Origin of the sequence: Bradyrhizobium sp. S3.3.6, from assembly GCF_040546905.1 — a bacterium.
Lineage (GTDB): Bacteria > Pseudomonadota > Alphaproteobacteria > Rhizobiales > Xanthobacteraceae > Bradyrhizobium > Bradyrhizobium cytisi.
This window is the reverse complement of sequence record NZ_JBEPOT010000004.1, coordinates 282227-338169: the sequence shown is the minus strand read 5'-3', so window position 1 is coordinate 338169 and position 55943 is coordinate 282227. Positions and strand designations below refer to the sequence as shown.

The 55943-nt window shown below is 63.5% G+C and carries 53 protein-coding genes and 4 tRNA genes (1 of these 57 cut by a window edge); 40 read left to right on the top strand and 17 right to left on the bottom strand.

Going from position 1 to position 55943, the window contains the following annotated elements:
- Window positions 1-36: 36 nt before the first annotated feature.
- Window positions 37-432 (bottom strand): hypothetical protein, encoded by a 396-nt coding sequence (locus ABID59_RS14285; protein ID WP_354083787.1) that lies wholly within the window; start codon window positions 430-432, stop codon window positions 37-39.
- A 105-nt stretch (window positions 433-537) separates the two neighbouring features.
- Here ABID59_RS14285 and ABID59_RS14280 point away from each other — a divergent pair, with 105 nt between their 5' ends.
- The 5 genes from ABID59_RS14280 to ABID59_RS14260 all read left to right on the top strand — a co-directional run bounded on the left by ABID59_RS14280 (window position 538) and on the right by ABID59_RS14260 (window position 5057).
- Window positions 538-711, top strand: coding sequence for a hypothetical protein (locus tag ABID59_RS14280; protein WP_187434724.1), 174 nt, complete (start codon window positions 538-540; stop codon window positions 709-711).
- 192 nt (window positions 712-903) lie between these two features.
- The gene (locus tag ABID59_RS14275) at window positions 904-2601 is read left to right on the top strand and encodes a methyl-accepting chemotaxis protein (protein WP_354083786.1); all 1698 of its coding nucleotides are present in this window, start codon (window positions 904-906) and stop codon (window positions 2599-2601) included.
- Window positions 2602-2867: 266 nt separating this feature from the next.
- Window positions 2868-3587, top strand: coding sequence for a class I SAM-dependent methyltransferase (locus tag ABID59_RS14270; protein ID WP_354037245.1), 720 nt, complete (start codon window positions 2868-2870; stop codon window positions 3585-3587).
- Between the two features lie 173 nt (window positions 3588-3760).
- Window positions 3761-4468 carry a class I SAM-dependent methyltransferase gene (locus tag ABID59_RS14265; RefSeq protein ID WP_354037243.1) on the top strand — a complete coding sequence of 236 codons (708 nt, stop codon included), beginning with the start codon at window positions 3761-3763 and terminating at the stop codon, window positions 4466-4468.
- A 169-nt stretch (window positions 4469-4637) separates the two neighbouring features.
- Window positions 4638-5057: a GFA family protein gene (locus ABID59_RS14260; protein WP_354083785.1), complete on the top strand. Its 420-nt coding sequence runs from the start codon at window positions 4638-4640 to the stop codon at window positions 5055-5057.
- Window positions 5058-5074: 17 nt separating this feature from the next.
- Here the strand turns inward: ABID59_RS14260 and ABID59_RS14255 are convergent.
- Window positions 5075-5149 (bottom strand) — tRNA-Thr (locus ABID59_RS14255).
- A gap of 172 nt (window positions 5150-5321) precedes the next feature.
- Window positions 5322-5774: a hypothetical protein gene (locus tag ABID59_RS14250; protein WP_354083784.1), complete on the bottom strand. Its 453-nt coding sequence runs from the start codon at window positions 5772-5774 to the stop codon at window positions 5322-5324.
- 305 nt (window positions 5775-6079) lie between these two features.
- Between ABID59_RS14250 and ABID59_RS14245 the strand changes: the two genes are divergently transcribed.
- Window positions 6080-6565: a hypothetical protein gene (locus tag ABID59_RS14245; protein ID WP_148750264.1), complete on the top strand. Its 486-nt coding sequence runs from the start codon at window positions 6080-6082 to the stop codon at window positions 6563-6565.
- Window positions 6566-6609: 44 nt separating this feature from the next.
- Entirely contained in the window at window positions 6610-7101 is a 492-nt protein-coding gene (locus tag ABID59_RS14240; RefSeq protein WP_354083783.1) for a hypothetical protein, read from the top strand.
- A gap of 256 nt (window positions 7102-7357) precedes the next feature.
- On the opposite strand, the gene rlmB is transcribed toward ABID59_RS14240, so the two are convergent.
- Window positions 7358-8188, bottom strand: a complete 831-nt coding sequence (gene rlmB, locus ABID59_RS14235) for a 23S rRNA (guanosine(2251)-2'-O)-methyltransferase RlmB (protein ID WP_354083782.1) — start codon at window positions 8186-8188, stop codon at window positions 7358-7360.
- Window positions 8189-8394: 206 nt separating this feature from the next.
- Here rlmB and ABID59_RS14230 point away from each other — a divergent pair.
- A tRNA-Tyr gene (locus ABID59_RS14230) sits at window positions 8395-8480 on the top strand.
- A 117-nt stretch (window positions 8481-8597) separates the two neighbouring features.
- On the opposite strand, the gene ABID59_RS14225 is transcribed toward ABID59_RS14230, so the two are convergent.
- The 4 genes from ABID59_RS14225 to ABID59_RS14210 form a co-directional block, all read right to left on the bottom strand.
- Window positions 8598-9629, bottom strand: a complete 1032-nt coding sequence (locus ABID59_RS14225; protein ID WP_354083781.1) for an LLM class flavin-dependent oxidoreductase — start codon at window positions 9627-9629, stop codon at window positions 8598-8600.
- An 88-nt stretch (window positions 9630-9717) separates the two neighbouring features.
- Window positions 9718-11775: an ATP-dependent helicase gene (locus ABID59_RS14220; RefSeq protein WP_354083780.1), complete on the bottom strand. Its 2058-nt coding sequence runs from the start codon at window positions 11773-11775 to the stop codon at window positions 9718-9720.
- A gap of 205 nt (window positions 11776-11980) precedes the next feature.
- Window positions 11981-12367, bottom strand: coding sequence for a YciI family protein (locus ABID59_RS14215; protein WP_354083779.1), 387 nt, complete (start codon window positions 12365-12367; stop codon window positions 11981-11983).
- A 192-nt stretch (window positions 12368-12559) separates the two neighbouring features.
- Window positions 12560-13273, bottom strand: a complete 714-nt coding sequence (locus tag ABID59_RS14210) for a substrate-binding periplasmic protein (protein WP_354083778.1) — start codon at window positions 13271-13273, stop codon at window positions 12560-12562.
- Between the two features lie 334 nt (window positions 13274-13607).
- Between ABID59_RS14210 and ABID59_RS14205 the strand changes: the two genes are divergently transcribed.
- Window positions 13608-16010: an ATP-binding protein gene (locus ABID59_RS14205; RefSeq protein ID WP_354083777.1), complete on the top strand. Its 2403-nt coding sequence runs from the start codon at window positions 13608-13610 to the stop codon at window positions 16008-16010.
- 368 nt (window positions 16011-16378) lie between these two features.
- Window positions 16379-16452: transfer RNA gene (locus tag ABID59_RS14200), tRNA-Gly, on the top strand.
- Window positions 16453-16928: 476 nt separating this feature from the next.
- On the opposite strand, the gene ABID59_RS14195 is transcribed toward ABID59_RS14200, so the two are convergent.
- Entirely contained in the window at window positions 16929-17534 is a 606-nt protein-coding gene (locus ABID59_RS14195) for a hypothetical protein (protein WP_354083776.1), read from the bottom strand.
- Window positions 17535-17627: 93 nt separating this feature from the next.
- Here ABID59_RS14195 and ABID59_RS14190 point away from each other — a divergent pair, with 93 nt between their 5' ends.
- Complete coding sequence (locus ABID59_RS14190) at window positions 17628-17891, top strand: helix-turn-helix domain-containing protein (RefSeq protein ID WP_347951910.1); 264 nt, start codon at window positions 17628-17630, stop codon at window positions 17889-17891.
- 307 nt (window positions 17892-18198) lie between these two features.
- On the opposite strand, the gene ABID59_RS14185 is transcribed toward ABID59_RS14190, so the two are convergent.
- Both ABID59_RS14185 and ABID59_RS14180 read right to left on the bottom strand, forming a co-directional pair.
- The gene (locus ABID59_RS14185) at window positions 18199-19071 is read right to left on the bottom strand and encodes an NmrA family NAD(P)-binding protein (protein WP_354083775.1); all 873 of its coding nucleotides are present in this window, start codon (window positions 19069-19071) and stop codon (window positions 18199-18201) included.
- Between the two features lie 45 nt (window positions 19072-19116).
- A complete protein-coding gene (locus tag ABID59_RS14180; RefSeq protein ID WP_148750297.1) occupies window positions 19117-19539 on the bottom strand; it encodes a DoxX family protein in 423 nt (140 codons plus the stop codon).
- Window positions 19540-19665: 126 nt separating this feature from the next.
- On the opposite strand from ABID59_RS14180, the gene ABID59_RS14175 reads away from it, so the two are divergent.
- Window positions 19666-20571 carry a LysR family transcriptional regulator gene (locus ABID59_RS14175; RefSeq protein WP_148750298.1) on the top strand — a complete coding sequence of 302 codons (906 nt, stop codon included), beginning with the start codon at window positions 19666-19668 and terminating at the stop codon, window positions 20569-20571.
- 203 nt (window positions 20572-20774) lie between these two features.
- Here ABID59_RS14175 and ABID59_RS14170 read toward each other — a convergent pair whose 3' ends face one another.
- Window positions 20775-23150 carry a glucose/quinate/shikimate family membrane-bound PQQ-dependent dehydrogenase gene (locus ABID59_RS14170; protein ID WP_354083774.1) on the bottom strand — a complete coding sequence of 792 codons (2376 nt, stop codon included), beginning with the start codon at window positions 23148-23150 and terminating at the stop codon, window positions 20775-20777.
- A 240-nt stretch (window positions 23151-23390) separates the two neighbouring features.
- Here ABID59_RS14170 and xylB point away from each other — a divergent pair, with 240 nt between their 5' ends.
- The 15 genes from xylB to ABID59_RS14095 all read left to right on the top strand — a co-directional run bounded on the left by xylB (window position 23391) and on the right by ABID59_RS14095 (window position 39123).
- On the top strand, window positions 23391-24836 hold the full coding sequence (gene xylB / locus ABID59_RS14165; protein ID WP_354083773.1) for a xylulokinase: 1446 nt from the start codon (window positions 23391-23393) through the stop codon (window positions 24834-24836).
- Between the two features lie 125 nt (window positions 24837-24961).
- Window positions 24962-26485 (top strand): sugar ABC transporter ATP-binding protein, encoded by a 1524-nt coding sequence (locus ABID59_RS14160; protein WP_354037226.1) that lies wholly within the window; start codon window positions 24962-24964, stop codon window positions 26483-26485.
- A complete protein-coding gene (locus ABID59_RS14155) occupies window positions 26478-27518 on the top strand; it encodes an ABC transporter permease subunit (protein ID WP_148750302.1) in 1041 nt (346 codons plus the stop codon). The genes ABID59_RS14160 and ABID59_RS14155 overlap by 8 nt, the downstream gene beginning before the upstream one ends.
- 141 nt (window positions 27519-27659) lie before the next feature.
- Complete coding sequence (locus tag ABID59_RS14150) at window positions 27660-28607, top strand: ABC transporter substrate-binding protein (RefSeq protein WP_354083772.1); 948 nt, start codon at window positions 27660-27662, stop codon at window positions 28605-28607.
- Window positions 28608-28781: 174 nt separating this feature from the next.
- Window positions 28782-29852 carry a GDP-mannose 4,6-dehydratase gene (gene gmd, locus ABID59_RS14145; protein ID WP_354083771.1) on the top strand — a complete coding sequence of 357 codons (1071 nt, stop codon included), beginning with the start codon at window positions 28782-28784 and terminating at the stop codon, window positions 29850-29852.
- Window positions 29833-30789 (top strand): GDP-L-fucose synthase, encoded by a 957-nt coding sequence (gene fcl / locus ABID59_RS14140; RefSeq protein WP_354083770.1) that lies wholly within the window; start codon window positions 29833-29835, stop codon window positions 30787-30789. The genes gmd and fcl overlap by 20 nt, the downstream gene beginning before the upstream one ends.
- A 120-nt stretch (window positions 30790-30909) precedes the next feature.
- Complete coding sequence (locus ABID59_RS14135; protein WP_502916801.1) at window positions 30910-31302, top strand: DUF2231 domain-containing protein; 393 nt, start codon at window positions 30910-30912, stop codon at window positions 31300-31302.
- Window positions 31299-32636, top strand: a complete 1338-nt coding sequence (locus ABID59_RS14130; protein WP_354083768.1) for a PQQ-dependent sugar dehydrogenase — start codon at window positions 31299-31301, stop codon at window positions 32634-32636. Before ABID59_RS14135 ends, ABID59_RS14130 begins: the two co-directional genes overlap by 4 nt.
- A gap of 10 nt (window positions 32637-32646) precedes the next feature.
- Complete coding sequence (locus ABID59_RS14125; protein WP_354083767.1) at window positions 32647-32850, top strand: hypothetical protein; 204 nt, start codon at window positions 32647-32649, stop codon at window positions 32848-32850.
- 239 nt (window positions 32851-33089) lie between these two features.
- Window positions 33090-34478: an MFS transporter gene (locus tag ABID59_RS14120; RefSeq protein WP_354083766.1), complete on the top strand. Its 1389-nt coding sequence runs from the start codon at window positions 33090-33092 to the stop codon at window positions 34476-34478.
- A gap of 122 nt (window positions 34479-34600) precedes the next feature.
- On the top strand, window positions 34601-35428 hold the full coding sequence (locus ABID59_RS14115; protein WP_354037221.1) for a 3-oxoadipate:acetyl-CoA acetyltransferase: 828 nt from the start codon (window positions 34601-34603) through the stop codon (window positions 35426-35428).
- Between the two features lie 134 nt (window positions 35429-35562).
- A complete protein-coding gene (locus ABID59_RS14110; RefSeq protein WP_354083765.1) occupies window positions 35563-36768 on the top strand; it encodes an MFS transporter in 1206 nt (401 codons plus the stop codon).
- 181 nt (window positions 36769-36949) lie between these two features.
- The gene (locus ABID59_RS14105) at window positions 36950-38179 is read left to right on the top strand and encodes a CaiB/BaiF CoA transferase family protein (RefSeq protein WP_354083764.1); all 1230 of its coding nucleotides are present in this window, start codon (window positions 36950-36952) and stop codon (window positions 38177-38179) included.
- A gap of 238 nt (window positions 38180-38417) precedes the next feature.
- On the top strand, window positions 38418-38633 hold the full coding sequence (locus tag ABID59_RS14100; protein WP_128951178.1) for a hypothetical protein: 216 nt from the start codon (window positions 38418-38420) through the stop codon (window positions 38631-38633).
- A 97-nt stretch (window positions 38634-38730) separates the two neighbouring features.
- Window positions 38731-39123, top strand: a complete 393-nt coding sequence (locus ABID59_RS14095) for a RidA family protein (protein WP_187434737.1) — start codon at window positions 38731-38733, stop codon at window positions 39121-39123.
- Window positions 39124-39126: 3 nt separating this feature from the next.
- Here ABID59_RS14095 and ABID59_RS14090 read toward each other — a convergent pair whose 3' ends face one another.
- A complete protein-coding gene (locus tag ABID59_RS14090; protein ID WP_148750314.1) occupies window positions 39127-39789 on the bottom strand; it encodes a TetR/AcrR family transcriptional regulator in 663 nt (220 codons plus the stop codon).
- Between the two features lie 232 nt (window positions 39790-40021).
- Between ABID59_RS14090 and ABID59_RS14085 the strand changes: the two genes are divergently transcribed.
- The 4 genes from ABID59_RS14085 (at window position 40022) to ABID59_RS14070 (ending at window position 43738) form a co-directional block, all read left to right on the top strand.
- On the top strand, window positions 40022-41257 hold the full coding sequence (locus ABID59_RS14085) for an acyl-CoA dehydrogenase family protein (RefSeq protein WP_148750315.1): 1236 nt from the start codon (window positions 40022-40024) through the stop codon (window positions 41255-41257).
- Window positions 41258-41351: 94 nt separating this feature from the next.
- On the top strand, window positions 41352-42410 hold the full coding sequence (locus ABID59_RS14080) for a phosphotransferase family protein (protein WP_354083763.1): 1059 nt from the start codon (window positions 41352-41354) through the stop codon (window positions 42408-42410).
- 338 nt (window positions 42411-42748) lie between these two features.
- Window positions 42749-43090 (top strand): NIPSNAP family protein, encoded by a 342-nt coding sequence (locus tag ABID59_RS14075; protein WP_354083762.1) that lies wholly within the window; start codon window positions 42749-42751, stop codon window positions 43088-43090.
- 21 nt (window positions 43091-43111) lie between these two features.
- Entirely contained in the window at window positions 43112-43738 is a 627-nt protein-coding gene (locus ABID59_RS14070; RefSeq protein ID WP_148750317.1) for a LysE family translocator, read from the top strand.
- Window positions 43739-43881: 143 nt separating this feature from the next.
- On the opposite strand, the gene argE is transcribed toward ABID59_RS14070, so the two are convergent.
- Both argE and ABID59_RS14060 read right to left on the bottom strand, forming a co-directional pair.
- A complete protein-coding gene (gene argE / locus ABID59_RS14065; RefSeq protein WP_354083761.1) occupies window positions 43882-45060 on the bottom strand; it encodes an acetylornithine deacetylase in 1179 nt (392 codons plus the stop codon).
- 1003 nt (window positions 45061-46063) lie between these two features.
- The gene (locus ABID59_RS14060) at window positions 46064-46849 is read right to left on the bottom strand and encodes an SDR family NAD(P)-dependent oxidoreductase (protein ID WP_354036657.1); all 786 of its coding nucleotides are present in this window, start codon (window positions 46847-46849) and stop codon (window positions 46064-46066) included.
- A 134-nt stretch (window positions 46850-46983) separates the two neighbouring features.
- On the opposite strand from ABID59_RS14060, the gene ABID59_RS14055 reads away from it, so the two are divergent.
- Entirely contained in the window at window positions 46984-47682 is a 699-nt protein-coding gene (locus tag ABID59_RS14055) for a histidine phosphatase family protein (RefSeq protein ID WP_354083760.1), read from the top strand.
- An 84-nt stretch (window positions 47683-47766) separates the two neighbouring features.
- The gene (locus tag ABID59_RS14050; RefSeq protein ID WP_354083759.1) at window positions 47767-48534 is read left to right on the top strand and encodes an SDR family NAD(P)-dependent oxidoreductase; all 768 of its coding nucleotides are present in this window, start codon (window positions 47767-47769) and stop codon (window positions 48532-48534) included.
- Window positions 48535-48713: 179 nt separating this feature from the next.
- Here ABID59_RS14050 and ABID59_RS14045 read toward each other — a convergent pair whose 3' ends face one another.
- A complete protein-coding gene (locus ABID59_RS14045) occupies window positions 48714-49937 on the bottom strand; it encodes a serine hydrolase domain-containing protein (protein WP_354083758.1) in 1224 nt (407 codons plus the stop codon).
- Between the two features lie 162 nt (window positions 49938-50099).
- Between ABID59_RS14045 and ABID59_RS14040 the strand changes: the two genes are divergently transcribed.
- From ABID59_RS14040 to ABID59_RS14015, 6 genes are all read left to right on the top strand, one after another.
- Window positions 50100-50175: transfer RNA gene (locus ABID59_RS14040), tRNA-Trp, on the top strand.
- Between the two features lie 328 nt (window positions 50176-50503).
- Window positions 50504-50695 (top strand): preprotein translocase subunit SecE, encoded by a 192-nt coding sequence (gene secE / locus ABID59_RS14035; protein ID WP_007611620.1) that lies wholly within the window; start codon window positions 50504-50506, stop codon window positions 50693-50695.
- Window positions 50695-51255 carry a transcription termination/antitermination protein NusG gene (nusG, locus tag ABID59_RS14030; RefSeq protein WP_129268045.1) on the top strand — a complete coding sequence of 187 codons (561 nt, stop codon included), beginning with the start codon at window positions 50695-50697 and terminating at the stop codon, window positions 51253-51255. The genes secE and nusG overlap by 1 nt, the downstream gene beginning before the upstream one ends.
- 132 nt (window positions 51256-51387) lie before the next feature.
- Window positions 51388-51816, top strand: a complete 429-nt coding sequence (gene rplK, locus ABID59_RS14025; RefSeq protein WP_007602986.1) for a 50S ribosomal protein L11 — start codon at window positions 51388-51390, stop codon at window positions 51814-51816.
- A 6-nt stretch (window positions 51817-51822) separates the two neighbouring features.
- Window positions 51823-52515 (top strand): 50S ribosomal protein L1, encoded by a 693-nt coding sequence (rplA, locus tag ABID59_RS14020; RefSeq protein ID WP_014494487.1) that lies wholly within the window; start codon window positions 51823-51825, stop codon window positions 52513-52515.
- A gap of 90 nt (window positions 52516-52605) precedes the next feature.
- The gene (locus ABID59_RS14015; protein ID WP_354083757.1) at window positions 52606-53556 is read left to right on the top strand and encodes a 2-hydroxyacid dehydrogenase; all 951 of its coding nucleotides are present in this window, start codon (window positions 52606-52608) and stop codon (window positions 53554-53556) included.
- Here the strand turns inward: ABID59_RS14015 and ABID59_RS14010 are convergent.
- Complete coding sequence (locus ABID59_RS14010) at window positions 53553-55196, bottom strand: hypothetical protein (RefSeq protein ID WP_354083756.1); 1644 nt, start codon at window positions 55194-55196, stop codon at window positions 53553-53555. The genes ABID59_RS14015 and ABID59_RS14010 overlap by 4 nt on opposite strands.
- Before the next feature lie 720 nt (window positions 55197-55916).
- Here ABID59_RS14010 and rplJ point away from each other — a divergent pair.
- On the top strand, window positions 55917-55943 hold the start of the coding sequence (rplJ, locus tag ABID59_RS14005; RefSeq protein ID WP_148750325.1) for a 50S ribosomal protein L10. Its footprint extends 492 nt past the window's final position; 27 of the gene's 519 nt are visible here — the first part of the coding sequence; the start codon lies at window positions 55917-55919; its stop codon lies beyond the right edge, outside the window.

Genomic DNA, 55943 nt, shown 5'->3' with positions numbered 1-55943 from the left:
TGGTCGTGGCTCTAAGGCCTTGGTCGCAGGCGGGCCCTACTTCTGGGCCGGCGGCGGCGGGGCGGCATCGCGGATGGCGGCGCGCAGCTTGGTCAGGGTCGCCGCGCAATATTCCTCGCGCTCGCGCTCGAAGCGCTCCTGATGCTTTCTGAAGTTAGCGATGCGCGCCTGCATTTCGCTGCGGAAATCGCCGGCCATCCGTGGCGGGGGGACCGGCAGCGGTTGGGGCGGCGGCGCGACCTGCGGCGGCGGATCGGCCTGCTGCGGCTCGAACGCGACGGTCACGGTCTGGACGGAGACAATCTCCGCGGCCAGGATCGGCGCAGCGGCAGCGGTATCCGGCTGACGGGCGCCATCCTTCTTGCCGGAAACCGATTGGACGAAGGCCAGTGTCTGCGCGATCAGTGCGTCGCGCTCCCTGATCCACTTCATGATCCACCACCCTGTTGGAGCTATTCCATCAAAGCCTGAGCGCCGAATCAAGAAGGCTGTCGGCAAGGGATTGCATATTTTTCCCGGACACCCGACAATGGATGGATGGATTCCAGGGCCGACCCGTCGGACGAAGCGCAGGGCCTGCGGCTCGTACGCGCCTTTCTGTCATTGCCGCCCGACAAGCGGGCGGAGGTGATAGCGTTCGTCGAGGATCTGGTGCGCGCCCATGCCGGGCCTGACGACGGGCATGGCATCTCCCCCATCCGTGATCGATAGCTATCGCTGGCGGATCGGGGCGCCCCATAGTCGATCGAAGCTTACGTGAGGCTTACGTGCGGCGTCCCGCTGGCTATTTTCCCGTAAGATTACCCGTGTCATTTCGTATCAAATTTTAACGTTGGCGGGTTCCAATGCCGCCGCCGGGACTGCTTCGGTCAATGGGGACCGAAAGATTATTAGGCGGCTGCGATGAGCTTTTTGAACAATTTGAAGATCGTGTCGAAGGTTGCGTTGATCGTGACCGTGATGGGCTTTGCCCTGGTCGCCGTTGCCGCCTTCGGCATTCGCGAGCTGTCCGCGACGGTCGACGGCTTCGGCGAACTCACCGCCATGCAGTCGGCAGCTCTCAACCTCACGCGGGCCCAGCGCCGCATCGAGACCTATCACGCCGCGCTCTATGCGGTGTTCACCGAGACGACCGAGGCGGGCAACGCCAATCGCCTCAAGATTGCGAGCCAGAACCGCAATGAAATTCGCCAGTATCTGGACGCTGCGGAGCAGGACGACCCGGCGAGAGCGGCCGAAACGAAGAGTGTCGGCGCGCAGTTGACGGCCGCCTTTACCGGCTGCGATCCGGTGCTCCAGGCCGGTGCGGCTGCAAGCAGCCCTGAGGAAAATGCCAAGGCCGCTGATCGTGCTCACAAGGAGTGTGACCCGCTGATCGATGCGGCTCTCGAGCGCGTTGCCAAGTTCACGACCGATACGTCCAAGGCCGTGACCAAGCGCAAGGAAGCCATCGAGGGCGACGCCAAATCCGCGACCTGGACCGTGATGAGCGTCAGCGCCAGCGGCCTGATCATCGGCATCGTGATTGCGCTCTTCATCGGTCTCGTGGCGATGTCGAAGCCAATTGCCCGGCTCAAGCTCGCCATGGAGGGCCTGGCGCGCAATGACCTCAAGACCGAGGTGCCCGAGAAGGACCGCCGCGACGAGATCGGCGAGATGGCCCGGACGGTCGAGGTATTCAAGACCAACGCGCTCGAGATGGAGCGGCTCAAGGCGGCGCAGGTGGAAGCCGAGAAGCAGGCCGCCGAGCAGCGCCGCCGCGACATGTTCAACCTGGCCGACGGTTTTGAGCGTGCGGTCGGTGAGATCATCGATACCGTCGGCTCCGCATCCACCGAGCTCGAAGCGTCGTCCTCGACGCTGGCCACCACCGCTCAGCGCGCGCAGCAGCTGACTTCAGTCGTCGCGGTTGCTTCCGGTGAAGCCACCGGCAACGTCCAGTCGGTTGCGACGGCGACGGAGGAGTTGTCGTCCTCGGTCAACGAGATCAGCCGCCAGGTGCAGGAATCCGCGCGGATGGCGAGCGAAGCCGTCAACCAGGCCCGCACCACGACCGAGCGGGTCAGCGAACTCTCGCTTGCGGCCACGCGCATCGGCGACGTCGTCGAGCTGATCAACACCATTGCCGGGCAGACCAATCTGCTGGCGCTGAATGCCACCATCGAGGCGGCACGCGCAGGCGAGGCCGGCCGCGGCTTTGCCGTCGTCGCCTCCGAGGTGAAGACACTGGCCGAGCAGACCGCGAAAGCGACCGGCGAGATCAGCCAGCAGATCTCCGGCATCCAGAACGCCACCCAGGAATCGGTGACCGCGATCCGCGATATCTCCGCGACCATCGAGCGGCTCTCGGAAGTGTCCTCGACCATTGCCGCGGCCGTCGAGGAGCAGGGCGCTGCGACCCAGGAGATCTCGCGCAACGTGCAGCAGGCGGCGCACGGCACCCAGCAGGTCTCGACCAACATCACCGATGTGCAGCGCGGCGCGGCCGAGACCGGCTCGGCGTCCTCGCAGGTGCTTTCGACCGCGAAGATGCTGGCGACCGACAGCACCCGGCTGAAGGACGAAGTCGGAAAATTCCTGCGGACGGTGCGCGCGGCCTGAGCCGCACGACATCCAGGGTCCGGCGGCCTCGCGCCGCCGGTACGCCGCCGCTCCTATTGCGGCAGCAAGAGCGCCATCGCGATCGCGAAAAGGAAGACCGTGGCCACCACGGCCGCGACCGCTCCGGCGATGATCTTGGCGCTTTCCCGGCTGGTATAAGGCTGCATGGTGCCTGCACTCTACCTGATGTTGAACTCTGATCCAATCCGTGGTCAGTAGCCGTCCCCGCGACGCAAGCGGACAACATGCATTCCAGAGGTTAGGCCATGAGCGATGATGTCAGCGACGGCTGGACCGCGTCCGCGTCTGCGTGGATCGTCGAGCAGGGCGAGCACGGTGATTATGGCCGACGTTTTGTGCTGGATGCACCGATGCGGGCGCGCCTCGAGGGGCGCGGCTTCCGCAACGCGCTCGATGTCGGCTGCGGGGAGGGGCGCTTCTGCCGCATCATGCAGCATGCCGGCATCCGCACGACCGGCATTGATCCGACCGAAGCGTTGCTCGGGCGTGCCAGGGAGCTCGACCCGCATGGCGACTACCGGCTTGGCCGTGCCGAGACGATGGAGGTCGAAGCGGAGTTCGACCTGGTCGTCAGCTATCTCAGTCTGATCGACATACCCGATCTCGCTGCGGCGATCGCGAAGATGGTGGCTGCGCTGCGGCCGGGCGGTACGCTTCTGATCGCCAACCTGACCAGCTTCAACACCGCCGGTCCGCCCGAAGGCTGGACACGTGACGGCGAGGGCGCCTTGCGCTTCATTATCGACCACTACATGGACGAGCGGTCGACCTGGGTGACCTGGCGCGGCATCCGAATCCAGAACTGGCATCGCCCGCTCAGCACCTACATGACGCTGCTGCTCGACCACGGCCTCCAATTGCGCCTGTTCGTCGAGCCGGAGCCCAAAGGCGGCGATCCCGACAGGAATGCCTTTCATCGCCGGGTGCCCTTCTTTCATATTATGGAGTGGCAGAAGCCGGCTTGAGCAGGTGCGGTCAGGCGGCGAGCTTCGCCTTGAAGAATTGTGTGACGCGATCGATCGCATCTGATGTCATCGGGTCGGTATCCGAGAAATCAAAGCCGTGGGCTTTGCCCGGATAGGGCACGAATTCGGTCTATACTGCGCTTGCGACGGAATCTTGGCGCGAGTCCCATCCGATGATCTCCCATCGTCCCTCCGTGCTTGCCCATGAGCGGTTCGTTGCCGACCGCGAGAATTTTGCCGGCCTCGATCTCGCCACGCGGTTCGAGCGGATTCAGCGGACCAACCTCTGGGGGGCTCCGACCTCGGTCTCGGGCCTCGGCTCGGAGGATCGCGCCACCGCGGGAATGCGCGAGACGCTGCCCGGCCTGTTGCAGCGGCTTGGCGCGCGTTCGCTGCTCGATGCGCCCTGTGGCGATGCGGGCTGGATCGGCAGCACCAATCTCGAGGTCGATTATACCGGCATCGACATCGTGCCGTCCCTGATCGCGGCCAATACAGCGCGGGTGGCGCGAGGGGATGTGCGCGGCCGCTTTCTCGTCGCCGACATCACGCGCGATCCGCTGCCGGGTTGCGACGTCATCCTGTGCCGCGACTGTCTTGTGCATCTGAGCTTCCAGAACATCGCGCACGCCATCGCTCGCTTCCGCGCAAGCGGCGCGCAATTCTTGCTGGCTACGACGTTTCCGGAGTGGGAAGACAATGGCGATTGCGAGGACGGCGACTGGCGCGCGCTCAACATGATCAAGGCGCCGTTCCACTGGCCGCCCCCGCGCGAACTGATCGACGAGCGCTGCGAGGAAGGCAATGGCGGCTGGCGCGACAAGAGCCTTGGGCTCTGGCGGCTCGATGAGTTGCCCGAAGGCGGCGCAGAGCCCGTCTGACAGGCCGCTTGGCCGTCATCGTCGCGACGCGCGATGCTGCAGGACCAGCACGCCCGTCACGCGTTTTCCGACAATGGGCATGCCAAATCCGCCGTTTCATGAGGCCATGCGAACTTCGCCGGACTCAAACCTCCGGACATCGAAGCAATAAATGCAGGGAGTGTGGTCGATGATCGATGCTAGATGCAGTTGTGGCGCAGTTGTAGTTTCGCTCCCGGGGCCGACCAGTCGGGTCGCGGCCTGTCACTGTATCGAATGCCAGCGGCGGACCGGCGCGCCATTTGGCGTCGGCGCGTTTTATCCGGCCGATGCCGTCGCGATCTCAGGGGCGCCGAAGGAATATGCTCGTCACGGCGAGAGCGGCGGCACAGTCCGTTCCTATTTTTGTCCTGACTGCGGCTCGACCGTTTACTGGAAGGCCGAAAGTCTGCCGGCGATGATCGGCGTCGCCGTCGGCGTGATTGCGGATCCGAATTTCCCGGCGCCGATCAAATCGGTGTTCGAGCGGTCGAAGCATGTGTGGGTGGAGATCACCGGCGCAGGCGTCGAGCATCTCCAACAAGGCAGTCTGCGGAAGACGTCGGGCTGACGGGTGCGCATCGAGGGTGGTGCCGGCTGAGGGGATTGAACCCCCGACCTTCGGTTTACAAAACCGCTGCTCTACCGCTGAGCTAAGCCGGCCACTCGCAAGGAACCCATGCGGGTTGCCGGCTGGCGCCAGCGCGTCCGCTTGTGCGCGGTCGCAATACCAGACTTGTCCGGGAAGTGCCAGAACCTGCAGTGGCGTCCGCCGGCATGAAACAGGCGGCCCCTTTTTGGTGCCGCCTGAGCCATTTCGATTGAGTTTTTGGGCCTACTGGCAGAGGTGCTGCCGACCGTCTTCACCCTTGAACCACGTGCCGGGCCTGCACACGATGCCGTTGCGGGCCGCATAGGCATCCCAATTGCCATACCAGCCGGGTCCGCTGCGGTCGTAGCTCGCGTAGGAATTGCTCCAGCCCTGGAACGGCGCGGTGGCGACCGTTGCTGCGGTGCCGACGGCGGCGCCCGCCACCGCCCCCGCCGCGTCGACCGGCCAGAAGCCCGATTGTCCCTGATTGTTCGGGTTCACTTGCCGCTGGGCCGTGTGCCGGCGGCGATAGGCGCGATCGGTGGCGGGATTGGCGGGGCCGAGATTTTGGCAAGCGGGATCCTGGAACAACCCCGTGCAGCGGGCCGAATTGTCGGCCGCGGTCTGCGCGAAGGCTGGTGTGGCCAGCGTGGACGCAACGATTGCGGCCAAGCCAAGAAGCTTCAGGCTTGTCATGGCATTTTCTCCATGTTGTTGAGACCTGTGCTAAGTGCGATCTGACGCTGTCGTTCCGCGTTTTCTGGCCTGCGGGGTCACATCGACGTGAACCCGCTCAGGATGTGAGATCTGTGCCAGGCAACCTTGTCTACGTGAGCGATGCAACGGCTGTCTCTCCCGTTAACGCTTCACTAGCGTGCTTCGCAGCATTTGAGCGCCGCGCGATCCTTACGCGTTAGGCTTACCGGAATTTGGTCAGCCGTCCTTAACCCTCTCTATGCTGCAATCCGTTAGGTTGTGCTCCGCATAACCGGAATCCTTCCATGCGCGCATTCGCGCTCGCAGCCTTTCTGATCGGACTGCCCGCAACGGCTCTTGCCGGCGGCGGCTTCGATATCGTCGTGCCCGGCCGTCCCGGCGTGCCCATCATCATCAACAATATCGATGCGTCCTACAGCGTCGTCGAAGGTGTCTGGGGCCTGGGCAAGAGCCTCCAGGTGCAGCCCACGATCTATGGCGGGCGCTACGTGGCCGAGCGGCAGCCCTCCGATGTCGGCCATTATTATCCGAGCATGGGCTTGCAGCCCGGCTATGGCCGCCTCGAGATCGAGCCGCCCGCGAACCGCAGATTGCCGCAGCCGGCAGAGAGCTATCACCAGAGCTGGGGCGCGTCATCCGCGCCGCTGCCGCCGCAAATGGATGTGCCGGTCAACCCGCCGCCGGTGATCCTCGCGCCTGAGATCAACGACCATCCGCGGCGCCCTCGACCGCGACCGCATGCAGAGATGCCCGGCAAGCCGCCGGGTTAAGAAGCGTCAAAATCCAAAAAAACGGAAATCAACAGGAGAGAGTAATGCGTCAGATGATTTCAGGACTGGTCGCGGCGGCTGCCGTGATGTTCGTGGGCAGCGCGCCGGCGATGGCCTGCGGCTTCAATCCGTGCCAGCCGGTTGCGCCGGTCTACTCCGGCTGCAACACCGGCTGCGGCGGTTACGGCTACGGCGCCGGCTACGGTTATGAGCGCCTCGCCGAGCCGAGCTCGCAATACTACTACGTCAACCAGGGCCCGACCTACACTGGCCCGGGTGCCTTCGCGCCGACTCCGACCTACCAGGAAGACGCGGTCGTCGCGCCCGCCAATTATGGCTACGGCTATGGCTATCGCGCGGCTGCCTATCCCTATCATCACCGCCCGTACTACCGTCCGTATCGCTATGGCTACGGCCCGCGCTACGGCTATCTGCCGCGCACGCATTACGGCTATGGTCCGCGCTATGGCTACGCCCATCGCTACGCGCCTGCGCCGTATTACGGCGGCCACCGCGTCCTGCGCCGCTATTACTGATCTCTGATCGGTTGAGCCCAATGAAGCGCCCGTCCGCGTGATGCGGACGGGCGTTTCGTTTTGTCTCCAAAACAACCCCATGCACAGTAGCCGCGGATAGCGAAATCAAGGACTTGAAGTGCAACGAGATCGAGATGAGTGATCATCGCGCACTGGCTCGTTGTTCGAGCCTGTCATTTCCGAAAAACAGAAATTCGCTTGACCCGTCGGGCAAAACAGGCGCACGATGGCATCGTCGGGATGTGCGCAGCGACGCCTAGCGCTTCATCAGTCCGAGCCGGCTCGCGCCGACATAGAGCGAGAGCGCGGCGGCATTCGAGACGTTGAGGCTCTTGATCTCGCCGGGCATGTCGAGCCGCGCCACGACGCTGCAGGTCTCGCGAGTCAATTGCCGCAAGCCTTTGCCTTCGGCACCCAGCACCAGAGCGAGCGGCTCGCGTAGCGTGACGTCCGAGAGGTCCTCGCTGCCTTCGCTGTCCAGACCGACAGTCAGGAAGCCGCTGTCGTTCAACTCGTTCAGCGCGCGGGCGAGGTTCTGCACGGTGATGACAGGCACCAGCTCCAGCGCGCCGGAGGCGGCCTTGGCGAGCACGCCGGTCGCTTCCGGGCTGTGGCGCGCGGTGGTGACGATCGCTTTCACCGCGAACGCGGCGGCGGAACGCAGGATGGCGCCGACATTGTGCGGATCGGTGATCTGGTCGAGCACCAGCACCATGCCCTCCAGCGCCAAATCCTCGATGTCGGGCGAGGGCAGGGGATCGGCCTCCGCGAGCAGGCCCTGATGCACGGCGTCGGGCGACAGCAGCCGGTCGATCTCCTGGGGCCGAACGATCTCGGGCGCGATCCGGGTCTCGATGTTCTCGTCCGCCAGGCGCCGGGCGGCGTTCTCGGTCAGCGTCAGCTTGCGGATCCGTCGCTGCGGGTTCGCGAGCGCCATCGTGACGGTGTGCCAGCCATAGAGGATGACGGGTCCGTCGGCATGCGAATCGCGGTCGCGCCAGGCCGGCCGGCCGGCCGATTTTCCCGGTTTGTTGAAGGGCTTAGCCCCGCCGCGGGGGCCCCTTGGGGTGAATTTTCGATCCTTCATGCGCTCGCTTGTGTCACGGGTCCCGGAATATGGCAATTTGGGTGGCTTCGAGGGCGATTTTAGCTGTTCGCCTCGGTTGACTTTGCCCCACCGCATCGCCCATAAACGCGCCCGGTCGCGCCCCCATCCGGGCTGTCGCGGCCTTCACGTTCCATGGCCGTCTTCGGTCGCCGGCAAGGTCCGGCCCGATTGTGCTGCCGTCGAGCGGGGGAGTGTCCCGAGTGGCAAAGGGAGCTGACTGTAAATCAGCCGCCTTATGGCTTCGCAGGTTCGAGTCCTGCCTCCCCCACCAGCCTTCGCTCACTTCGCGAGCTTCGGCTGGGCAGGCCAGCCAAGATGACTATTGCGCGAAGCTAGCGAAGGCTGCCACGCCGTAGCCCGATGGGCGCAGGCGGGCTGTCTCCAAATGCTACCCCAGCATCTCCTTCACCATCGGCACCACCTTCCGCCCGTAGAGCTCGATGCTCTTCATCAGCTTCTCGTGCGGCAACGGCCCCGCCGAATATTTCAGCTGAAACCGTGCAATGCCAAGCGCCTTGGCCGTCCTGGCGATCTTGCGCGCGACCGTATCCGGCGAGCCGACATAGAGCGAGCCGTGCTCGGCTTCGCTGACGAATTCGTCGCGGCCCATCGCCGGCCAGCCGCGCTCACGGCCGATGCGGTCGCGCATGGCCTTGTAGTCCGGCCAGAGCTCTTCGCGGGCCTGTTCGTCGGTCTCGGCGACGTAGCCGGGTGAGTGCACGCCGATCGGCTGCGCGGGGCGGCCGAACTCCTTGAAGGCGCGGTGATAGAGATCGACGTAGGGCGCGAAGCGTTCGGGATCGCCGCCGATGATGGCGAGCATCAGGGGCAGGTCGTAATGCGCGGCGCGCACCACGGATTGCGGGCTGCCACCGACACCGATCCAGGTTTTGAGCGTTCCGTTCTCGACCGGCGGATAGACCAGCTGATCCCTCAGCGGCGGACGCAGCTTACCTTCCCAGCTCACCGGCTTCTGCGACAGCAATGCGGCGAACAGATCGAGCTTCTCCTCGAACAGGTCCTCGTATTTGCGCAGGTCGAAGCCAAACAGCGGAAAGGATTCCGTGAACGAGCCGCGGCCGAGGATCACCTCGGCGCGTCCATTGGAGAGCGCATCCATCGTGGCAAAGCGCTGGAATACGCGGATCGGATCGTCCGAGCTCAGCACCGTCACGGCCGAGCCGAGACGAATGCGCTTGGTGCGCGATGCGATCGCGGCGAGCACGGTTTCGGGCGAGGAGATTGCGAAATCGGCACGGTGATGCTCGCCGAGCCCGATGAAGTCGAGTCCGAGCTCGTCGGCCAGCACCGCCTCGTCGAGGACGTTGCGGATCACCTGCGCATGCGGAAGCATGCTGCCGGTTGCGCCCCTGGTGACGTCGCCAAAGGTATCAAGTCCGAATTCGAGCGGTGCGGTCATCGATCAGGTCTCTGTGGGGAGGATCGTCGAGACTTAATGGATGGCCACCGAGCCACAAGGGCATTCGCGGAAATGCTCGGTTTCCGTTTTACCGCCACATCCCTCGCATCCGCGCGCCGATGTCGATCTTCGGGCCTTGCGATGCGGCGCGCGCGCCTGCCGCGGCGGCCTTCGGCCAGGCGGCGCGCTCGAACAGATAGACCAGCTGCTCCGGGATGAAGCGGGTGCGTGAGGCGTAGACGTGGCGGTCGCCCCTGGCTTGCTGGCCATGGACGAAGAAGCGTTGCGGCACGACGAGATGCAGATCGTCCTTGGCGCGCGTCATCGCGACGTAAAGCAGGCGGCGCTCCTCCTCGAGCTCGGCGCTGGTGCCGGCGCCGAGGTCGGACGGCATGCAGCCGTCGACGACGTTGAGCACGAACACCGACTTCCATTCCTGGCCCTTGGCGGAATGGATGGTGGAGAGGATCAGATAGTCCTCGTCGCGCAAAGGAGGCCCGGATTTGTCGCTGGTCGCGTTCGGCGGATCGAGCGTGAGTTCGGTCAGGAATTTTTCGCGCGATGAATAGCCGCTCGCGATCTGCTCGAGCTGCATCAGATCGGCGCGGCGCGTCTCGGAATCCTCGTGGATGCGGTCGAGGTGCGGCTCGTACCAGAGACGCACGCGCTCGAGATCGGCCGGCCATTCCGAGTAGCGCAAGTTTTCGACCGTGCGGACGAAGCCCGTCCAGTCAGCGCCAGTGCGCGGCGGCACCGGAAGCTGGCCGAGCGCATGCAGCGGGTCCATGCTCTCGGCCATCTGGTCCAGCACGCGCTGCGCGGTCGCGGGCCCAATGCCCGGCAGCAGATGCAGGATGCGAAAACCGGCGACGCGATCGCGCGGGTTCTCGGCAAAGCGCAGCAGCGCCAGCACGTCCTTGACATGCGCGGCGTCGAGGAATTTCAGTCCGCCGAATTTCACGAAGGGGATGTTGCGGCGGGTCAGCTCGATTTCGAGCGGGCCGGAATGCGATGATGTCCGGAACAGTACCGCCTGGTGCTTGAGAAGCGCGCCCTGCTCGCGATTGGCCAGCACCTGCTCGACGATGTAGCGGGCCTGGTCGGCCTCGTCATGCACGGTGACGAGCTGCGGCTTGTGCGCGGAGATGCGGTCGGTCCAGAGGTTTTTTGTGAAGCGCTCGCGCGCGAGGCCAATGACGCCGTTGGCCGCCGCCAGCACCGGTTGGGTCGAGCGGTAATTGCGGTCGAGCGTGATCATTTCCGCGCGCGGCGAGAAGCTCTGCGGAAAATCCAGGATGTTGCGCACGGTCGCGGCGCGGAACGAATAGATCGACTGCGCATCGTCGCCGACCACGGTGAGCCCGCGTCCATCAGGCTTCAGCGCCAGCAGGATCGAGGATTGCAGGCGGTTGGTGTCCTGATATTCGTCGACCAGCACGTGATCGAAGCGGCCGCCGATCTCGTCGGCGATCAGCGTGTCGCTCATCATCTGCGACCAGTACAGCAGGAGATCGTCGTAATCGAGCACGTGCTGGGCCTGCTTGGCCTCCACGTAAGCGGCAAACAGCCCCTTCAGTTCGGCGGCCCAGCCCGCGCACCAGGGATAATGCTGGCCGAGCACCTTCTCGATCTCCATCTCGGCATTGACGCAGCGCGAGTAGATGGACAGGCACGTGCCCTTGGCCGGAAAGCGGCTCTCCGTCTTCGACAACCCGCGTTCGTGCCGGACCAGATTCATCAGGTCGGCGGAATCCTCGCGATCGTGGATGGTGAAGGCGGGATCGACGCCGATGCGCTCGGCATATTCGCGCAGGAGCCGCGCGCCGATGCCGTGGAAAGTGCCAGCCCAGGTGAGCGCATCGCGCATGATCGCGGCGTTGTTCTCGCCCAGCACTTTTCGGGCGATGCGCTCGACGCGGCTGGCCATCTCGGCGGCCGCGCGGCGGGAAAACGTCATCAGCAGGATGCGGCGCGGATCGGCACCGGCGACGATCAGATGCGCGACGCGGTGGGCGAGCGTATTGGTCTTGCCGGAGCCGGCGCCGGCAATGACGAGCAGGGGGGCGCCCACGGTCGCGCCATCGGCCACGCCATGCTCTACGGCGCGGCGCTGCTCCGCATTGAGCGTGTCCAGATAGGTTGTCACGAATCGCCCCGATGAAGTCTGCAGAATCAACGATCCTCAGGCGAACCGCAATGTGGCTGGACGCAAGTCACCCAAGGATTTAGGGGAGAGGGCGTTTGCCCCGCAATATGCGTCCTACTTCTGGTTCCTGGCCTTTGGCGGACGTCTGATCCGCCGCCGCATGGATGCGGCGACGGACGGCAAGACCTGATGGCGCCGCTGCCCGTCATCCCTTGGTCGCTGTCGCGCCGAACCCATCGGCCGGCACGTAAAGCTTGACAGGTCGGATTTCGTAGACCGCACTGGGATTGACCTGGCGCAGCAACCGCGCCGCCGCGATCGCCTCGTCATCCGTGTCGTATTCGACGAGGTGGAAGCCCAGAAGCTGCTCCTTGGTTTCGGCGAACGGGCCGTCCAGCACGATCCCAGGGCCGGGGCCACGCAAGGTGCGGGCCTTTTGGGTGTCATCCAGACGGGCGGCCGGCCCAAGGTGTCCGCTTGCCCTCAAGGGCGCCTGAACCTCGATGACTTTGGCGACGACCGCGGCATCCTCCGCCGGCGACCACGACAAAATCTCGTCTTCCACATGGTAAGCCAGGATCGCGTAAAGCATCTTCACCTCGTTTGTTTTTGGGCGGGCAGCACGAAGGACGTATGGTCGCCGCCGATACCGACAACGGCCGACCTCAAGATATCGCGTCGCGGCGTGTGCGACGAAACGTTTCTGAAACCCGATTGCCGCCCGGCGTGCTGATTGCCTCCGTCGCCGTACGCGAGTGACTTCGCACGCTCTGAGCCGGCGTTGTCAGGGGGCGCTTAGAACCTGCTTGACGAGGGCCTCGCGCAGCGCCGCCAGCTCGCCGCTCGTCTCCATCTGCTCGATCACCTGTCCAACTTTCGGCACCAGGTCGCGGTGGCGTTCGTGCAGGTAATGGTAGATGCGGATGCGCTCGAGCGGCGGCGAGAGCGGGTAGATCCTGGCCTGTAGATTGAGCTTGCGAACAGCGACCAGCCCGCTGAAGAGGTCGGTGACCATCACGTCGAAACGATCGGCATCGAGCATCCTGATCATGTTCTCGAGGCTCATGGTCGCCGTGACGTGGTCCATGCCGCGCGTGCCGGCTTCCGACGAGCCGACGCCGCGGACGATGCCGATGCTGTAGTCCCTGATGGAATTCCAGCCGTTCACGTCGAAATGGAGTTTGGTCGCGAACACAGCGGGTTCGATGTAGTTGATCGCCGGCGTCACCTTCAGCAGCGTCGGGTAATCGCGCGACAGCGTTCCGATCCGCTGGATTTCACCATCGACCTCGCCGGCGCTCGACAGGGCCAGCGCCCGCTTGCCGGGGACGTCCTCGAATTCGAGCTTGATGTTCAGCTTGGCGTAGACAGCCCGCAGCATCTCGCCGCCGACATACTGATCGGGAATGTCGGCGATCCGCGCCAGCCGGATCACTGACTGCGCGGAGGACGAGCCGGCTGCGAACAGCGACAGGCAGACGATGACTATCCGCCACATGGGCGCCTCTCTGACTGTTGCTTGCTACCATCGGCTTCGGCAGCGCGCGTGATCTACCAGAGATGGGGACTCGCGCAGGGCCACAACACACATCGTTCGCCCGCCATGCGGGCGACACCTGATTTTCACCGATGTCATTCTAGCATGCGAAGTGGTACCTTGCGCGAGGATCCTGCTGCTGGGCGCAAGATATGACCCCACCGACCTCAGATCGCCCAAGGGCCGACAGGATTGCTGCGCGCATCGCGTGCTGAGGAAGAATCAAAACCGTTGAATTGCGCGAGGCTGCGACCGGCAGGCCGGAGAGGTGTCGCCATTTTCGGGGACGGGGTGCATGGGCAACGCAGGTGACAAGAATCCCGATCGCAGCCGCGCCGTTACGCCGGCGGCCGCGAAGCAGGATTTGAGCGGCATCGGAATCGCGTTCACGTCCCCGATGCTCGCGGCGCTGCTATCGCGGATCTTCAACTGGTCGCGAAGCGGCATCGGGCCCCGCCTGCTTGCTGCCGTGCTGCTGTTCTCCTCGATCGTGACGCTGACACTGACCGCGCTCCAGCTCTATCTGGACTATGATCGCGAAGTCGGCGTGATCGAGACGCGGCTCGAGGAGGTCGGCCGCAGCACCACGGGCAGCCTCGGCGAGAGCCTGTGGAATCTCGACCAGAACCAGCTCAAGCTCCAGCTCGACGGTATCCTGCGGCTGCCCAGCATGCGCGCCGCCGAGGTCCGTGAGATTGCCGATCGCCCTAATCCCATCCGTGTCGCCGTCGGTGAGCAGAGCAGCCGCTCGGTCGTGACGCGCGACTATCCCCTGACCTATGCTGTGCAGGGGACCGCGCGCGCGATCGGCGTGCTCCATGTCGAGGCGACGCTGAGTGATGTCTATCAGCAATTGCTGAACCGGGCTCTCGTCATCCTGGCAAGCCAGGCGGCAAAGACGTTCCTCGTCTCGCTGTTCATCATCTACATGGTCCACATTCTGGTGACGCGGCATCTGGTTGCGATCGCCGAGTTTGTCAGCAAGTACAGCCTGGCGCGGCCGCCGCCGCCGTTGCATCTGGAGCGACGGCCTCCTCACGATCCCGACGAGCTGGACAAGGTGATCGACGCATTCAACGCCATGTGCGCCAACCTCGGTCGTGCCTATGGCGAGTTGCGCGAGGCCAATGCGAATCTCGAACGTGATCTGAAGATCCGCCGGCGCGCCGAAGAGGATGCGCGCGCGAGCGAGCAGCGCTTTCGCGACTATGCCGAGACCGCATCCGACTGGTTCTGGGAAACCGGGCCGGATCATGTGTTCACCTATATATCGGACCGGGCCGGCGCCTTCGGCATGGATCGCGAGGTCCTGATCGGCAAGCGACGTCCGGATGCCGCCTTCGACCACGATGCCGAGGCGCAGAAATGGCATGACCACATGGCGACGCTGGATCGTCACGAGCCGTTCCGGATGTTCGAGTATCGCGGCCGCGATCGAGCCGGGCGTCTGCACTACTTCAGTGTCAACGGTCAGCCGGTGTTCGCCGAGGACGGCCGTTTCATGGGCTATCGCGGCTCCGCCACCGATCTCACGTCGCAGCACGAGACCGAGGAGCGGCTTCGCCAGTCCCAGAAGATGGATGCGATCGGCCAGCTCACCGGCGGCGTCGCGCACGACTTCAACAACGTGCTCACCGTCATCACCGGCACCATCGAGATCATTCAGGAGGGGCTTGCCGAGAAGCCAGAACTCGCCGCGATCGCCCAGCTCATCGACGATGCGGCCTCGCGCGGTGCCGAGATCACGTCTCAGCTCCTGACGTTTGCGCGGCGCCAGCCGCTGGAGCCGCGCGAGATCGACGTCAATGGTCTCGTGCTCGAGACGGCGAAGCTGTTGCGGCCGATCCTCGGCGAGCATGTCGAGATCGTGACACGGCTCGCGGACGATGCGCGGCTGGCGATGGCAGATCCGTCGCAGCTTTCGTCGGCGATCGTCAATCTCGCCGTCAATGCGCGCGATGCCATGCCGGATGGCGGCAGGCTCACGCTCGAGACGGCAAACCGGGAGCTCGACAGCACCGGCAATGGCGACGGCGATGCCGGCTCATACGTCATGGTCGCCGTGGCCGACACCGGTCACGGCATCCCCGCCGACATCCGTGACCGCGTGTTCGAGCCGTTCTTCACCACCAAGGGGGTCGGCCGCGGCACCGGACTTGGTCTGAGCATGGTCTACGGCTTCGCCAAGCAGACCGGCGGCACCGTCGCGATCGAGAGCGAGGAGGGCCGCGGCACGGTGATGCGGCTGTTCCTGCCACGATCGGCGGGCGAGGCCGCGGCGAGGACCGGGCCGGTGGCGGCGCCCGCGCCGGCGCGCGGGCGCGAGACCATCCTCGTGGTCGAGGACGATCCGCTCGTGCAGGGTTATGTCATCGCCCAGCTCGGCAGCCTCGGCTATCGCACGCTGACTGCCAGCGATGGCGCAAGTGCGCTTGCGCTGGTCGACCAGGGGGTGAGCTTCGATCTCCTGTTCACGGACATCATCATGCCCGGCGGCATGAACGGGCGGGAATTGGCCGAAGCGGTCCGGCTCCGCCGGCCGCGCGTGCGGGTGCTCTACACCTCCGGCTATAGCGACAACACCATCGTCCACGAGGGACATCTCGATCCCGGCGTGGCGCTGCTCCAGAAGCCGTATCGGAAGACTGACCTGTCTCAGAAGATCCGAGAGATGCTCACGGGCGAGGGGCCGCTCTGAGCGCACGCGCGAGGCCAGCGAAAACGGCCCGACCAAAGAACCGGCCTGACCAAAGAAAAGGCGCGGCGGGGAGACCCCGTCGCGCCCGATTTCTTGCTCGCTGGTCCAGGGCTGAGAGCGCCCCGATGCCAAGCCCTTATTGAGAACTTAGCGGGCGATCCCAGCGAGGTGACAGCGCTTGGTAAAAGACACTGGATCACCTCCTTTCGTTGATTGCGGGAGACCTCAATATAGGCCGGCAGGCCGCCGCTGTTAAGGGGCCGCGGGCCGGGGCGGAACCAAGCTTGTGCGCAAGGGCCGGAAAGCCGGCGAAAGCCGTCGTAGGGGCAGTTGAGACCGCCGCCCGGCCGTGTTAGGGAGCCGGTGTCGCGGGTGTAGCTCAATGGTAGAGCAGCAGCCTTCCAAGCTGAATACGAGGGTTCGATTCCCTTCACCCGCTCCAAGAAACCCCATGCAGCGCAGTTTTCACACGCGTACATCGGTTTTACAGAGCGTCCTGCTACCCTCCTAGCGGCGGGATAATCATAGGAAAAAGCGCGTAATTGACCTAGCGTAGCGGCTATCGCTGAACCGTTGCTGGAACCTGCAATTCTACTGCGCTTGAGTCATTCTCGGCCACGGCGCGCCTCAAACTCAGCCAATTCTTGGTCGAGTTCATCATCCAACGTTAATCTAGGGCGGCCGGTGATAAGAACGATCTTTCCGTCCCGGTCAATTTCGACACGCTGAATTTCGACGCCACCAGCGATCGCACCGCGTACAGCGCGTGTAACGTCATGCTGTTTGAACTGTGCAGGGCGTCGGGCCAATCGAAAGCTCCAAGAGAGGTTCGAAGCCCGCATCTATATATTATAGTATATAAGTCGCAATTTGAACTTTGCCCGACTTCGACGGCATCAAGATTTTGGGCGATTCGAATCAACAGCGTCCGACTACCCGGCAGAACAGACTACGAGAACTCTTTACGTCCTCGATGCCGACCCGCGCCCGTTCGCGGTAGGCCGACATGTTTTCGCTTACGAAGGAGGCGAGGACCGCTCGATAATTTCTATCTGCTTCCTCGCTGCATCCGGCCTGAAGCGCTAAATCGCCTGTTGCGAGCAACATCTCCGCGCCAAACCTTATGACTCGATCGAACGTAGTCGAGAGCTCCTTAATGTTGGCAAGCTCTGAGCGATCCGTTCGTCCCAAAGCCGCGGTGCCTTCCATAATACGAGCGACACCGGTGCCGAAACCTTTGACGATCACCAGGTACCGGTCTGTGGTGATCGTCCATTGAGGAGACGTGCATGCCAATTTGGATAGACGACGCTTTTCGTTGTCGAAGCTATTGACGATCTGTTCCGTCGCGAGCGCGAGATCAGAGTGGCAATAGGACGCACCAAATTGATTGCAGGTTTTGATAGCCGCCACGGCTCTTTCGTTAGCTATGAGAAAATCCTTATCGTCCTCATTCTCGGCATTGGCCGCGTAGATCGGCAAAGCAACAAAGGTCGAGGTGAGAACGACGAAAAGGAATTTCATGGCGCTCTACTGCAAAGCGGGTTGTTGGAAATGAGACGTGCACTCTAGTTTATATACTATAATATATGGCTCGCAACTTCGCGTTGACTTCGCATGTCCATCATGGACGTGCGCAAAATCGTTGGCATGAATGTACGAAAGGCGCGCCTTGAAGCCGGTATCTCGCAGGAGGAGTTAGCCGGTCGGATGGGCGTCGAGCAGTTCTATATCAGTGGCCTTGAAGCGGGGCGTCGCAATGCGACTCTTGTGACGCTCTGGAGGGCAGCGATAGCGCTCAACATCGATGCAGGATTGCTGTTCGACAAAGGCAACCACCGCGCTGAACTTCCCAAATCGAAGAGGTCAAAAGGGCGGTAGAGACTTTGCAGGGACCTGCACGCAACCTGACGATCAGTTTTACAGCGCGCTGCTAACCTATTGATATGTCAAGCGTCCCTTAGCGTCGGTTTTACATGTAAGCCATTGATTTTATTGAAATATGGGGGAGCCTTCCAAGCTGAATACGAGGGTTCGATTCCCTTCACCCGCTCCAGAGCTTTCAATCGCTTATGTTTAGCGCGAGGGACGGCTCTTTTTTGATGATCTCATTCTGACAAAGGCTGCTTTACAGTTTCTGTTGCTCGCTTTTGACCGACTGTTTCTCGTATCTCGCATATTCCCACGTTCACGCCGTCACGGCGTTCTGGGCCGCCGTGAAGACGTCGCGTGCGGACGTCGTACCCGCTACGTGCTCCGTACCCTCGACTCCGAGGTCCATCCATCCTGCATTAACGGCATCAAACATTTCTTCGGCAGGTCCGGTGTAGCCCTTCGGGATGCCGAATTGCTCGAACGCTTCCGCCCACCCTGCACGCGGGACTGCAAAGGCTTTCACGTCGAGTTTCAGGACTTCACCCAATTGCTCGGCGACTTCATCCGGGCTGACCATCGAACCAAGCTCGACGACGCGCTGCCCTGACCACGCTGGCCCGGTCAAAAGGGTTGCTGCCGCCGCGCCGATGTCGTTCGTCGCGACCATGGTCGATTTCCGGTTTGTCGGATTGTAGTAGACCGGTAGCGTTCCGCCCTGGGCGACCTGCAAGCCGTAAAGGAAATTTTCGAAGAATCCACCTGCGCGCACAAATGCGATCGGCGATATCAGGTCGCGAAAACCTTGCTCCAGAAGCGACAAGGCCGTGACCATCCCAAGCCCGCTGGTCCTGTTCGCACCCATCGACGAAAGCGCTACCACTCGCGGCGGCGCTGCCTTGGTGAGCGCCTCGACATAGTTCGCAATCACGCCCTTGGCTTCTTTGTAATCGGGCGAGGGGGCCCAAACAGCCGGCAACATGACAAACGCGCCTTCGACGCCTTTGAGCGCCTGCTCGATGGCTGCCGAATCATTCCAATCACCGTCAACCAGCTCCACGCCCCGGTTCGCCCAGCTTGACGCCTTCTCGCGATTGCGGACCAGCGCGCGTACTTCCATGCCATGCGCCAACAGATGTTCTGCCGTTGCGCCGCCCACTTTTCCCGTGATTCCCATGACTAAGAACATGCGTTTTCTCCCGATCTTGAGGGACAGAGCACTGCCCCGGTTGGTTCAACGGATGAGCGGCAGAACGGCCCGGATACGGGGATCGCGCGCGTAGAGGCCGCCCCATGTCATCGCGCCCAGAAGCAGCGAAATGATTTCCGGCGGCGACCCCAACTCACCAATGCGGACATGGGCACAGATGGCACCTCCCAAAAAGCCGGTCACCAGGATCGCGCCGAGGGCGGCGGTGGCCGGGATGGCGTAAAGGATGGCGCAGGCGAGTATGATCGGAGCGACGACGTGGGTCAGGTCGATCGCGAACCCGGTTTCGTGCAACATGCTCGCGATCTGTGCCGGCGCGAACAGCTGAATAGTCCCGTCTGCAACCAGAGCGATAACGACAAACGCGCTCATTATCCGGCCGACCCACTGGGCGCGATGCAAGTTCATGGCATCAGGCGCCTGACGAAGGTTCATGGTTTCAGACATTTTGTGGTTCTCCGAGGGGGCCACCAATCTTCGAGGCCTACTGCCTACTGTGTCTCTAGGGTATGATAAACGCCGCGGAAATGAACTCACTGTTCTCTCTGCGGTGAACAATACCGAGGCACGAAAATGCAGAATCTCGAACCCATCCTCATTTTCATAACGGTAGCGGAAATGGGGAGCTTCACCCGCGCAGCCGATAGCCTCGGCATTCAGAAGGGAAGGGCGTCAACTGCGGTCCGGAAGCTGGAAGAAGATGTCGGTGTCAGGCTTTTGCACCGGACGACGCGTAGCGTGCAGTTGACGGAGGACGGACGCGCATTTCATGCCCGTGCCCGCGATCTCCTTGCTGAAGTCGATGACCTACATTCAATGTTCGCAAGCGATCGCGTGGCACTTCGCGGGCGTTTACGGGTCGATCTTCCGACCGAGGTGGCGCGTACGACGATCGTGCCGGCCTTGCCGGATTTCATGGCGACTCACCCCGCGTTGGAGCTGGAGGTGTCGAGTACGGATCGCCAAGTCGATCTGGTTCAAGAGGGGTTCGACTGCGTATTGCGACTTGGTCCCATCGGGGATGAGACGCTGATCGCCCGCCCGCTGGGCAAGTTGCGCATGGTCAACGCCGCCAGTCCTGCCTATCTGGCGCACTATGGCGTCCCTCGATCGCTAGAAGATCTCCGGCGTCAGGGTCATCGGACAATTCATTTTTCGACGATGTTGGGCGCAAGGCCCTATGGATGGGAATATCCGGACGGCGACAGCTACGCGACGCTCCAGTTGCCAGGTGCGCTGCACGTCAACAGCGCGCAGACCTACGAAGCCGCTGCCCTCGCCGGCCTTGGTCTGATTCAGGCGCCATTCTTGGGGATTGGCCGATACTTGGAGAGTGGCGCGCTTGTGGAGATTATACCCGATTTTCGTCGCCGGGCGCTCGACGTGTCTCTCGTCGTAGCACATCGGCGCAATCTGTCGCGCCGAGTCCGCGCATTCATGAAATGGATCGAAAATGTGCTCGCGCCCTACCTGGAATAGCGAATCGAGCGCTTCGTCCTGCCCTCGAAATCAATGTTTTGAGTTACGTCTGAATAGAGATCGTCGGCCGATCCCCGATCATGCGGCTATCCGGAGCTGCTGGGCCCGAGCATGCGGCCGTGTGGTTCGACCTCGACGTGTCGGTTCTCCCGACCAGGCAACGCGGCTGTTGACGTGATGCCATCATGGCGACGCTCCCGCGTTCAATCCTTCAATGCGTAGGCGATGACGTAATCGCCGCGCTTGGTGCCGAACGAGCCGTGGCCGCCGGCCGCGGTGACGACATATTGCTTGCCGTCGACCTCGTAGCTCATCGGCGTCGACTGTGCGCCGGCCGGCAAGCGGTCTTGCCAGAGCACCTTGCCGTCGCGCACGTCGTAAGCCCGGATCGTGTACTCATAGGTCCCGGTGTAGAACGCGACGCCGCCGGCGGTCGTGATCGGCCCGCCCAGCATCGGTACGCCCATCCTGAAAGGCAGCGGCAGCGGCGTGGTGTCCCGGATCGTGCCGTTGGGATGCTGCCAGACGATCTTCATCGTCTTCAGATCGATCGCGGCCATCGATCCCCAGGGCGGCCGGTAGCACGGCACGGACAGCGGCGAGAGAAAGCTCTGGATATCGACGCCGAATGGCGTGCCATACATCGGCTGCACCCCGGCCTCGCTGCCGACCGGCTTCTCGGCCGTCGGCGCTGGAGGATTCTGCGGGCCGCGCGGAATGAGCCTTGAGGCAAAAGGCAACGACATCGGGTTGGCGATGGCGATCTGCCTGACAGGATCGACCGCGATGCCGCCCCATTCGAACATGCCGAGATTGCCCGGGAAGACGAGCGTGCCCTGCAACGACGGCGGCGTGAACGTGCCGTCGTAACGCAGTCGATGGAACATGATCCGGCACAACAGTTGGTCGAAGATCGTGCCGCCCCACATGTCCGCGCCGGTGAGTTTTGCCTCGGGGCGAAATGTCAGCGCGGAGAACGGCTGCGTCGGCGCGGTGCGGTCGCCGGGGGCGGCGCCCTGCGGGACCGGACGTTCCGGCGCCGGAACGATCAGCTCGCCGGTCCTGCGATCAAGCACAAAGATGTTGCCCACCTTGGTTGGCTGGATGATCGCGGGAACGACGCCCTTGGCTGTGGTCACATCGATCAGGCTCGGTTGAGAGGGCACGTCCATGTCCCAGAGGTCGTGATGCACCGTCTGGTACGACCAGGCGCGCTTGCCGGTGTTGACGTCGAGTGCAACGATCGAGCTGGAATAGCGCTCGACCAGCGCATTGCGATTGCCGCCCCAGATGTCGGGCCCGTTATTGCCGGTGGGGATGTAGACCAGGTTCAATTTCGGATCGAACGAGGCTGTGATCCACGAGTTCGGCGAACCGTTGGTGTAGTGACGCGTCGGCGACGGCAGCTCGTTCTCGTCCGCCGCGCCGGAGTCCCAGGCCCAAACCAGCTTGCCGGTGTAGACGTCGAAGCCGCGGATCACGCCCGAAGGCACCTCGACCGCGTAATTGTCGATCACCGCGGCGGCGGCGACGAGGATCTTGTCGCTGACAATCGGTGGTGACGTCGGCTCGAAGAAGCCCGCCGTCTTGATCCCCATGCCTTGCTGGAGGTCGAGGCTGCCGTGATCGCCAAACCCCTCGCACAGCCTGCCGGTGTCGGCATCGAGCGCGATCATGCGGCCGTCATTGACGGGCAGGAAGATCCGCCGGGGGCATTCGGCGGGCGCGGGGCTGCCGCTGCTGTCGACGGCACCCGCCGCGGTTTCGTGGTAGGAGACCCCGCGGCAGGTCATATGCTGGAACGTCTTGTTGAACACCAGCTTGGGATCGTATCGCCAACGTTCCTTGCCGGTCCTGGCGTCGAGCGCAAACAGCACCTGGTGCTGGGAGCAGAGATAGAGTGTATCGCGCACCTTGATCGGTGTGACCTCGAAGGTCGTCTCACCGGAATCGTTCGGCGTCGGCATGTCGCCGGTGCGGAAGGTCCAGGCGACCTGGAGCTTGCCGACATTGTCGGGCGTGATCTGGTTCAGCGGCGAATAGCGCTGTCCGAATTGCGTGCGTCCATACGCGCGCCAATCGGCATCAGGCTGAGGATCGGCTTCGCTCTGCTGCACGGCAGAGCCGGATTCGGCGATCATGCCGTTGATGTCGTGATAGCTGGACAGAAGGGCAATGATAAGTACGGCTGACGCTGCGACAACGCCAATCCACAGCGGCAGCGTCGCGTTTCGGTAAGACACCGGCTCGTCTCGGAGCAGCCCGCGAACGATCACCGGCGTGAGCAGCCAGAGCGCCATGGGGAAAACGATGTCGCCGCGCGATGCAAGCGGCCACCAGTCGAATTGCACCTCGGAGACGGCCCATGCCAGTGTGCCGACCAGCACGATCGCAAACAGCCACAGCGCCGAACGGCGCTGCGCCAGCAATAACGCACCAGTGGCGAGAATGCCGACACCGAGGACGATGTAGAAGATCGACCCACCCAATGCGGCGAGCCAAAGGCCGCCGCCTGCGAGGACCAGGCCGATCAAGGCGTAGACGAGACCGGTGATAAAGACTGCCCTGGATCGCTGCATGGCTGCTCCGGCGCGGAAAAGGAACTACGTCTGTGCAGCGCAAGCGCAACAGAGGACGCCCACTTTCGAGGAATGTGGTTCAATCAACCAGGGCTGGCAACCGTCAACTGCTGCATTCATGTAACATCTGCGCGCAAAGCCGCGGCGCACTTGGCTGCGGGAGCAAAGTTCTTCTAAATATGCACGTCATGTTTGGCGTCGCGTCCGCACCGACGCCAAATCTCGGGAGCCACATCCGTCATGTATCTCGGCATCGATCTCGGCACCTCGGCGGTCAAGACCGTTCTCGTTGACGGCGCCCAGCGCGTGATTGCGAGCGAGAGCCGCGCTTTGACGATCACCTCGCCGCTATCAGGCTATTTCGAGCAGGATCCCGCTCAGTGGCTCGCGGCGACCTTTGCCACGCTGGACGCCTTGAAGGCATCGCATGGAAAGGAGCTGGCAGCGGTCGAAGGCATCGGGCTGTCCGGCCAGATGCACGGCGCCACGCTGCTTGATGCGAGCGAAAAGCCATTGCGGCCTTGCATTCTCTGGAACGACGGACGCTCTGCTGCGGAGTGCCGCATCCTGGAGCAGCGCTGGCCCGCCCTGCGTGCGGTCACCGGCAATAAGGCAATGCCCGGATTCACCGCGCCAAAACTGCTCTGGATTGCCGCGCACGAGCCCGAGATTTTTGCGGCGACGACACGCGTCCTGATGCCGAAGGCCTATCTGCGGCTGGTGCTATCAGGCGAGGCGATCGAGGACGTCTCGGACGCGTCGGGATCGCTATGGCTCGACGCGGCACGCCGGGACTGGTCCGATGCGGCGCTGGCTGCGACCGGCCTGTCGCGCGCGCACATGCCGCGCCTGGTCGAGGGCTGCGCGCCCGCAGCCACATTGCGCAGCGAACTGGCGCAGCGCTGGGGCATGGCGAGGTGCCCGATGATCGCGGGCGGTGCTGGCGACAATCCGGCGGGTGCCGTCGGCATCGGCGCGATCAGGCCCGGAACCGCGTTCATCTCTCTGGGAACCTCAGGCGCCTTGCTGGCGCCGACCAGCCACGTTGCCGCCAATCCGGACCGCGTGGTTCACACGTTCTGCCATGCGATCCCTGGAATGTGGATTCAGGCCGGCGCGATCCTCTCGGCGGCCTCGTGTCTGGCCTGGGCCGCGCGGCTGTTCGGCGTCACTGAAACCGAGCTGCTGGCGCCGCTGGGGGCGCGCCCGCAGGCGCCGTCTCCCGTGAGCTTCCTGCCTTATCTCGCCGGCGAGCGGACACCGCATGACGACCCCGTCGTGCGTGGCATGCTCGATGGCTTGAGCCACGGCACCGACCGCGCGGCGATCGTGCAGGCCGTGCTCGAGGGCGTCGCCTTTGCGCTGGCGGATTGCCGGGACGTGCTTGGCGATGCCGGCATTGCGGTTACGGAAGCTGACGTCATCGGCGGCGGCTCGCGGTCGCGGTTCTGGCTGTCGGTGCTGGCCAATGTTCTCAATGTTCCGATCCATCGCTTTGCCGACGGTGAAACCGGAGCGGCGTTCGGTGCGGCGAGATTGGGGCGGCTTGCTGTCACGGGCGAGGCAGTCGCCGCCGTCTGCACGCCCCCGCAACGCGTCGAAACCTTCGAACCCGGTCGCGCGCTGGTCGAATCCTATGCCGAGCGGCTTTCCGCCTGGCACGAACTGTATCGGCGGCGCCACTAACATCGCTTTGGTTGCCCATTTCTGCCTGTTCGCTGTTGCCCTGTGCGACGGCCTTTTGTTTAATGGGTGAACCGCGCTTAAGAACGAGATGCGGACAGGAAACGCCTTGTGTGCCGGGAGGCACGATGAACGATCCGATCCTCGAGATGCGGGGAGTTTCAAAATCCTTCTTCGGCATCAAGGCGCTGCGCGCGGTCGACCTGACCGTCTATGCGGGCGAGATCCATGCCTTGATGGGCGAGAACGGTGCCGGCAAATCGACCCTGATGAAAATCCTGTCGGGTGCCTACCGGCCAGATCCCGGCGGCGAGATCCGCATCGAGGGCAAGCCGGCGCGCATCGAAGGGCCGCTTGGCGGCCGGGCCGCGGGCATTTCGATCATCTATCAGGAACTGTCTTTGGCCCCCAATCTGAGCGTTGCGGAGAATATTTATCTCGGCCGCGAGCTCTCGCGTTCGGGTTTGCTGGCGCGTGGCGCCATGCGCGAGGGCGTCGGCCCGATCCTGGAGCGGCTGGGGGCGGACTTTCTGCCGTCGACACTGGTCGCGCATCTCTCCATGGGTCAGCGCCAGCTCGTCGAGATAGCGCGTGCGCTGCACGCGCGCTCGAAAATCCTGATCATGGACGAGCCGACCACCGCGCTGTCAGCCGGCGAAAGCGAGCGACTGTTCGCGCTGATCCGTCAGCTCCGTGCCGAGGGGCTTGCCATCATCTACATCTCGCACCGCATGGACGAGGTCTATGCGCTCGGTGACCGCGTCACCGTGCTGCGCGACGGCCGCCTGGTCGGCTCGCTCGACAAGCAGGACATCCGCGCCGACGCCATCGTTCGCATGATGGTCGGGCGCGACGTCTCCTCCTTCTACAAGAAAGATCATGATCCCGAGGCCGGGAAGGGGCATCCCGTGCTGAGCGCCATCGACATGGCCGACGGGCTGCGCGTCAAGGGCTGCTCGCTCACCGTGCATGCGGGCGAGGTGGTGGGGCTTGCCGGCCTGATCGGCGCCGGCCGCACCGAGCTTGCGCATCTCATCATCGGCGCGGCGCCGAGAATTTCAGGCCGTCTCGAGCTTGAAGGCCAGCCAATCGACATCCGTACGCCCGGCGAAGCGCTCGAGGCCGGCATCGCCTATCTGACGGAAGACAGGAAGGCGCTTGGCCTGTTTCTGGACATGTCGTGTCAGGACAACATCAATCTCGCCGTGCTCGGGCGCGATGCCAAGCTCGGTTGTTTCCTGGATCGCGACAAGGCGCGCGAGCGTGCCGACAGGGCCTTCACCGGGCTCAGCATCCGCGCTGCCAATGTCGGCGTGCCCGCCGGGGGCCTCTCCGGCGGCAACCAGCAGAAAGTGCTGTTGTCGCGGCTTCTCGCCATCGCGCCAAAGGTCCTGATCCTCGACGAGCCGACGCGCGGCGTCGACGTCGGCGCCAAGTCCGAGATTTATTCGATCATCGACAATCTTGCCAAGGCCGGTACCGCGATCCTCGTCATCTCGTCCGATCTCCCTGAAATCATCGGCATCTGCGACCGGGTCATCGTGATGCGGTCGGGACTTGTCGCGGGCGAGGTCAGGCGAACCGAGACGGCGCCATTAACTCAGGAAGACATCATGGCCCTCGCCACGTGGACGGAGCATCTGGATGCCTGACAACGGATCGACGCAGGCGAAGGCCGCCACGGCGAACGACCTTGCTGTCGCCCAGGCGACCAAGCGCCAGCGCATCAGGCTTCTGATCCGCGCGGCCGGCATGCTGCCAGTGCTGCTGCTGCTATGCGCCGGCTTTCATTATCTCTCCGACGGCCGTTTCTTCACCGGGCAGAATCTCGGCATCGTCCTGCAGCAGGCTGCCGTCAACACCGTGCTCGCCGCGGGCATGACCTTCGTCATCCTCACCGGCGGCATCGATCTCTCGGTCGGCTCGATCCTGGCGGCGTCGGCAATGGCCGGCCTGACGATGTCGAAACTGCCCGAGTTAGGTGCGCTGTGGCTGCCGGCCGCGGTTCTCACCGGTCTCGGCTTCGGCGTCGTCAACGGTGCGCTTATTGCGCTGTTGCGCCTGCCGCCCTTCATCGTCACGCTGGGTTCGCTCACCGCCGTGCGTGGCCTGGCGCGGCTGCTCGGCGCCGACACCACGGTGTTCAATCCATCCATTCCCTACGCCTTCATCGGCAACGGATCGCTGACGCTTGTGCCCGGCGTGGCATCGATCCCGTGGCTCTCGGTGATCGCCCTGCTCGTCATCCTGGTCTCGTGGCTCGTGCTGCGCCGGACCGTGCTCGGCGTGCATATCTATGCGGTGGGCGGCAATGAGAGCGCGGCGCGGCTTGCCGGCATCAAGGTCTGGGCCGTCGTGATCTTCGTCTATGGCGTGTCGGGATTGCTGGCCGGGTTGGGCGGCGCCATGCAGGCGGCGCGGCTCTACGCGGCCAACGGTCTGCAGCTCGGCCAAAGCTACGAGCTCGACGCCATCACCGCGGTCATTCTCGGCGGCACGTCGTTCGTCGGTGGCATCGGCTCGATATGGGGGACGCTGGTCGGCGCGCTGATCATCGCCGTGCTCTCGAACGGCCTGATCCTCACGGGCGTCTCCGACATCTGGCAATATGTGATCAAGGGTCTGGTGATCATCGGCGCCGTGGCGCTGGATCGCTATCGGCTGCAAGGCTCTGCCAGAACCTGAAAAGGCTCCGCCCGAACCTGAAAAGGCTCCGCCAGAACCTGAAGGCTCCGCCAGAACGTAAGGGATCGGGGCGCGATACGAGATTCCGCTACGGCAACTGGTCTGCCGTGCCGGATTAAGGACAGACCAGGGAGGAAGCCAATGTTGAAGATGACCATGCTCGCCGGCGCCGCAATGGCGCTTGCCCTGACCACCGCGCCGTCCTCGGCCAAGGAGCTGAAGTCGATCGGCGTTTCGCTTGGTTCGATGGGTAATCCGTTCTTCGTCGCGCTGTCGAAGGGTGCCGAGTTCGAGGCCAAGAAGACCAATCCCAACGTGAAGATCACCACCGTCGGGTTCGAATACGACCTCGGCAAGCAGGTTACCCAGATCGACAATTTCATCGCCGCCGGCGTCGACCTGATCCTGTTGAACCCCGGCGATCCCAAGGCGATCGGGCCGGCGATCAAGAAGGCGCAGGCGGCGGGTATCGTTGTCGTCGCCGTCGACACCGCGGCCGAAGGCGCCGATGCCACGGTGACCACGAACAACGTCCAGGCCGGTGAGATTTCTTGCCAGTACATCGTCGATAAGCTCGGTGCCAAAGGCGATGTCATCATCGAGAATGGGCCGCAGGTCTCCGCCGTCATCGACCGCGTCACCGGCTGCAAGAACGTGTTCGGTAAGAATCCCGGCATCAAGGTGCTGTCCAGCGACCAGGACGGCAAGGGCTCGCGTGAGGGCGGCCTCACGGTCGCGCAGGGTTATCTGACGCGCTTCCCCAAGATCGACGCCATCTTCGCCATCAACGACCCGCAGGCGATCGGCACTGACCTTGCGGCGCGCCAGCAGAACCGCAGCGGCATCGTCATCACCGCGGTTGACGGCGCGCCGGATATCGAGGCCTCGCTGAAGGATCCCGCGTCGCCGCAGATCCAGGCGTCAGCGTCGCAGGATCCGTTCTTCATGGCGCGGCGCGCCGTGCAGATCGGCGTCGGCATTCTCAGTGGGCAGAAGCCGGCCTCGACCGTCGAGCTGCTGCCGTCGAAGCTCGTGACCCGAGACAATATCGCGCAGTACAAGGGCTGGACCTCGGACCGGTCGCAGTAACATCCCGCAATTTTGCTGATTGCGGCCCAATTCGAGAGGGGCGTCCCGGGAAACCGGCCCGGGGGCACCTCTCGAGGTTGACCTCGGCGACCGATCTGTCAAAGAAGGGGGAGTTTTGACGGTGGGGCGGCCGAATGGTAGCGCCCGCGGGCGCTATTGGGAGCAGTTAGGGATATGGCTGAGCGGGTCGCTCTCATCACCGGTGTGACCGGCCAGGACGGCGCCTATCTTGCCGAACATCTGCTGTCGCTCGGTTATGTCGTGCACGGCATCAAGCGTCGCTCGTCCTCGTTCAATACCGCACGCGTCGACCATCTCTATCAGGATCCGCATGTCGGCGACGTGCCGTTCCTGATGCATTACGGCGACATGACGGATTCGACCAATCTGATCCGCCTGGTGCAGCAGATCCGGCCGACCGAGATCTACAATCTCGCCGCCCAAAGCCACGTCGCCGTCAGCTTCGAGAGCCCCGAATACACCGCCAACGCCGACGCCATCGGCGTGCTGCGCCTGCTGGAGGCGATCCGTATCCTCGGCATGGAGAAGCAGATGCGGTTCTACCAGGCCTCGACCTCCGAGCTCTACGGCCTGGTGCAGGAGATTCCGCAGAAGGAGACCACGCCGTTCTACCCGCGCTCGCCTTACGGCGTCGCCAAGCTCTATGGCTACTGGATCACGGTGAACTACCGTGAAGCCTACGGCATGTTTGCCTCGAACGGTATCCTGTTCAACCATGAGAGCCCGATCCGCGGCGAGACCTTCGTGACCCGCAAGATCACCCGCGGCGTCGCCCGCATCGAGGTCGGGCTCGAGGAGACGCTCTATCTCGGCAATCTCTCGGCCAAGCGCGACTGGGGTCATGCCAGGGACTATGTCGAAGGCATGCACAAGATCCTGCAAGCCGACAAGCCCGACGACTTCGTGCTCGCCACCGGCGAGGCGCACTCGGTGCGCGAGCTGGTCGAGCTGTCCTTCGCGCAGGTCGGCCGTCGCCTCGAGTGGCGCGGCGCAGGCGCCGACGAGACTGGCGTCGATGCCGGGAGCGGCAAGACGGTTGTGAAGATCGATCCGACCTATTTCCGTCCGACCGAGGTCGATCTGCTGATCGGTGATGCCAGCAAGGCGCGAAAAGTGCTCGGCTGGAAGCCGAAGCGGACCTTTGCGCAGCTCGTCGAGGAGATGATGGCGAGCGATCTGGCCGAGGCCAAACGGGACATCGCAAATGGCAAGCGTACCGTTTGAGCTGAAGGGCAAGAGCGTCTACGTCGCCGGCCATCGCGGTATGGTCGGTGCGGCGCTGGCGCGCCGGCTGGCGCGGGAGGACGTGAAGCTTGTCACGGTGGAGCGGCGCGAGGTCGATCTCTGCAACCAAGCTGCCGTGTTCGACTGGTTCGCGCGGGTGCGGCCGCAGGTGGTCTTCCTCGCCGCGGCAAAAGTCGGCGGCATCTTCGCTAACAACACGCTGCGCGCCGAGTTCATCTACGACAACATTGCGATCGCCGCGAACGTGATCCATGCCGCGCATCTGAACCGCGCCGAGAAGCTGATGTTCCTCGGCTCGTCCTGCATCTATCCAAAGCTCGCACCGCAGCCCTTGCGCGAGGACACCGTGCTGACCGGCCCGCTGGAGCCGACCAACGAGCCTTACGCCATTGCCAAGATCGCCGGGATCAAGATGGCCGAGGCCTATCGCGGCCAGTATGGCAGCGACTTCATCAGCGTGATGCCGACCAATCTCTACGGTCCCGGCGACAATTATCACCCCGAGCTGAGCCACGTCGTTGCTGCGCTGATCCGCCGCTTTCACGAGGCGAAACTGTCGGGGGCGAAGAACGTGGTTGTCTGGGGCACCGGCACGCCGCGTCGCGAGTTCCTCTATGTCGACGATATGGCGGATGCTTGCGTGCATCTGATGAAGACCTATTCCGGGGCGGACCTGATCAACATCGGCACCGGCGAGGACATCGCCATCGCCGAATTCGCGCATGTCGTCGCCGAGATCGTCGGCTATCGCGGCGAAATCAGCTTCGACAGCTCCCGCCCTGATGGCACCCCGCGCAAGCTGCTCGACGTCAGCCGCCTCGACAAGCTCGGCTGGCGCGCGACGACGTCGCTTCACGATGGCTTGAAGAAAGCCTATGCGGCGTACCAAGCCGCCACGATCGTCCCCGCACAATAGTAGGAACCATCGCTCTCAGCACGAGTTGGCCGGTCGGGTGGAAAACACACGAGGTCAACCGTGCAAGAAGCTGTGCACGTGCGCTCGACCGCGCAAATCGCAGGCCATCCCATTCATCCGATGCTGGTGCCGATCCCCATCGCGTGCTTCATCGGCGCGCTGCTGACCGACATCGCCTATCTCGTCTCGGCCGAGATCATGTGGGCGGATTTTTCCGCCTGGCTTCTGCTGGTCGGCGTCATCTTCGGCGTGCTGGCCGCGATCGCGGGCCTGACCGATTTCCTCGGCAATCGCCTGGTGCGCGCGCAGGCGCCGGCCTGGCCGCATCTGATCGGCAACGCCGTGGCGCTGATCCTCGCGATCACCAATGCGCTCATTCACACGCGTGACGCCTGGACCTCGGTCTGGCCACTCGGTCTCATTCTTTCGGTGCTTACCGTGCTGATCCTGCCGGTGACGGGTTGGCTCGGCTGGGCCATGGTGTACCGCCACGGTGTGGGAGTTGCGCGATGAAGTCTCCCCTTGCGCGGGCGCTGCTATGCGCTTCGCTTCTTGGTCTCCTCGCCGGCTGTGATGACGGCAGCGGCGATCCCAAGGCGCAGATCGGCGCCAATCCGAAGCTGCCCGACATCCGGCAATATTTGCTACCGCCGGTGCACATCGCCCGCATTGTCGGCTGGAAGAAGGACGAGACGCCGACGGTCGCGCAGGGTCTGCAGGCCAAGGCGTTCGCCACCGGCCTGCAGCATCCACGCTCGCTCTATGTTCTCCCCAATGGCGACGTGCTGGTGGTGGAATCCAAGGCGCCGAAGGCCGCCGCGATCAAGCGGCCCAAGGAGATCGTGATGGGCTTCATCGAGTCCTGGGCGACCTCGGGCGGCGATACCGGCGAGAGCAACCGCATCACGCTGTTGCGCGACACCAACGGCGACGGCGTCCCCGACACGCAGAGCGTCTTCCTCGACCATCTCAACTCGCCGTTCGGCGTCGCGCTGGTCGGCAACGATCTCTATGTCGCCAACACCGACGCGATCGTGAAATACCCCTACACCGAAGGCGATACCAGGATCACCGCGCCGGGTACGGTGCTGACGCCGCTGCCGGGCGGGCCGATCGACCACCACTGGACCAAGAGCCTGGTCGCAAGCCCGGATGGCTCAAAGCTCTATGCCGGCGTCGGCTCCAACAGCAACATCACCGAGAACGGGATGGAGGCCGAGCACAATCGCGCCGACATTCTCGAGGTCGATCGCGCCAGCGGTCGCTGGCGTATCTTTGCCAGCGGCTTGCGCAATCCGAACGGCCTCAGCTTCGAGCCGCAGACCGGTGCGCTGTGGACGGTGGTGAACGAGCGCGACGAACTCGGCCCCGATCTCGTGCCCGACTACATGACCTCGGTGAAGGACGGAGCCTTCTATGGCTGGCCCTACAGCTATTACGGCCAGCACGTCGATCCCCGCGTCAAGCCGCAGCGGCCGGACCTCGTTGCCAAGGCGATTGTACCTGACTATGCGCTAAGCTCGCATGTCGCGCCGCTCGGGCTCGCGTTCTCGACCGGCAGTAGCCTGCCGAGTGATTATCGCAATGGCGCCTTCGTCGGCGAGCACGGCAGCTGGAACCGGCAGGTGCTCAACGGCTACAAGGTCGTGTACGTGCCGTTCGCGGACGGCAAGCCGAGCGGGCCCGCACAGGACGTCGTCACGGGATTCCTCAACAGCGACAACCAGGCACGCGGCCGTCCCGTCGGCGTCGCCATCGACAAGACCGGCGCGCTGCTGGTCGCCGACGACAGCGGCAACACGGTGTGGCGGGTGACGGCTGCGCATCCGCAGGTCACGCAACGATAGGAGTTGGACGATGGGCCTTGCTCAATACGCGGTCGTGCCGGTGCAGGACGAGTGGGGCGTGCTGCATGATGGCGACGTGAAGAGCAGATACGCCACCAAGGAAGCCGCGTTCGAGTCGGCGGTCGCCGCAGCATCTCTGGCGTTGCGCGAGGGGCACGAGGTTCACGTCAGCGTCCCCGGCCGCGAGGCGGGGGAGGCCGCGCTGGGAAGCTAGCTTCTTTACGACCAGCCGCCCGCGCCGCGGTCAGCGTCCCCGCGAAATAACATCAGGTTAGGTTTATCGCATAACTGGGTAATTGTGTTAGCCCGGCGAAAGCCTATTGTCGCGCCAATCAAACACCTATCGGCAGTGACAAACGCTTGCGGAGATCCGCACAGCGCGCGGAGAGTGCTGCCCAATTTCTCCAAGAAGCCCGCCAAGGGACCCAGAAACCAATGTGGAGGAATTTTGATATGACCGCGATCCATCAGATGAGTCAGTCCAGGAAGGCCGCTGCCAGCGGCTGGATCGGGTCGGCTCTCGAATATTATGACTTCTTCATCTACGCGACCGCCGCGTCGCTGATCTTCCCGCAAATCTTCTTCCCGTCGGAAAATCCCACGGTCGCCATCGTCGCGTCGCTTGCGACCTATGGCGTCGGCTATGTGGCCCGGCCGATCGGCGCCTTCGTGCTCGGACATTGGGGCGACACCCACGGCCGCAAGACCGTTCTCATCGTTTGCATGTTTCTGATGGGCATCTCGACCATGGCGGTCGGGATCCTGCCGACCTATCAGCAGGTCGGCATCCTCGCGCCGGTCCTGCTCGTCATCCTGCGTCTCATCCAGGGATTTGCCGTTGCCGGCGAAATCTCCGGCGCGAGCTCGATGATCCTGGAGCACGCGCCGTTCGGTCGGCGCGGCTTCTATGCAAGCTTCGCCCTTCAGGGCGTGCAGGCTGGACAGATTCTCGCAGCCGCGGTCTTCCTGCCGCTGGCGGCCTACATGCCGAACGAGGCCTTCAACAGCTGGGGCTGGCGGATTCCCTTCCTGCTCAGCTTCTTCGTCATCGTTGCCGGCTATATCATCCGTCGCGAAGTCGACGAGACCCCCGCCTTTGCCCGCGAGGGCGAGCGGGGAGAAACGCCGCGGGCGCCCATTGTCCAAGCCATCAAGCTGAGCTGGCGCGACATGCTCAGGGTCATCTGCATGGCGCTGATGAACGTCATTCCGGTCGTTGCGACCATTTTCGGTGCAGCCTACGCGGTGCAGCCGGCCTACGGCATCGGCTTTGCCAAGGACGTCTATCTCTGGATCCCGGTGCTCGGAAACATGCTGGCCGTGTTCGTCATTCCCTTCGTCGGCAATCTCTCCGACAAGATCGGCCGCAAGCCTCCGATCGTCGTCGGCGCGCTGCTCTCCGGTCTGCTCGCGTTCGGCTATCTCTATGCCATCAGCATCAGGAACGTGCCGCTGGCGATCCTGCTGTCGCTGTTGATGTGGGGCGTGGTCTATCAGGGCTACAACGCGATCTTTCCGAGCTTTTACCCGGAGCTGTTTCCGACGCGCACCCGTGTTTCGGCCATGGCGATCTCGCAGAACATCGGAACCACCATCACGGCGTTGCTTCCGGCCCTGTTTGCGACCGTGGCGCCTCCCGGCTCGGCCAACATTCCCTTGACGGTCGGCGCGATCGCCTTCGGCATCACGGTCATCGCGGCGCTGGCGGCCATCACGGCCCGTGAGACCTATCGGGTCAGTATCGACGATCTCGGCAATCCCGAGGCCGTTCCGATGGCACGGGCTGACTATGAGCGACAGCGCGCGGAGGCGGCGAGCGGTGCGGCCGCAATTCCGACCTGATAGGAACGAGTGAACGCAATGCCGCTGCAATCGATCGTGCTTGCAGCGGCAGGGCTTCACGCTTTATGTGGCTCCTTATTCGAACTTTGTGCGCGCGAGCGCGATCATCATGAGGTCAAGGGATGAACCCCGTCGTCGTTGCTGTCGCTATCACCGGCTCCGTTCCGCGCAAGAAGGACAATCCGGCGGTGCCCATCCTGCCTTCCGAACAGATTGAATCGACGCAACAAGCCTTCGAAGCCGGCGCCACGCTTGCCCATATCCATGTGCGCAACGATGACGAGACGCCGTCCTCTGATCCCCAGCGCTTTGCCCTGGTGCAGGAAGGGATCAGGAAGCATTGTCCGGGGATGATCGTGCAGTTCTCGACCGGCGGGCGGGGCCGCGATCCCTCGGCGCGTGGATCATCGCTCTATCTGAAGCCGGACATGGCCTCGCTCTCCACGGGGTCGGTGAACTTTCCGACGATTGTCTACGAGAACAGCGCCGCCCTGGTCGAGACGCTCGCGACCGGCATGAAGGCAGCTGGCGTCCGCCCGGAAATCGAGATCTTCGATCTGTCGCATCTGCATGGCGCCCGACGCCTGATCGAGGCAGGGTTGATCGACCCGCGTCCGCACGTGCAATTCGTCATGGGCGTCAAGAACGCGATGCCCGCCGACGAGCATGTCCTCGACATCCTGCTGGCAGAGCTCAGGCGGCTGATCCCGAAAGCCACATGGACCGCGGCCGGGATCGGGCGCCATCAAGCCGAGGTCATGGACTGGGCGCTGGCGCGCGGCGCCGACGCGGTTCGCACCGGGCTCGAGGACAATATCAGGATCGACAAGACGCGGCTGGCCGCCAGCAACGCGGAGCTCGTGACTATCGCGGCCGAGGCTGTCACGCGCCACGGCCGGCGCATCGCGACGGCAGCCGAGGCGCGATCCCTGCTCGGGATCGCGGGGTAGGGAGGACCGTTCTCCACCTGACATGCTTCCGGGTGCCTTCTGCCATTCGGCGGCCAGCGTTTCCGTGCGCTGAGTCTCCGGGTAAGACAGACTGACAGGCGTGATCGGCGCCTGCCGGGCAGGCGACGGGTGGAATGCGGTTCTTGAAATCTGACGGCAGGCTCATCGGGGTCCTGCTGGTGCTTGCAATCACCCAGCTCATTGGATGGGGCACGATCGGCCTTCCGGCCGTGGTCGGCCGCGACCTCGGGGCCGACCTCGGCCTGAGCCTGCCGGCGGTGTTTGCGGGCAGCTCGGTCCTTTACGTCACCATGGGCCTGTGCGCGCCCTGGCTTGCCAAGGCCTTTGCGCGGCACGGTGCCCGCAAGGTCATGATGGTTGGCACTGTCGTGGCCGTGCCGGGCTACATCGTCCTCTTCTCCGCGCGTGAGCCGATACTCTATTTCGCCGGCTGGGTCATTCTTGGCATGGGCGGCAGCGCCACGCTGTCGACCGGCGCGTATATCATGCTGAACGAGGTCGCCGGACGGGGCGCCAAGAATGCCATCGGCGGGCTGATGCTGGTGACGGGTCTCTCCAGCAGCATCTTCTGGCCGACCACATCATTCCTTAGTGCCTGGCTCGGCTGGCGCGGGACCTGTCTCGTCTATGCGGCGATGATGCTCGCCATCAACCTTCCGCTCTATGCGTTTCTCGCGCCGCGCCGGAAAATCGCGACGGACCATGGTGGCGAGGCCGTCAAGGCCGCGCCGCCGCCTGCGATTTCAAGAAGCACCTTCGGTCTCGTCGTCTGCGTGATCACGATGAATGCCTTCGTCAATTTCGGCATCGGTGCCATCCTGATCGAGCTGTTGCGGGCGGAAGGCCTTGCGCCGGCGCAGGCGCTTGCATTCGGCTCCATGCTGGGCGTGATCCAGGTCAGCGCCCGCGGCCTCGACTTCCTCGGCGGCGGCCGGTGGGATGGCATCACCACCGGATTGGTCGCCGGCACCGCGCTTCCCGTTGCCATGGTGCTGCTGATGCTGAGCGAGGGTGCGACCTGGGCGGTCGCGAGCTTCATCCTGCTTTACGGTGCCGGCAGCGGCGCAATGGCGGTGGCGCGGGCGACGATCCCGCTCGTGTTCTATGACCAGGCCGAGTTCGCCAAGGCGATGTCGATGATCGCGCTGCCGCTCAATCTGGCCTCAGCGATCTCGCCGCCGCTTCTGGCTGGCCTGCTTACCCAGTTCGGCAGCCGCGGCGCGCTTGGGCTCACCTTGGCCTTTTCCTGCGCAACGGTGCTGATCCTGATTCTACTGGGCCGGCGTCGTCCGCAGTTGGCTGCGGTAGCCGCGACCTGAGGTCGACGGGATAATATTCGCAACGCGGAATTGGGCGTCGCAGGCTACTTCTGCTGCGGGGCGGGGGATGGCCGTATGCCCAGCGCGCAGTGCTCGGGGCTGCAAAAATGGTGTATCCGCAGGGAGCACGGTCCGCGATCTCGCCGCCGCGCCAAAATCCAGTTCCCCGGAGGAAATTGACATGTCGGCCCTGCCGCTCTCAGGCATCAAGATCCTTGACCTCACCCGTGTGCTTGCAGGGCCCTTGTCGGCCCAGATGCTGGGCGATCTCGGCGCGGAGGTGATCAAGATCGAGCGGCCCGGCACCGGCGACGACGCGCGCGCCTTCGGCCCGCCTTATCTGACCGATCCCGAGGGCAAAGCGAACAACAACAATTCATTCTATCTCTGCGCCAACCGCAACAAGAAGTCGATCACCGTCAACATCGCCAAGCCCGAGGGGCAGGCGATCATCCGCGAGCTCGCCAGGGACGCCGACGTCTTCATGGAGAACTACAAGGTCGGCGATCTCAAGCGCTACGGCCTCGACTACGAGACCATCAAGGCGATCAACCCCAGGATCATCTATTGCTCGGTAACCGGCTTCGGCCAGACCGGACCCTATGCGCCACGCGCCGGCTACGACGCGATCCTCCAGGCGATGGGCGGCCTGATGAGCGTCACCGGCCATATCGACGGCGAGCCGGGCGAGGGGCCGATGAAGGTCGGCCCGTCGATCGTCGACTACATGACCGGCATGAACACCTCGATCGGGCTTTTGTCGGCGCTCTACCATCGCGACGTCAATGGCGGGCAGGGGCAGCACATCGACGTCTGCCTGTTCGACACCGTCATCGCCTCGCTGTCGCACTGGCTGCAGATCTACCTCGTCAACGGCAAGACGCCGCCGCGCCGCGGCACCTGGGGCAATGGCGGCATGCCCGCCGGCGTGTTCCGCTGCACCGACGGCGAGCTGATGCTGGTGGTCGGCAATGACGGCCAGTTCCAGCGCACCTGCGCCGTGCTGGGCCAGCCCGAGCTCGCCAACGACAAGCGCTTCGTCAAGAACAACGACCGCGTCGTGCACGGCAAGGAGATCATGGCGATCTTCGCCGGCCTGTTCCTGACCAAGCCCGTGGCCTATTGGCTGGACAAGCTCGAGGAGGCCGGCGTGCCGTCGGGGCCGATCAACAATTTCGAGCAGGTGTTTTCCGATCCGCACGTCCAGTCGCGCGGCATGCGGGTGAAGGTCGACCATCCCTTCGATCCCGATCTGTCGCTGATCCGCAATGCGCTGACCTTCTCGGGGACGCCGATCGAGACTTACCGCGCCCCGCCGCTGCTCGGGGAGCACACCCAGGAAGTGCTCGGTGGCAAGCTCGGCTATGACGCGGGGAAGATCGAGGAGCTGAAGCAGCGGGGGATCATCTGATTTCATGACCGGCAAAAGCAAGGCGCGACGTCCGCGCTGTAAGCGTGCGCGCGATGCTCGGGCTCGCGTAGAGCCGGGAATGGCGCCGATCAATTCGTGACGGAAGCATGACGATCTCGTGGCCTTACCCGAGGCTTGCGCGCAATCCCCAGACAAACCCGGTCCGTAGTACAACCGGCTTCCGCTTCGCCCGCGACTCAGATTCGATCTCTCCCACTGAGTTCGGGAGGGAAAGCGCATGTCCTACACCATCGGGTTCCAAGCAAAGAACCAGAAGGCCATTCTGGCGACTGAGGCGGCCACGGCCAACCAGGCTGTCGCGATCATTGCCGCGCTGCGGCAAAGTGCCGAAGAGATCAAGTTCATCCGCTCGCCACAGGAAGGCGAGATGGGCATCGAGATGCTGCTGCTGCTCGCCAAGGAAGAGGCCGAGGAGATGCCGCAGCGGGCCTAGCCCGCTACCGCGATCACACTTCGATCAGAAGCGAAGCATGCCGGCTGCAGTATAATGTAGTCAGGCACCAGTCTCGCTTGAACCGAAGGTGGCCGTCATGAAACGCGAAGCGCTCCGCGTCGAACCGATCTCGTCCTTTCTCGACCGTGTGAAGGCGCCGACCTCGCCGGTGACGCGCGCCGGCAACATGATCTTCGTCGCCGGCCTGCCGCCATTCGACCCCGAGACTGGCGAGATCGGAGGGATGCCGATCGAGCGGCAGAGCGAGATCATCATGGAGCAGATGAAGCTCTGCCTTCAGACGGCTGGCGCCTCGCTGGACAACGTCATGAAGTGCAACGTCTACTGCACCTCGACAAGACACTTCGCCGCGTTCAACGCGGTCTACGCGCGCTATTTCCCGGTCGATCCGCCGGCGCGGATCTTTGTCTGCACGCCGGAATGGTTCGGCCCCTTCGACGTCGAGATCGACTGCATCGCGATGATGTAAGGGCTACCGCGCGGCGATCCGTGATGGCACCTTGGCTTCGGCCTTGCCCGCCGTCAGCGCCATCGTCGCGACGTTGACGACGCGCGCGACCACGTCCTCGACGTCGTCGAGATCGCATTTGCCGTCCGACAGCTTTGTCAGGCGCTCGCTCTCGCGGATGGTGTGGTGCGCCATCGCCAGCGCAAAATTCAGGCCCCAATAGATATCGACGTCGCTGCGGTCGGGCAGGGACCTTCGCATCGCGCCGGCGAATTTCCGCAAGTGGTCGATCTCGCGGTTCTTGATGCGGCGGATCGGCGGCACGGACTCGATCGAGGCGCGGATCATGAAGCGGGCCGCGGTGGAGCGTTGGTTCTCCGGGCCTAAGCAGCCGCGCAGGGTCGGCCCGACCAGCGCGCGCAAGATCACCTCGATCGGCGCGCGGCCGCCGCCTTGCTCTTCCGCCGCCTTCAACTCGCGCAGGCGCTCGCGGTTGGTCGCGATCGAGCGGGTGACAAATAACTCCGCGATCAGCTCGTCCTTCGAGCCGAAATGGTAGTTCACCGCGGCCAGATTGACATTGGCCTCCGCGACGATGTCGCGCAGCGTAACGTCGCCAAAACCGCGATCGGCATAGAGCCGTTCGGCGGCGGCGAGAATGGCAGACCTCGTATGATCGCTGGCCATGGATGCGCCCAGGGGAGGGAGTTGCAATTCAAACACTTGTATGAAACTATCGTTTGAAGGCCGGAGAAAGTCAATCCGCACGATGGAAATTGCGCCGCCGTTGAAAGCGGTGCGGGTTCCTCGACCCGCGAACCGCCGAATGGCGCTTGCGGGCCGCGCGCGGCGGGAGGACAGTCCGGCGCAAAACAGGCTTTCCAAAACAGGCTTTCAAAGAGAGACCGAGGAGCGTCCCATGGATTTCGATCTGTCGCCCAAGCAGAAGGAATGGCTCGACCGCGTGCAGTCCTTCATGACCAAGCACGTGCGGCCGGCGGTGCCGATCTATAACGAGCAGGACAAGAGCGGCGATCGCTGGAAGGTCATCCCGGTCCTGGAAGACCTCAAGAAGAAGGCGAAGGCCGAAGGCCTCTGGAACATGTTCATGCCGCCGAACGAGCATGAAGACGACGAATTCCGCGGCGCCGGATTGACCAACCTGGAATACGCGCTGCTGTCGGAGCAGATGGGTCACATCTCCTGGGCCTCGGAAGTGTTCAACTGCTCCGCGCCCGACACCGGCAACATGGAAGTGTTCATGCGCTACGGCTCCAGGGAGCAGAAGCGCAAATGGCTGCGTCCGCTGATGGACGGCGAGATCCGCTCCGCCTTCCTGATGACGGAGCCGGCGGTTGCCTCGTCGGACGCCACCAACATCGAGACCAGCATCGCGCGCGACGGCGATCATTACGTCATCAACGGCCGCAAATGGTGGTCGTCCGGCGTCGGCGATCCCCGCTGCAAGATCGCGATCCTGATGGGCAAGACTGATTTCAACGCCGCGAAACATCAGCAGCAGTCGCAGATCCTGGTTCCGCTCGACACCCCCGGCATCAAGGTCGAGAAGATGCTGCCGGTGTTCGGCTTCGACGACGCGCCGCACGGCCACGCCCAGGTGCTGCTCGAGAACGTGCGCGTGCCGAAGGAGAACATCCTGCTCGGCGAAGGCCGCGGCTTCGAGATCGCGCAGGGCCGCCTCGGTCCCGGTCGCATCCATCACTGCATGCGCACCATCGGCAAGGCCGAGGAGGCCTTGGAGAAGATGGTGAAGCGGCTGATGTCGCGCACCGCCTTCGGCAAGAAGATCGTCGAGCACAGTGTGTGGGAGCAGCGCATCGGCGAGGCCCGCACCAACATCGAGATGACGCGCCTACTGTGTCTCAAGGCCGCCGACATGATGGACAAGGTCGGCAACAAGACCGCGCAGGCCGAGATCGCCATGATCAAGGTCGCAGCGCCCAACATGGCGCTGAAGATCATCGACGAGGCGATTCAGGCCTTCGGCGGTGCCGGCGTCTCCGACGAAGCTGGCCTTGCCAAGGACTATGCGGGGATCCGCACGTTGCGGCTCGCCGACGGTCCGGACGAGGTGCACAATCGCGCCATTGCAAGGTTAGAGGTTCGGAAGTATGCCAACTCTCCCAAGCATTGACAGGGAGAGCTGATGGCGCTCCCTTCTCTGTCATTTCGGTCTGGTCCTTCGGACCATCCCGGAATGACGGAAAACAAAAAGAGGGAGCGTCACCGTGGCTGACGGCGTCAGGAAAGACGAAGAGTTCTCGGGCACCAAGCCGGTCGAGGAGCGTCATCGCTTCGACGAGCTCGGGCTCGAGGCCTGGATGCGTGACAACGTCGAAGGCTATGAGGGCCCGCTGGTCGTCCTGCAGTTCAAGGGCGGCCAATCCAATCCGACCTACCGGCTGAACACGCCGAAGCGCTCCTACGTGATGCGCAGAAAGCCCTTCGGCAAACTGCTGCCGTCGGCGCATGCGGTCGATCGCGAATATCGCGTCATCGCGGCCCTTGGAAAGCAGGGCTTTCCGGTCGCGCACGCCTATGCGCTGTGCCAGGACGACAGCATCATCGGCGCCGCCTTCTACATCATGTCGATGGAGGAGGGGCGGGTGTTCTGGGATCCGACGCTACCGAGCCAGGATGGCGATGCGCGCCGAAAGATCTTCACCAGCAAGATCGAGACGCTGGCAAAGCTCCACATGTACGATCCCGTCGCGATTGGCCTCGGCGAGTTCGGCAAGCCTGGCAATTATTTCGCGCGCCAGATCGACCGCTGGACCAAGCAGTATCGGGCGTCCGAGACCCAGCACATTCCCGAGTTCGAGAAGGTCGCCGAGTGGTTGCCCAAGACCGTGCCGGAGCAGGCGCGCGTCTCGATCGTCCACGGCGACTACCGCCTCGACAATATGATTTTCCACGCGACGGAACCGCGCGTGCAGGCCGTGCTCGACTGGGAGCTGTCGACGCTCGGCGATCCCATGGCCGACTTCACCTATCTGTTGATGCAATGGGTGATGCCGGGATTGCAGGGCGTCGACCTCAAGGCGCTGAACATCCCAAGCGTGGAAGAAGCCGCGCAGATCTATTGCAACGTCACCAGGATGACGGTGCCGGATCTCAACTGGTACTTTGCCTATAATCTGTTCCGTCTCGCCGGCATCACCCAAGGCATCGCCGGCCGCGTCCGCGACGGCACCGCCGCCAACGCCAAGGCGCTGGAATCCGCCAAGCGCACCGTGCCGCTGTCGCAGGCGTCATGGGACTACGCGCAGAAGGCAGGCGCGGTGTAGAAATAACGAGGGCGCGGTCGGTGGGCGCGCCTTTTTGCTTGGTGCGTCGCTGTCACCACACGTTCTGTCATTGCGAGCGAAGCGAAGCAATCCAGACTATCTCTGCGGCGGCAGTCTGGATTGCTTCGTCGCAAGAGCTCCTCGCAATGACGAGGATGCGTGCCGCGGGTGGGGTGCGTAGGGTGGGCAAAGGCGCGTAGCGCTGTGCCCACCATCTGTCAGCGATCGCAGTGAAAAATGGTGGGCACGCTTCGCTTTGCCCACCCTACGAAGGCCGGCTGACTTCTCGGTTTGACGGCGCGCCGTTCGACCCTATCTCTCCCCGCAAGGAGACGGTCATGATCCAGCAATTGCGCATCTACGAAATCTTCGAAAAGAACAAGGCCGCATTCCACACCCGTTTCCGCGACCATGCCGCGCGTATCATGCGAAGCCGATATGGCTTTCAGATCGTGGCGATGTGGGAAACCAAATTCGGCGATCGTACCGAGTTCGCCTATCTCCTGGAGTGGCCGGACGAGGCAGCGAAGATTTCGGCTTGGGCGGCCTTCATGGCGGATACCGAGTGGGCCGAGATCAAGCGCGTGACCCACGCCGAGCATGGCCTGATGGTCGGCCAGATCGAGGACCGGCTGCTCGTGCCGGTGGACTATTCGCCGTCGCTCAGCCTGTCATACTAATTCGCCCTCGGGACCGCGCGCATGATCGACCACGCCACCCTCGTCACCTACATCCTGATCGTTCTCGGCTTCGTCTTCATTCCTGGCCCGGCCACGCTGCTCACCATGGCGCGAGCTGCAAGCTCGGGAACGAGGGTCGGCATCGCCACCGGCGCTGGCATTGCTGCGGGTGACGTGATCCACACCAGCATGGCGATCGTCGGCCTTTCGGCCGTCATCGCCACGTCGGCGCTCCTGTTCAGCATCGTCAAATATGCGGGCGCGGGATTCCTGATCTATCTTGGCATCCGCGCGATGCTCGACAAAGCACCGATCAAGCTCGACGACGGCGCGCCCGCGATCAGCGCGGGGCGCGCCCTTCGGCAGGCCGTGCTGACCGAAGTGCTCAATCCCAAGACCGCACTGTTCTTCCTCGCCTTCCTGCCGCAGTTCGTCCGGCCCGAGAACGGTTCGACCGCGCTTCAGCTCGCGATCCTCGGCACCGTCTTCGTGCTGCTCGGCCTGGTCAGCACCGTCGTATTCGCCGTCGGCGCCGGCCGTCTCGGCAATCTCCTGCGTCGCCACCCTGCGGTCGTGCGGTGGCAGGGCAAGGTGGTCGGGATCATCTACTGCGCCGTCGGCGTCCGGCTGGCCTTGCAGGAGCGCTGAGGCGCGGCGCTCCCGTAGCCCTACGCATCGGAGCTTGTAGCAAGGGTGGGCAAAAGCGCGTAGCGCTGTGCCCACCATCTGTCAGCGATCGCGGTGAAAAATGGTGGGCACGCGTCGCTTTGCCCACCTTACGGCAGCGCCGTTTAGGACTCCGCTTTCGCGCAATGCGCGATCAGCTTCTCCACGAACCCCGCGCATTTCTCCAGCTCGGCCATCGCTACAAACTCGTCCGGCGTATGCGCCTGCGCGATCGAGCCCGGGCCGATCACCACTGAGGGGATATCGGCCATGCCGGCGAACAGGCTGGCTTCGGTGCCGAAGGCGACCTTGGCGTGGTCGTTGCGTCCCGCAAGCTGCTTCGCCAGCGTGACGATCGCGGCGTCCGCCTTGGTGTCGAGGGCGGGATAGTCGAGGATCTCCTCGAAATCGATGCCGCATTCCGGATGCTGCTTCTTCATCGCGGGCTCGAGCTCGGCCTTGGCCCAGGCGACGATCGCATCCGTCACCTCCCTGGACTCGGTGATGCCGATGCCGCGGCATTCGAAATCCACGGTGCAGGTGTCAGGCACGATGTTCAGCGCGGCGCCGCCATGCACGATGCTGGTCAGCAGCGTCGAGTGCGGGACATCATAGAGACTGCTGCGCTCGACCTCGCTTGCAAGCTTCACTGCGCGGCGGCGGATCTCGCTGATCATCTCGGCCGCGTATTCGATGGCATTGACGCCGTCGGGCGCAATCGAGGAGTGGCGGGCGAGGCCGTGGAACGTCGCGCGCACGCCATGCTTGCCCTTGTGGCCGATGATGACCTTCATCTCGGTCGGCTCGCCGATGAAGGCGCCGAGCGGTCGGACCTTCTTCTTGGCGACCTCGGCAAGCATCGGCCGCACGCCGACGCAGCCGATCTCCTCGTCATAGGAGATGGCAAGATGAATCGGCGTTGTCAGCTTCGCCTCCAGCATCTCCGGCACCATGGCGAGGCACACTGCGACAAATCCCTTCATGTCGGTGGTGCCGCGGCCGTAGAGCCTGCCGTCGCGCTCGATGAGCTTGAACGGATCGTGGCTCCAGTCCTGGCCGACGACGGGCACGACGTCGGTATGCCCTGATAGCACGAGACCGGGTCGATCTTCCGGGCCGATCGTGACCCAGAGCGAGGCCTTCTTGCCGGTCTCGTCGGCGATGCGTTCGCCCTTGACGCCTAGGAAGGCGAGATAGCTCTCGATATGCGCGATCAAAGGCAAATTGGTGCGGTCGCTGATCGTGTCGAAGCCGACGAGGTCGGCGAGAAGTTTGCGGATACGGTCAGGTCTGGAGTCCGGCATTTTCACGTTCTTGTTAGAGAATTGCGGAGGCTGATGCCGCTTGCATGAACCATACCAATGTTGCGGCCGGTCGGGCAAATGAAGCCGCAGCTGTCATTCCGGGGCAATGCGCAGCATTGAGCCCGGAATCCATCGGGCGGCATCACGCGCGGTGAAATGGATACCGGGTTCGCGACTTCGTCGCGCCCCGGAATGACGCGGTAGGGCTACGAGACCTTGCGTTGCCCGACGGGCAAAACGCTCAAGCCCTCGGTCAATCCGTATCGGCACAAATATTCCACTTTACCGAAATTCGGAAACGGCGTATGTGTGGTCTCACTCCGGCCCAAGGAAGAGGGGCGTATCGCGATCGTCACGAACGCGGGCCGGGCGGCGGTGGACGCGGATCACATCGGCGCGAAGGGTTTTGCAGGGCGGGCAACCGTGAGCGAAGACCTCGCGCACACGACCGGTGCGATCTGCGTACGGCCAAATCGTGTGGTCCTGGCGCCCGGAGCCTGTGCGTCAAGGCTTGCGGTGATGCGTTGTGTCCAACCGGACATGCGTATCAATCATCCGCAAGGCAACGGGGGCAATAGTGCATCGCTCCCCGGGGAGAGCACGACATAAGCCGTTCCAACCATCCGCGCAGGGAAGGCCGGGATGCCTCCGGCTGCCCTGTTACCCGCTGTGCAGTGTAGCGCAATCTACTCATGGCATAGCGGTCAATGGGAGCCAGCCGGCTCCCGGCCTTCCCTGCGCCCTCTTTCAAATGAGGGTGAGGCGACGGAGCAAAGCTCGGGCGAAACAAGCCGCGAGGATGCGAACTCATGTTGATATTTCAAAGACAGTCTCGTTGTTGATATTTCAAAGACGGTCTCGTGCCCCGGACGCTGCGCAGCACGAAGTGATGCGCTGCAGAGCCGGGGCCCATGCAACAGCGAACTCCGTATCTTCCTGGGTCCCGGCTCTGCGCAGCAGCGTAAGAACGCTGCAGCGCGTCCGGGACACGAGAGTGTGCCTGCTAAACCGGCTTGCCCGCATACGGCATCGACGCCGTGAGGCCGCCATCCACCGGAAACGCCTGGCCGTTCACATACGACGCCTCGTCGCTGGCCAGAAACAATCCCATCGCGGCGAGCTCGTGCGGCTGGCCGGGGCGCTTCAAGGGGTTGAGCTGGCCGATCTTGTCGGCAGTGCCACGCTCCCTAGCGCGGTCGAAGATCGGCTTGGTCATGCCCGTCTCGATCAGGCCCGGGCACACCGCGTTGATGCGCACGCCGGTGCCGGTGAGCGAATAGGCGGTGGTCTGCACCAGCGAGATCACGCCGGCCTTGCTTGCCGCATAGGGATGCCCGCTCGCGCCGGCCTTGAGGCCGGCGACCGATGCGGTGAGCACGATCGCGCCGGACTGCTGCTTCACCATGTGCGGCATTGCATGCTTCACTGCGAGGAACGGTCCAATCAGATTGACGCGCAACACTTCCTGCCACTGTTCCACGGTCTGCTCGCCGAGCGGGACGAGCCCGCCGGAGACGCCGGCATTGGCCCAGATCACGTCGAGCCGGCCGTGCGTCTTCACTGCCTTGTCGATTACCGCGATGACGTCCGCCTCGGAGCCGGCATCGGCGATCATCGCTTCGGCGACACCGCCGGCCTTCCTCACCTCGTCGACGGTCTCCTTCACCGCCTCGGTGCGATCGACCGCGATCAGCTTGGCGCCTTCCCTGGTGAAGAGCAGCGCAGCCGCGCGGCCGATGCCGCTGCCGGCGCCGGTGATGATGACGGATTTGCCTTGCAGACGGCCCATGCGTTTCTCCCTTTGATGTGCCGCGAGACGCTTGCCGCGCGACGGAATTTCAAACAGAATTTCAAACGGTAAAGTGTCTTGAGACACGTTCGCTACTGACGTACAGCGACATTACACGGGATGGAAGGGCTTCAATGGCAACCGCAGACAAGCCGAATGTGGTCACGACACGCTGGTGGTGGGTCCGTCACGCGCCGGTGCGCAATGACGGCGGCAACATCTACGGACAGAGCGATCTCGCCTGCGACACCAGCGACACCTACGTGTTCAACGCCGTTGCCAAGGTGCTGCCACGCAAGGCGGTCTGGTATTCGAGCAATCTGATGCGCACGCATCAAACGGCCGAAGCGATCTGGGAGGCGGGCTACCCGAAGCCCGCGTCGATGAAATGGGAAGCCGATCTCGCCGAGCAGAATCTCGGCCGCTGGCAGGGCATGAACCGCGCCGAGTTCGTTGCCAGCCGTCCCGTCGGCTCGAGTTGGTTTGCCGACATCAACGAGCCCGCGCCCGGCGGCGAAAGCTTTATGGATCTCTACAACCGCACCCGCCGTACCGTCGAGCGGATCAACAATGAGGCGGCGGGGCAGGACGTGATCGCGGTCGCGCATGGCGGCACCATCAAGGCCGCACTGGGACTCGCGCTCAATGGCGAGGTTGAGAGGGCGTTGTCGTTCGATATCGACAATTGCTCGATCACGCGGCTCGATTATTTCACAAGCCCCGAGCGCTCGGTCTGGCGGCTGCCGATGGTGAACCAGCAACCGTGGATCGCCGACGATGCGCATGCCGAGATGCATCAGCCGGCGGGACCGGAAGTCAAGAAGCTCGCATGAGGCCAAATTTACCTGCGTCATTGTCCGTTCGCGCGGACACGGCGTAAGCTTCAAGCAAATCAAATCATACTGTGGGAGAGAAACATGACCTTGTTCGACATGAAGGGCAAAGTTGCCGTCATCACGGGATCGACCCGCGGCATCGGGCTTGCGATCGCCGAGCGTATGGCCGAGCACGGCGCCAAGGTCGTGATCTCCTCGCGCAAGGCCGATGTCTGCGATGAGGTTGCCCAGGGCATCAACGACAAGTTCGGCAAGGGCACCGCGGTCGCGATCGCCGCGAACATCTCGTCGAAGGAGAATCTGCAAAACCTCGTCGACGAGAGCAACCGCGCCTTCGGCAGGATCGACGTGCTGGTCTGCAACGCCGCGTCGAACCCGTATTACGGTCCGCTTGCCGGCATCTCCGACGATCAGTTCCGCAAAATTCTCGACAACAACATCGTCGCCAACAACTGGCTGATCTCGATGGTGGTGCCGCAGATGATCGAGCGCAAGGACGGCTCGGTCATCATCGTCTCCTCGATCGGCGGCCTCAAGGGCTCGACCATTCTCGGGGCTTACGCGATCTCGAAGGCTGCGGACATGCAGCTCGCACGCAACCTGGCTTGCGAATACGGCAAGCACAACATCCGCGTGAACTGCATCGCGCCTGGCCTGATCAAGACCGATTTTGCCAAGGCGCTGTGGGACAATCCGGAGAACCTGAAAGCCTCGACCGCGCGCTCGCCGCTCTTGCGCATCGGCATCCCCGACGAGATCGCGGGCGCCGCGGTGTTCCTGGGATCCGCGGCCGGCGACTTCATGACCGGCCAGACCATGGTGATCGACGGCGGCGCGACGATTAGTTGATTCCCTCGCGGGAAGGGCACTCACTCCGGCTAAACTCAGGTGTCATCGTCCGCGAAGGCGGACGATCCAGTATCCCAGAGACCGGCGTTGGAGAGCTCGCCTTCACCACACCTGCCGCGGAGTACTGGATGCCCCGCTTTCGCGGAGCATGACAGCGAGATTGGTGATCCGGCGCAAGTTCAATCCACCGCCGCGTACACCAGATCCCGCACCAGTGTGCGCGTAAAATCGCGCTGGCCGGGGCCCTGGCTCATGAACACCGTGAACAGGTCTTCTTTCGGATCGATCCAGAAGAACGTCCCGGCAATGCCGCTCCAGAAATACTGGCCGACGCTGCCGGGGAAGGGTGCGATGCCGGCTTGCGTGCGCACGGCGAAGCCGAGACCGAAACCGTGGCCGGGCGAGAGCAGCGTGCCGTTGGTCACGACGTGCGGCCCGAGGTGATCGGACGCCATCAGCTCCAGCGTCTTGCGGCCGATGATCCTGTTGCCGTCGAGTGTGCCGCCATTGCGCAGCATCAGCGCGAAGCGGGCATAGTCCATCGTGGTCGAGACGAGGCCGCCGCCGCCTGACTCCATGATCGGCTGCTCGAGCATGTTGAACAGCGCGACCTTGTCGCCGGTCCAGGGATCGGCTTCGAACGGCTGGGCGAGCCGGCCGACATTGGCCTCAGAGGTGGAGAACCCGGTCTCGGTCATCTGCAGCGGCGCGAGGATGCGCTCGGTGAGGTACGTGCCGAGCGATTTGCCGCTGATGACCTCGATGATGCGGCCGAGGATGTCGGTGGAACGGCTGTAGTTGAACTCGTCGCCGGGGTGGCAGACCAGCGGGAAGCTCGCCACCAGCGCGGCGTGCTCGGCATTGGTGATCTTGCGGCTGCGGACGCGGGACTCCTGGTAGAGCTTGTGCACCGGGCCGTCGCCCTGGTGCTCATACGTCAAACCGGACGTGTGGCGGAGCAGGTCCTGCACCGTCATCGGCCGCTTCGGTGGAACCAGTTCCAGCCTGCCGCCGCTGATCACGCCGACCTTCTGGTCGGCAAATTCCGGGATGAATTTCGCGACGGGATCGCCGAGGAGAAGGTGGCCGTCCTCGACCAGCGCCATGATGCCGACCGACACAATCGGCTTGGTCATCGAGAAGATCCGGAAAATCGAATCAAGCGCCATCGGCGCGGAAGCCGCCGGGCTCTGCTTGCCGAGCGCCTCGAACCAGCCGACCTGGCCGCGGCGGGCCACCAGCACGGTCACGCCGGGGACGGTTCCCTTGTCAATCTCGCGCTTGAAGGCGTCCGACATTGCCTGAAGGCGGCGCCGCGACAGACCCAGCGTTTCCGGCTTGGCCTCGGGAAGAGGCGGGGTTTTCGGCGCGGTCGAGGGGCGAGGGGCGGCTGTCGCGGTCATGTTCACTCCCGGGGGCAATGTTATTGTCGGGAACGAACTCTGGCCCAGAAGGCGCGGCACAAACAAGCGAAGCCAGCGCGCTTCAGCCTTGCAATCCGTCCTTGCAAACCAGCCGTCCCCTGTGCTTGAAAGCGGCCTGATCCGCGGCAACGCAGGGTCCGTAGGAGTGTAGCTCAATTGGTAGAGCACCGGTCTCCAAAACCGGGGGTCGCAGGTTCGAGCCCTGCCACTCCTGCCAGCTAATCCCGACAATCAGGATCGACAGGCAGGACGGCGGTGGGGCCAACGCCTCGGCCGTTGGATCATGGTGACCGGATAAGCCCTTGATCCGCATCGCGTCCGTCAGCCGGGCTCGCGCGCATTCCGGCTCGGTCACACCTTGACCTTTGGCCTCATTCGCAGTAGATATCCGGCACTCGCAGCCGGCCCGTTAAACGCGGATTTCCGGCGCGGCTTTGAAATCCCCCGAACAATCGAGCCCGGTTTTCCGGCTCATCCTTCGAGACAGAGGGCTGGGCCACAGGCGGCTGTTCGGATCCCTGAAATCATTATTGGCGTCTCAAACGATGGCAGTCAGCCCGTTCAAGTTCTTGCAGGAAGTACGCTCGGAGACCGCCAAGGTCACCTGGCCGACCCGTCGTGAGACCACGATCACCACCATCATGGTGTTCGTGATGGTCGCCGTGGCCTCGATCTTCTTCTTCGCCGCCGACCAGATCATCCGCTACCTCATCACCTTCCTTTTGGGCATTCACTGATGGCAACAGCAGCCGCTGCAACCCAATCGACCGACAAGCGCTGGTATATCGTCCACGCCTATTCGAACTTCGAGAAGAAGGTCGCCGAATCGATCCGCGAGCAGGCCAAGCAGCGCGGGCTCGAGGAGCTGTTCGAGCTGGTACTGGTTCCGACCGAGAAGGTCACGGAAGTGCGCCGCGGCCGCAAGATCGACGCCGAGCGCAAGTTCTTCCCGGGCTACGTGCTGGTGAAGATGAAGCTGACCGACGAGGCGTTTCATCTGATCAAGAACACGCCGAAGGTCACGGGCTTCCTCGGCGCCGAGAACAAGCCGATGCCGATCTCGGAGGCCGAGGCCATGCGCATCCTGCACCAGGTGCAGGAGGGTGTGGAACGGCCGAAGGCGTCGGTGTCGTTCGAGATTGGCGAGAACGTGCGCGTGGCCGATGGCCCGTTCGCCTCGTTCTCGGGTGTCGTCGAGGAAATCGACGAGGCGCGCTCGCGCGTGAAGGTCGCGGTGTCGATCTTCGGCCGCGCCACGCCGGTCGAGCTGGAATTCGGTCAGGTCGAGAAGGTCTGATCGGGTCACGCGGGACGCCCTAAGGCGTCACGCAAAGAGAGGCCGTGGGAGGGAGAGGGCGGTCGCCAGCCGCATCCGACCCAGACCACGAACCTGAAACCGCCGGCGTTGCCGGCACAACAGGAGTGATACATGGCAAAGAAAGTGACCGGATACCTGAAGCTCCAGGTCCCGGCCGGTGCGGCGAATCCTTCGCCCCCGATCGGTCCCGCGCTCGGTCAGCGTGGTCTCAACATCATGGAGTTCTGCAAGGCGTTCAACGCCCAGACCCAGAAGGAAGAGAAGAACACCCCGATTCCCGTCGTGATCACGATCTACGCCGATCGTTCGTTCACCTTCGAGATGAAGACCCCCCCGATGTCCTTCTTCCTCAAGCAGGCCGCCAAGATTCAGTCCGGTTCGAAAGCTCCGGGCCGTGACAAGGCCGGCGCGGTGACCAAGGCGCAGGTGCGCGAGATCGCCGAGAAGAAGATGAAGGATCTCAATTGCGACTCGATCGAATCGGCCATGAAGATGGTCGAGGGCTCTGCCCGTTCGATGGGTCTGGAAGTGGCGGGGTAAGCGGCTATGGCAATCGGAAAGCGTTTGAACAAAGCCCGCGAAGGTGTTGACCGCGAAAAGCTTTACCCGCTCGCGGACGCCATCAAGATGGTCAAGGAACGCGCCAAGGCGAAGTTCGACGAGACCATCGAGGTCGCGATCAATCTCGGCGTCGATCCGCGTCACGCCGACCAGATGGTCCGCGGCGTCGTGACCCTGCCGAACGGCACCGGCCGTACGCTCCGCGTCGGCGTGTTCGCCCGTGGCGCCAAGGCTGACGAAGCCAAGGCCGCAGGTGCCGACGTCGTCGGCGCCGAAGACCTGGTCGAGAAGGTGCAGAACGGCTCGATCGATTTCGACCGCTGTATCGCCACCCCCGACATGATGCCGCTGGTCGGCCGTCTCGGTAAGGTGCTCGGCCCGCGCGGCCTGATGCCGAACCCGAAGATCGGCACTGTGACCATGGACGTCACCGGTGCGGTGAAGGGTGCCAAGGGCGGCTCGGTCGAGTTCCGCGTCGAGAAGGCCGGCATCCTGCAGGCCGGCGTCGGCAAGGCCTCGTTCTCCGAGGAAAAGCTGGTCGAGAACATCAAGGCACTCGCCGATGCTGTCTCGAAGGCGAAGCCGGCTGGCTCCAAGGGCACCTACATCCAGCGCGTTGCGGTGTCCTCGACGATGGGCCCGGGCGTGAAGGTCGAGCCGGGTACCATTCTCGGCTGAGGTTTGGAAATTGCATGAGGCGAGGGGCGGAATCGGGCGACCGATTCCGCCCCTTTCCGTTTTCGACGGCGCTCACCGGAAACAACAACAATGGCTGACAAGGTCCTGATCTACTCGCGCTTTCCCAAGACGATGATGGTGCGCTTCGCCGAACGATTCGAGTTGCTCGACACCGGCGGCAAGCCTGCGCGGGAGGTGTTTTCGGCGGAAGAACTCGGCGGCATCCGTGCGGTGTTGACGGCCGGCGGCACGCCGCTCGGCGCCGAGGCGATGGACCTGTTTCCAAAACTCGGCGCGATCGTCTGCTACGGCACCGGCTATGACGGCGTCGACCTGAAGGCGGCTGCCGCGCGCGAGATCGCAGTCGGCCACAGCCCGGGCGCCAATGCTGCATCGGTCGCCGACATCGCGATGACCCTGATGCTGGCGACGACGCGGCGGATCCTGGTGGCCGATCAATATGTTCGCAGCGGTGATTGGGCTGGGTCAAAACAGTCGCCGATGATGCGCCCGCAGGCCGGCATGCCCGGCCGCCGCATCGGCGTCTACGGCATGGGCGAGATCGGCCGCAAGATCGCGGCGCGCTGCGCCGCGTTCGAGAGCGAGGTCGGCTATTTCAGCCGCAGCAAATACGATCTGCCCTATCAATATTTCCCGACGCTCGAGGCGCTCTCCGACTGGTGCAGCGTGCTGATGATCGCGGTCCGGGCAGGGGCCGAGACCCAGCATGTGGTCGACGCCGACATCCTCAAGCGCCTCGGCGCGGACGGCTATGTCGTCAACATCTCCCGCGGCTCGGTCATCGACGAGAAGGCCCTGGTCGCGGCGCTCGTCGACAAGACCATCGCCGGCGCCGGCCTCGACGTCTTCGAGACGGAGCCGCACGCCCCCGACGCCCTGACCGCGCTCCCAAACGTCGTGTTCGCCCCGCATATCGGCGGCCACACCCTCGAATCGCACGTCGCCATGCAGAACTGCGCGCTGGCCAACCTGAGTGCGTTCTTCGCGGGCAAGCCGCTGCCTTATGGGGTCAAATCCTAGCTGGCGCGATCGAAGCGGAATTTGTCCTGGAGTTCTCGTCGGAGCTTGTCATCTTTCACCGTAGCAATGCGGTCGGCGGCGCGTTCGTGAAGCATCCGGGTCGCGGGCGTCAGAGTCGGATAGCTGCCGTACCAGCCGGCAGCCCGCAGGAACTGTTCAAGTCGTGCATCGGGGACGCGATCGAGCTGCTGAGCAAGAAATTCACGCTCCTCGTCATCGCGCAAAGGGTAGACGCGGTCGAACGCCAGCATGCGGTTGACGAAGCCTTCCCTGGAGTCGTCCCGCATCAAGCGAAATCGCTGGTGCTGCTCGTCCACATATTGATCCGATCGGTAAGCGGCCCTGTTGGCGAGCCGAAGCGCGAGCTCATATTGCCAGGTCTTGAGGTCGCTTCGCTCCTCGAAGACGCGCAGAGCCTGATCCGCGATGCCGGGGAATTTCTCGGCATTCCACTGAAACGGCAGCATTACGCTCTTGTATTCGAATCCGATGTCGGGGTCCTGCATGCGCGCGACGATCAGGTTGATGAACTTGCGCTGCCGGTCAGGATCGAGCTTGTACCAGAATTTTTGGATAGCCTCGTAGGCGGTGCTGGAAAGGCTCGACTGTTCAATGAAGGAAGCCATCAGGCTGAGCAAATCGTCATCGACGCCGCCCTTGGCCTGGACTGCCAGGGCGATGTCGAACGCGGCGGTGCGGGTCGGGCCTCTCGATATCTCGACCGCGCGGCGGATCAACTCGGCGGTGCTGACATCGGGCATCTTTGGTGGCGCGGCCCAGTCGATGCCGTAGACGGCGGCCGCGAGGTCCTCGCCGGTGAAGCTGGGTCCCCCGATCCATACCATCTGCGATGGGCCGCCGGAGAATCCCTCCCACAGTGACAGTGTTGGGTCCGGCGCGTTGGGCATTCCGAACAGCGGAGCGTAGCTGAGCACGACGGTCCGACCGGAGTGCCAGGTCGCGGCGACGCGCTCCTCGCCGTTTTGCCGGACATTGAGCGTACCGACGGTGCAGCAGCCGATCATGGGGTAGTAGGGCTTGGGCTTCATGCGAACCACGAGGCCGTCGGGAATGCTGTCGATCGTTGTCGTCTTCAGGCATTCGCCGACGTGCCCGGCGCGTTGCAGGAGGTCCGAATTGCGCAGCTCGTCTGCAGTGCAGTCGTTGGCCGCGGCAAGCACGGTCATTCGGATCGGTCCGATATGACCTTTCTCGTCGTCGGCTGCATGGACGTAGCGGTCGATCAGGCCATTGGCGAGCAGCGAGGCCTGACCGCAGCAGCCCCGGACTCCGCGAGTGACCAGGGTGACGGTTCGGATCGCCTTCAACTCGGCCGGAGTCGTGCGGATGGCGAGGGACGGATCAGTTGTCGCCTCGACCTGTTTGCGGTTCCAGATGGATGCGCCGAACCAGATTGCGAAGAACAGCGGTGGTGCGGCGATCAGGCTAGGATGTTTCCGGATCGCGCCGAACATCATCATTCCGATGACGACGATCATCCAGACGACGTTTAAGCCGCCTATGAGGATGTGCATGAAGAGGGCGAGGACCAGCACCGGAAACGACCCGCTTCCGAGCACCAAATAGACTGTCGTCAGGATCGCCAGGCCGATGATCAGGGTAACGATGTGTCGGACCATTGGTCGATCCCCGTCGATTCGCCGCTGGAAGAGGAGAAGAGGGTAGGCACTTCAACCCTTAGATGAGAGATATTGTCCGATCCGTAACGCGTGTATGCCAATGAGCCGTGGTACGAAGAGTTTTTGCTAACCTTCGGCTGGATCTCCCCTTTCGCACGGGCTCAAGCCCCGTGGGCAACGGATTGGAACTGGTGTGAATTTTGCTCTTGGCAAGCGGGCGGAGAGCGGTTAAAGAACCGCTTCCGGACGCGCCGGCCTTGGCTGGCGCGTCTGTGCACGCATTCCGAAAACCCGACGCGCAGGAGATCATTCCTTTTCAGGACGTCCGCAAGGATTTGCCCGAAAAGGAAGGAAAATCCATCGGTTGGTGGGGTGCGGGCAGAGGTCAGGCGGTTCGCCGGCTGGCCTTGTCCTGTCCAAGACTGCAGGCGCCTGCGGGAAGTTTCGATTTCTCAACGGCTTAATCGCATGGCCTGCATAGACGGGTGAAGACCGGATTTCACTTCGCATCCCACCTTAGGGTGGTCGCGGAAGGAGTTTGGTTCGGACCTCGACACGCCGTGGGCTCTCACCAGCTCCCGGAGGGCAGGCTTTGAATTGTCGTCTCGCCCGGCGCGTGTCCGATGGGTTTTGACCCTGAGGTTCAGGTTTTGGGTGGGACGATGGGTGCAACCCGGCGGTCCCGCTTTCGCGATGACCGCCAACCGGAAAGAGCTTGCTGTGGAACGAGCGGCAAAAAAGGAAGCG

Bases quoted from the DNA above. Each gene is read 5' to 3' on its own strand.
- ABID59_RS14285 (WP_354083787.1), bottom strand. From the start codon at position 432: ATGAAGTGGATCAGGGAGCGCGACGCACTGATCGCGCAGACACTGGCC.
- ABID59_RS14280 (WP_187434724.1), top strand. From the start codon at position 538: ATGGATTCCAGGGCCGACCCGTCGGACGAAGCGCAGGGCCTGCGGCTC.
- ABID59_RS14275 (WP_354083786.1), top strand. From the start codon at position 904: ATGAGCTTTTTGAACAATTTGAAGATCGTGTCGAAGGTTGCGTTGATC.
- ABID59_RS14270 (WP_354037245.1), top strand. From the start codon at position 2,868: ATGAGCGATGATGTCAGCGACGGCTGGACCGCGTCCGCGTCTGCGTGG.
- ABID59_RS14265 (WP_354037243.1), top strand. From the start codon at position 3,761: ATGATCTCCCATCGTCCCTCCGTGCTTGCCCATGAGCGGTTCGTTGCC.
- ABID59_RS14260 (WP_354083785.1), top strand. From the start codon at position 4,638: ATGATCGATGCTAGATGCAGTTGTGGCGCAGTTGTAGTTTCGCTCCCG.
- ABID59_RS14250 (WP_354083784.1), bottom strand. From the start codon at position 5,774: ATGACAAGCCTGAAGCTTCTTGGCTTGGCCGCAATCGTTGCGTCCACG.
- ABID59_RS14245 (WP_148750264.1), top strand. From the start codon at position 6,080: ATGCGCGCATTCGCGCTCGCAGCCTTTCTGATCGGACTGCCCGCAACG.
- ABID59_RS14240 (WP_354083783.1), top strand. From the start codon at position 6,610: ATGCGTCAGATGATTTCAGGACTGGTCGCGGCGGCTGCCGTGATGTTC.
- rlmB (WP_354083782.1), bottom strand. From the start codon at position 8,188: ATGAAGGATCGAAAATTCACCCCAAGGGGCCCCCGCGGCGGGGCTAAG.
- ABID59_RS14225 (WP_354083781.1), bottom strand. From the start codon at position 9,629: ATGACCGCACCGCTCGAATTCGGACTTGATACCTTTGGCGACGTCACC.
- ABID59_RS14215 (WP_354083779.1), bottom strand. From the start codon at position 12,367: ATGCTTTACGCGATCCTGGCTTACCATGTGGAAGACGAGATTTTGTCG.
- ABID59_RS14210 (WP_354083778.1), bottom strand. From the start codon at position 13,273: ATGTGGCGGATAGTCATCGTCTGCCTGTCGCTGTTCGCAGCCGGCTCG.
- ABID59_RS14205 (WP_354083777.1), top strand. From the start codon at position 13,608: ATGGGCAACGCAGGTGACAAGAATCCCGATCGCAGCCGCGCCGTTACG.
- ABID59_RS14195 (WP_354083776.1), bottom strand. From the start codon at position 17,534: ATGAAATTCCTTTTCGTCGTTCTCACCTCGACCTTTGTTGCTTTGCCG.
- ABID59_RS14190 (WP_347951910.1), top strand. From the start codon at position 17,628: ATGTCCATCATGGACGTGCGCAAAATCGTTGGCATGAATGTACGAAAG.
- ABID59_RS14185 (WP_354083775.1), bottom strand. From the start codon at position 19,071: ATGTTCTTAGTCATGGGAATCACGGGAAAAGTGGGCGGCGCAACGGCA.
- ABID59_RS14180 (WP_148750297.1), bottom strand. From the start codon at position 19,539: ATGTCTGAAACCATGAACCTTCGTCAGGCGCCTGATGCCATGAACTTG.
- ABID59_RS14175 (WP_148750298.1), top strand. From the start codon at position 19,666: ATGCAGAATCTCGAACCCATCCTCATTTTCATAACGGTAGCGGAAATG.
- ABID59_RS14170 (WP_354083774.1), bottom strand. From the start codon at position 23,150: ATGCAGCGATCCAGGGCAGTCTTTATCACCGGTCTCGTCTACGCCTTG.
- xylB (WP_354083773.1), top strand. From the start codon at position 23,391: ATGTATCTCGGCATCGATCTCGGCACCTCGGCGGTCAAGACCGTTCTC.
- ABID59_RS14160 (WP_354037226.1), top strand. From the start codon at position 24,962: ATGAACGATCCGATCCTCGAGATGCGGGGAGTTTCAAAATCCTTCTTC.
- ABID59_RS14155 (WP_148750302.1), top strand. From the start codon at position 26,478: ATGCCTGACAACGGATCGACGCAGGCGAAGGCCGCCACGGCGAACGAC.
- ABID59_RS14150 (WP_354083772.1), top strand. From the start codon at position 27,660: ATGTTGAAGATGACCATGCTCGCCGGCGCCGCAATGGCGCTTGCCCTG.
- gmd (WP_354083771.1), top strand. From the start codon at position 28,782: ATGGCTGAGCGGGTCGCTCTCATCACCGGTGTGACCGGCCAGGACGGC.
- fcl (WP_354083770.1), top strand. From the start codon at position 29,833: ATGGCAAGCGTACCGTTTGAGCTGAAGGGCAAGAGCGTCTACGTCGCC.
- ABID59_RS14135 (WP_502916801.1), top strand. From the start codon at position 30,910: ATGCTGGTGCCGATCCCCATCGCGTGCTTCATCGGCGCGCTGCTGACC.
- ABID59_RS14130 (WP_354083768.1), top strand. From the start codon at position 31,299: ATGAAGTCTCCCCTTGCGCGGGCGCTGCTATGCGCTTCGCTTCTTGGT.
- ABID59_RS14125 (WP_354083767.1), top strand. From the start codon at position 32,647: ATGGGCCTTGCTCAATACGCGGTCGTGCCGGTGCAGGACGAGTGGGGC.
- ABID59_RS14120 (WP_354083766.1), top strand. From the start codon at position 33,090: ATGACCGCGATCCATCAGATGAGTCAGTCCAGGAAGGCCGCTGCCAGC.
- ABID59_RS14115 (WP_354037221.1), top strand. From the start codon at position 34,601: ATGAACCCCGTCGTCGTTGCTGTCGCTATCACCGGCTCCGTTCCGCGC.
- ABID59_RS14110 (WP_354083765.1), top strand. From the start codon at position 35,563: ATGCGGTTCTTGAAATCTGACGGCAGGCTCATCGGGGTCCTGCTGGTG.
- ABID59_RS14105 (WP_354083764.1), top strand. From the start codon at position 36,950: ATGTCGGCCCTGCCGCTCTCAGGCATCAAGATCCTTGACCTCACCCGT.
- ABID59_RS14100 (WP_128951178.1), top strand. From the start codon at position 38,418: ATGTCCTACACCATCGGGTTCCAAGCAAAGAACCAGAAGGCCATTCTG.
- ABID59_RS14095 (WP_187434737.1), top strand. From the start codon at position 38,731: ATGAAACGCGAAGCGCTCCGCGTCGAACCGATCTCGTCCTTTCTCGAC.
- ABID59_RS14090 (WP_148750314.1), bottom strand. From the start codon at position 39,789: ATGGCCAGCGATCATACGAGGTCTGCCATTCTCGCCGCCGCCGAACGG.
- ABID59_RS14085 (WP_148750315.1), top strand. From the start codon at position 40,022: ATGGATTTCGATCTGTCGCCCAAGCAGAAGGAATGGCTCGACCGCGTG.
- ABID59_RS14075 (WP_354083762.1), top strand. From the start codon at position 42,749: ATGATCCAGCAATTGCGCATCTACGAAATCTTCGAAAAGAACAAGGCC.
- ABID59_RS14070 (WP_148750317.1), top strand. From the start codon at position 43,112: ATGATCGACCACGCCACCCTCGTCACCTACATCCTGATCGTTCTCGGC.
- argE (WP_354083761.1), bottom strand. From the start codon at position 45,060: ATGCCGGACTCCAGACCTGACCGTATCCGCAAACTTCTCGCCGACCTC.
- ABID59_RS14060 (WP_354036657.1), bottom strand. From the start codon at position 46,849: ATGGGCCGTCTGCAAGGCAAATCCGTCATCATCACCGGCGCCGGCAGC.
- ABID59_RS14055 (WP_354083760.1), top strand. From the start codon at position 46,984: ATGGCAACCGCAGACAAGCCGAATGTGGTCACGACACGCTGGTGGTGG.
- ABID59_RS14050 (WP_354083759.1), top strand. From the start codon at position 47,767: ATGACCTTGTTCGACATGAAGGGCAAAGTTGCCGTCATCACGGGATCG.
- ABID59_RS14045 (WP_354083758.1), bottom strand. From the start codon at position 49,937: ATGACCGCGACAGCCGCCCCTCGCCCCTCGACCGCGCCGAAAACCCCG.
- secE (WP_007611620.1), top strand. From the start codon at position 50,504: ATGGCAGTCAGCCCGTTCAAGTTCTTGCAGGAAGTACGCTCGGAGACC.
- nusG (WP_129268045.1), top strand. From the start codon at position 50,695: ATGGCAACAGCAGCCGCTGCAACCCAATCGACCGACAAGCGCTGGTAT.
- rplK (WP_007602986.1), top strand. From the start codon at position 51,388: ATGGCAAAGAAAGTGACCGGATACCTGAAGCTCCAGGTCCCGGCCGGT.
- rplA (WP_014494487.1), top strand. From the start codon at position 51,823: ATGGCAATCGGAAAGCGTTTGAACAAAGCCCGCGAAGGTGTTGACCGC.
- ABID59_RS14015 (WP_354083757.1), top strand. From the start codon at position 52,606: ATGGCTGACAAGGTCCTGATCTACTCGCGCTTTCCCAAGACGATGATG.
- ABID59_RS14010 (WP_354083756.1), bottom strand. From the start codon at position 55,196: ATGGTCCGACACATCGTTACCCTGATCATCGGCCTGGCGATCCTGACG.